This is a genomic window from Pseudomonas sp. PSPC3-2, assembly GCF_049897085.1.
Taxonomy (GTDB): Bacteria; Pseudomonadota; Gammaproteobacteria; order Pseudomonadales; family Pseudomonadaceae; genus Aquipseudomonas; species Aquipseudomonas paraveronii.
In genome coordinates this window covers 111,835-167,263 of sequence record NZ_JAFCVO010000004.1, presented here as the reverse complement: position 1 = coordinate 167,263, position 55,429 = coordinate 111,835, and the positions used below count along the sequence as shown (strand labels likewise).

General features: G+C 60.6%; 52 protein-coding genes, 2 tRNA genes and 1 pseudogene (1 of these 55 cut by a window edge). 29 read left to right on the top strand and 26 right to left on the bottom strand.

The window, feature by feature from the left end; genetic code table 11:
• The 3 genes from ACP7CJ_RS09315 to ACP7CJ_RS09305 all read right to left on the bottom strand — a co-directional run.
• Positions 1-265, bottom strand: the 5' end (the start) of a protein-coding gene (locus ACP7CJ_RS09315; protein WP_426100167.1) for a GntR family transcriptional regulator. It extends 467 nt beyond the left edge of the window; only the first 265 of its 732 coding nucleotides appear in the window; it begins with the start codon at positions 263-265; the stop codon falls past the left edge of the window.
• A gap of 262 nt (positions 266-527) precedes the next feature.
• Entirely contained in the window at positions 528-1,031 is a 504-nt protein-coding gene (locus ACP7CJ_RS09310) for a L,D-transpeptidase family protein (RefSeq protein ID WP_276194702.1), read from the bottom strand.
• Positions 1,032-1,068: 37 nt separating this feature from the next.
• Entirely contained in the window at positions 1,069-1,617 is a 549-nt protein-coding gene (locus ACP7CJ_RS09305; protein ID WP_276194701.1) for an NUDIX hydrolase, read from the bottom strand.
• A 146-nt stretch (positions 1,618-1,763) separates the two neighbouring features.
• Between ACP7CJ_RS09305 and ACP7CJ_RS09300 the strand changes: the two genes are divergently transcribed.
• The 5 genes from ACP7CJ_RS09300 (at position 1,764) to purT (ending at position 5,032) form a co-directional block, all read left to right on the top strand.
• Entirely contained in the window at positions 1,764-2,366 is a 603-nt protein-coding gene (locus tag ACP7CJ_RS09300) for a CoA pyrophosphatase (protein WP_247405466.1), read from the top strand.
• A 35-nt stretch (positions 2,367-2,401) separates the two neighbouring features.
• Entirely contained in the window at positions 2,402-2,926 is a 525-nt protein-coding gene (locus tag ACP7CJ_RS09295; protein WP_276194700.1) for a gamma carbonic anhydrase family protein, read from the top strand.
• Complete coding sequence (locus ACP7CJ_RS09290) at positions 2,923-3,138, top strand: DUF1289 domain-containing protein (protein ID WP_276194699.1); 216 nt, start codon at positions 2,923-2,925, stop codon at positions 3,136-3,138. The genes ACP7CJ_RS09295 and ACP7CJ_RS09290 overlap by 4 nt, the downstream gene beginning before the upstream one ends.
• A 175-nt stretch (positions 3,139-3,313) precedes the next feature.
• Positions 3,314-3,781, top strand: coding sequence for a VUT family protein (locus ACP7CJ_RS09285; protein ID WP_276194698.1), 468 nt, complete (start codon positions 3,314-3,316; stop codon positions 3,779-3,781).
• A 69-nt stretch (positions 3,782-3,850) separates the two neighbouring features.
• Positions 3,851-5,032 (top strand): formate-dependent phosphoribosylglycinamide formyltransferase, encoded by a 1,182-nt coding sequence (purT, locus tag ACP7CJ_RS09280; RefSeq protein WP_426100166.1) that lies wholly within the window; start codon positions 3,851-3,853, stop codon positions 5,030-5,032.
• Between the two features lie 107 nt (positions 5,033-5,139).
• On the opposite strand, the gene ACP7CJ_RS09275 is transcribed toward purT, so the two are convergent.
• The 3 genes from ACP7CJ_RS09275 to ACP7CJ_RS09265 form a co-directional block, all read right to left on the bottom strand.
• Positions 5,140-6,450, bottom strand: a complete 1,311-nt coding sequence (locus ACP7CJ_RS09275) for an MFS transporter (protein ID WP_426100165.1) — start codon at positions 6,448-6,450, stop codon at positions 5,140-5,142.
• A gap of 221 nt (positions 6,451-6,671) precedes the next feature.
• Positions 6,672-7,910, bottom strand: coding sequence for a transporter associated domain-containing protein (locus tag ACP7CJ_RS09270; protein WP_276194695.1), 1,239 nt, complete (start codon positions 7,908-7,910; stop codon positions 6,672-6,674).
• Positions 7,911-7,922: 12 nt separating this feature from the next.
• Positions 7,923-8,735, bottom strand: coding sequence for a cytochrome C assembly family protein (locus tag ACP7CJ_RS09265; RefSeq protein WP_426100164.1), 813 nt, complete (start codon positions 8,733-8,735; stop codon positions 7,923-7,925).
• A 219-nt stretch (positions 8,736-8,954) separates the two neighbouring features.
• On the opposite strand from ACP7CJ_RS09265, the gene ffh reads away from it, so the two are divergent.
• The 9 genes from ffh (at position 8,955) to thrC (ending at position 17,446) form a co-directional block, all read left to right on the top strand.
• A complete protein-coding gene (ffh, locus tag ACP7CJ_RS09260) occupies positions 8,955-10,331 on the top strand; it encodes a signal recognition particle protein (RefSeq protein ID WP_247396781.1) in 1,377 nt (458 codons plus the stop codon).
• A 251-nt stretch (positions 10,332-10,582) separates the two neighbouring features.
• Positions 10,583-10,834 (top strand): 30S ribosomal protein S16, encoded by a 252-nt coding sequence (gene rpsP / locus ACP7CJ_RS09255; protein ID WP_003175899.1) that lies wholly within the window; start codon positions 10,583-10,585, stop codon positions 10,832-10,834.
• A 5-nt stretch (positions 10,835-10,839) separates the two neighbouring features.
• Positions 10,840-11,376: a ribosome maturation factor RimM gene (gene rimM / locus ACP7CJ_RS09250; RefSeq protein WP_276194692.1), complete on the top strand. Its 537-nt coding sequence runs from the start codon at positions 10,840-10,842 to the stop codon at positions 11,374-11,376.
• Positions 11,358-12,131, top strand: coding sequence for a tRNA (guanosine(37)-N1)-methyltransferase TrmD (gene trmD, locus ACP7CJ_RS09245; protein WP_024077235.1), 774 nt, complete (start codon positions 11,358-11,360; stop codon positions 12,129-12,131). The genes rimM and trmD overlap by 19 nt, the downstream gene beginning before the upstream one ends.
• A 45-nt stretch (positions 12,132-12,176) precedes the next feature.
• The gene (gene rplS / locus ACP7CJ_RS09240) at positions 12,177-12,527 is read left to right on the top strand and encodes a 50S ribosomal protein L19 (protein WP_003175895.1); all 351 of its coding nucleotides are present in this window, start codon (positions 12,177-12,179) and stop codon (positions 12,525-12,527) included.
• Between the two features lie 223 nt (positions 12,528-12,750).
• On the top strand, positions 12,751-13,647 hold the full coding sequence (gene xerD / locus ACP7CJ_RS09235; RefSeq protein WP_426100163.1) for a site-specific tyrosine recombinase XerD: 897 nt from the start codon (positions 12,751-12,753) through the stop codon (positions 13,645-13,647).
• A gap of 156 nt (positions 13,648-13,803) precedes the next feature.
• A complete protein-coding gene (locus tag ACP7CJ_RS09230; protein WP_010207987.1) occupies positions 13,804-14,535 on the top strand; it encodes a thioredoxin fold domain-containing protein in 732 nt (243 codons plus the stop codon).
• A 129-nt stretch (positions 14,536-14,664) separates the two neighbouring features.
• Positions 14,665-15,969, top strand: a complete 1,305-nt coding sequence (locus ACP7CJ_RS09225) for a homoserine dehydrogenase (RefSeq protein ID WP_426100162.1) — start codon at positions 14,665-14,667, stop codon at positions 15,967-15,969.
• Positions 15,970-16,036: 67 nt separating this feature from the next.
• Positions 16,037-17,446 carry a threonine synthase gene (gene thrC, locus ACP7CJ_RS09220; protein WP_426100161.1) on the top strand — a complete coding sequence of 470 codons (1,410 nt, stop codon included), beginning with the start codon at positions 16,037-16,039 and terminating at the stop codon, positions 17,444-17,446.
• Between the two features lie 97 nt (positions 17,447-17,543).
• Here the strand turns inward: thrC and ACP7CJ_RS09215 are convergent, their stop codons facing one another.
• On the bottom strand, positions 17,544-17,765 hold the full coding sequence (locus tag ACP7CJ_RS09215; protein WP_253400439.1) for a hypothetical protein: 222 nt from the start codon (positions 17,763-17,765) through the stop codon (positions 17,544-17,546).
• A gap of 313 nt (positions 17,766-18,078) precedes the next feature.
• On the opposite strand from ACP7CJ_RS09215, the gene ACP7CJ_RS09210 reads away from it, so the two are divergent.
• Positions 18,079-18,363 (top strand): DUF3509 domain-containing protein, encoded by a 285-nt coding sequence (locus ACP7CJ_RS09210; RefSeq protein ID WP_276194681.1) that lies wholly within the window; start codon positions 18,079-18,081, stop codon positions 18,361-18,363.
• A 170-nt stretch (positions 18,364-18,533) separates the two neighbouring features.
• Here the strand turns inward: ACP7CJ_RS09210 and ACP7CJ_RS09205 are convergent, their stop codons facing one another.
• A complete protein-coding gene (locus ACP7CJ_RS09205) occupies positions 18,534-19,403 on the bottom strand; it encodes a TIGR02285 family protein (RefSeq protein ID WP_426100160.1) in 870 nt (289 codons plus the stop codon).
• Between the two features lie 16 nt (positions 19,404-19,419).
• Entirely contained in the window at positions 19,420-20,619 is a 1,200-nt protein-coding gene (locus ACP7CJ_RS09200; protein ID WP_276194679.1) for a CaiB/BaiF CoA transferase family protein, read from the bottom strand.
• 148 nt (positions 20,620-20,767) lie between these two features.
• Here ACP7CJ_RS09200 and ACP7CJ_RS09195 point away from each other — a divergent pair, with 148 nt between their 5' ends.
• Positions 20,768-21,310 carry a YaeQ family protein gene (locus ACP7CJ_RS09195; protein ID WP_276194678.1) on the top strand — a complete coding sequence of 181 codons (543 nt, stop codon included), beginning with the start codon at positions 20,768-20,770 and terminating at the stop codon, positions 21,308-21,310.
• Between the two features lie 57 nt (positions 21,311-21,367).
• On the top strand, positions 21,368-23,077 hold the full coding sequence (gene recJ, locus ACP7CJ_RS09190; RefSeq protein WP_426100159.1) for a single-stranded-DNA-specific exonuclease RecJ: 1,710 nt from the start codon (positions 21,368-21,370) through the stop codon (positions 23,075-23,077).
• 138 nt (positions 23,078-23,215) lie between these two features.
• Here recJ and ACP7CJ_RS09185 read toward each other — a convergent pair whose 3' ends face one another.
• The 4 genes from ACP7CJ_RS09185 to ACP7CJ_RS09170 form a co-directional block, all read right to left on the bottom strand.
• Positions 23,216-24,496 (bottom strand): virulence factor family protein, encoded by a 1,281-nt coding sequence (locus tag ACP7CJ_RS09185; protein WP_276194676.1) that lies wholly within the window; start codon positions 24,494-24,496, stop codon positions 23,216-23,218.
• The gene (mprF, locus tag ACP7CJ_RS09180) at positions 24,496-27,138 is read right to left on the bottom strand and encodes a bifunctional lysylphosphatidylglycerol flippase/synthetase MprF (RefSeq protein ID WP_276194675.1); all 2,643 of its coding nucleotides are present in this window, start codon (positions 27,136-27,138) and stop codon (positions 24,496-24,498) included. The genes ACP7CJ_RS09185 and mprF overlap by 1 nt, the downstream gene beginning before the upstream one ends.
• 267 nt (positions 27,139-27,405) lie before the next feature.
• Positions 27,406-27,482: transfer RNA gene (locus ACP7CJ_RS09175), tRNA-Met, on the bottom strand.
• A 194-nt stretch (positions 27,483-27,676) separates the two neighbouring features.
• Positions 27,677-27,753: transfer RNA gene (locus tag ACP7CJ_RS09170), tRNA-Met, on the bottom strand.
• Positions 27,754-28,034: 281 nt separating this feature from the next.
• Between ACP7CJ_RS09170 and dinB the strand changes: the two genes are divergently transcribed.
• Complete coding sequence (gene dinB / locus ACP7CJ_RS09165; protein ID WP_276194674.1) at positions 28,035-29,093, top strand: DNA polymerase IV; 1,059 nt, start codon at positions 28,035-28,037, stop codon at positions 29,091-29,093.
• Positions 29,094-29,161: 68 nt separating this feature from the next.
• On the opposite strand, the gene ACP7CJ_RS09160 is transcribed toward dinB, so the two are convergent.
• The 4 genes from ACP7CJ_RS09160 to ACP7CJ_RS09145 all read right to left on the bottom strand — a co-directional run bounded on the left by ACP7CJ_RS09160 (position 29,162) and on the right by ACP7CJ_RS09145 (position 33,949).
• A complete protein-coding gene (locus ACP7CJ_RS09160; protein WP_276194673.1) occupies positions 29,162-30,115 on the bottom strand; it encodes a hypothetical protein in 954 nt (317 codons plus the stop codon).
• Positions 30,116-30,135: 20 nt separating this feature from the next.
• The gene (locus ACP7CJ_RS09155) at positions 30,136-31,851 is read right to left on the bottom strand and encodes a proline--tRNA ligase (RefSeq protein ID WP_276194672.1); all 1,716 of its coding nucleotides are present in this window, start codon (positions 31,849-31,851) and stop codon (positions 30,136-30,138) included.
• Positions 31,852-32,058: 207 nt separating this feature from the next.
• Positions 32,059-33,591: an AmpG family muropeptide MFS transporter gene (locus ACP7CJ_RS09150; RefSeq protein ID WP_276194671.1), complete on the bottom strand. Its 1,533-nt coding sequence runs from the start codon at positions 33,589-33,591 to the stop codon at positions 32,059-32,061.
• Positions 33,592-33,634: 43 nt separating this feature from the next.
• Complete coding sequence (locus ACP7CJ_RS09145) at positions 33,635-33,949, bottom strand: MGMT family protein (protein ID WP_276197994.1); 315 nt, start codon at positions 33,947-33,949, stop codon at positions 33,635-33,637.
• 191 nt (positions 33,950-34,140) lie between these two features.
• Between ACP7CJ_RS09145 and ACP7CJ_RS09140 the strand changes: the two genes are divergently transcribed.
• From ACP7CJ_RS09140 to groL, 5 genes are all read left to right on the top strand, one after another.
• Positions 34,141-35,148 (top strand): DUF481 domain-containing protein, encoded by a 1,008-nt coding sequence (locus tag ACP7CJ_RS09140; RefSeq protein WP_276194670.1) that lies wholly within the window; start codon positions 34,141-34,143, stop codon positions 35,146-35,148.
• Between the two features lie 101 nt (positions 35,149-35,249).
• Positions 35,250-35,981, top strand: a complete 732-nt coding sequence (locus ACP7CJ_RS09135; RefSeq protein WP_426100158.1) for a HugZ family protein — start codon at positions 35,250-35,252, stop codon at positions 35,979-35,981.
• Between the two features lie 67 nt (positions 35,982-36,048).
• Complete coding sequence (locus tag ACP7CJ_RS09130) at positions 36,049-36,525, top strand: FxsA family protein (RefSeq protein WP_426100157.1); 477 nt, start codon at positions 36,049-36,051, stop codon at positions 36,523-36,525.
• Positions 36,526-36,772: 247 nt separating this feature from the next.
• Positions 36,773-37,069 carry a co-chaperone GroES gene (locus ACP7CJ_RS09125; RefSeq protein ID WP_094953007.1) on the top strand — a complete coding sequence of 99 codons (297 nt, stop codon included), beginning with the start codon at positions 36,773-36,775 and terminating at the stop codon, positions 37,067-37,069.
• A gap of 49 nt (positions 37,070-37,118) precedes the next feature.
• Positions 37,119-38,765, top strand: coding sequence for a chaperonin GroEL (gene groL, locus ACP7CJ_RS09120; RefSeq protein WP_247399719.1), 1,647 nt, complete (start codon positions 37,119-37,121; stop codon positions 38,763-38,765).
• A gap of 116 nt (positions 38,766-38,881) precedes the next feature.
• On the opposite strand, the gene ACP7CJ_RS09115 is transcribed toward groL, so the two are convergent.
• Complete coding sequence (locus tag ACP7CJ_RS09115; protein WP_276194668.1) at positions 38,882-40,831, bottom strand: LTA synthase family protein; 1,950 nt, start codon at positions 40,829-40,831, stop codon at positions 38,882-38,884.
• 203 nt (positions 40,832-41,034) lie between these two features.
• On the opposite strand from ACP7CJ_RS09115, the gene colR reads away from it, so the two are divergent.
• From colR to ACP7CJ_RS09090, 5 genes are all read left to right on the top strand, one after another.
• Positions 41,035-41,718, top strand: a complete 684-nt coding sequence (gene colR, locus ACP7CJ_RS09110) for a two-component system response regulator ColR (RefSeq protein ID WP_046382217.1) — start codon at positions 41,035-41,037, stop codon at positions 41,716-41,718.
• Positions 41,708-42,988 (top strand): sensor histidine kinase, encoded by a 1,281-nt coding sequence (locus tag ACP7CJ_RS09105; RefSeq protein WP_426100156.1) that lies wholly within the window; start codon positions 41,708-41,710, stop codon positions 42,986-42,988. Before colR ends, ACP7CJ_RS09105 begins: the two co-directional genes overlap by 11 nt.
• Positions 42,989-43,175: 187 nt before the next feature.
• A complete protein-coding gene (locus tag ACP7CJ_RS09100) occupies positions 43,176-43,856 on the top strand; it encodes a class I SAM-dependent methyltransferase (RefSeq protein ID WP_276194666.1) in 681 nt (226 codons plus the stop codon).
• Positions 43,857-43,860: 4 nt separating this feature from the next.
• Positions 43,861-44,580: a lipopolysaccharide kinase InaA family protein gene (locus ACP7CJ_RS09095; RefSeq protein ID WP_276194665.1), complete on the top strand. Its 720-nt coding sequence runs from the start codon at positions 43,861-43,863 to the stop codon at positions 44,578-44,580.
• A complete protein-coding gene (locus tag ACP7CJ_RS09090; RefSeq protein ID WP_276194664.1) occupies positions 44,577-44,804 on the top strand; it encodes a hypothetical protein in 228 nt (75 codons plus the stop codon). The genes ACP7CJ_RS09095 and ACP7CJ_RS09090 overlap by 4 nt, the downstream gene beginning before the upstream one ends.
• A gap of 104 nt (positions 44,805-44,908) precedes the next feature.
• On the opposite strand, the gene ACP7CJ_RS09085 is transcribed toward ACP7CJ_RS09090, so the two are convergent.
• The 3 genes from ACP7CJ_RS09085 to ACP7CJ_RS09075 are packed head-to-tail and all read right to left on the bottom strand — an operon-like array spanning position 44,909 to position 48,532.
• Positions 44,909-46,006 carry a DUF1513 domain-containing protein gene (locus ACP7CJ_RS09085; RefSeq protein ID WP_426100284.1) on the bottom strand — a complete coding sequence of 366 codons (1,098 nt, stop codon included), beginning with the start codon at positions 46,004-46,006 and terminating at the stop codon, positions 44,909-44,911.
• Between the two features lie 2 nt (positions 46,007-46,008).
• On the bottom strand, positions 46,009-47,073 hold the full coding sequence (locus tag ACP7CJ_RS09080) for an imelysin family protein (RefSeq protein ID WP_247399748.1): 1,065 nt from the start codon (positions 47,071-47,073) through the stop codon (positions 46,009-46,011).
• Between the two features lie 31 nt (positions 47,074-47,104).
• Complete coding sequence (locus tag ACP7CJ_RS09075; protein ID WP_426100155.1) at positions 47,105-48,532, bottom strand: di-heme oxidoredictase family protein; 1,428 nt, start codon at positions 48,530-48,532, stop codon at positions 47,105-47,107.
• 140 nt (positions 48,533-48,672) lie between these two features.
• Between ACP7CJ_RS09075 and ACP7CJ_RS09070 the strand changes: the two genes are divergently transcribed.
• Positions 48,673-49,236 (top strand): nitroreductase family protein, encoded by a 564-nt coding sequence (locus tag ACP7CJ_RS09070; protein ID WP_276194662.1) that lies wholly within the window; start codon positions 48,673-48,675, stop codon positions 49,234-49,236.
• 45 nt (positions 49,237-49,281) lie between these two features.
• Here the strand turns inward: ACP7CJ_RS09070 and ACP7CJ_RS09065 are convergent, their stop codons facing one another.
• From ACP7CJ_RS09065 to ACP7CJ_RS09045, 5 genes and pseudogenes are all read right to left on the bottom strand, one after another.
• On the bottom strand, positions 49,282-50,037 hold the full coding sequence (locus ACP7CJ_RS09065) for a methyl-accepting chemotaxis protein (protein ID WP_426100282.1): 756 nt from the start codon (positions 50,035-50,037) through the stop codon (positions 49,282-49,284).
• A gap of 102 nt (positions 50,038-50,139) precedes the next feature.
• Positions 50,140-51,279, bottom strand: a pseudogene (locus ACP7CJ_RS09060) (HAMP domain-containing protein); the annotation flags it as partial.
• A gap of 276 nt (positions 51,280-51,555) precedes the next feature.
• On the bottom strand, positions 51,556-51,957 hold the full coding sequence (locus tag ACP7CJ_RS09055) for a YbaN family protein (protein WP_426100154.1): 402 nt from the start codon (positions 51,955-51,957) through the stop codon (positions 51,556-51,558).
• Between the two features lie 99 nt (positions 51,958-52,056).
• Positions 52,057-52,665, bottom strand: coding sequence for a biliverdin-producing heme oxygenase (locus ACP7CJ_RS09050; RefSeq protein WP_276194660.1), 609 nt, complete (start codon positions 52,663-52,665; stop codon positions 52,057-52,059).
• A 141-nt stretch (positions 52,666-52,806) separates the two neighbouring features.
• Complete coding sequence (locus tag ACP7CJ_RS09045; protein WP_426100153.1) at positions 52,807-55,368, bottom strand: TonB-dependent receptor; 2,562 nt, start codon at positions 55,366-55,368, stop codon at positions 52,807-52,809.
• Positions 55,369-55,429 lie beyond the last annotated feature (61 nt).

The window sequence follows — 55,429 nt, the reverse complement described above, 5'->3', positions numbered from 1 at the left end:
ACAGCGGCTGTTCCAGGCGTGGGGTGATAAAGGTGCCGGAGCCTTGGCTGCGACGGATCAGGCCTTGGGCAAGCAAGACTTCCAGCGCTTTGCGGGCGGTGACGCGCGAAAGGCTTAACTGCTCGCTGAGGGCGCGTTCCGACGGCAGGGCCTGTTCGGATTTCCACTGGCCGGCGTGGATCGCCGCTTCCAGGTTGCGGGCCAGTTGCAGGTACAGCGGCGTGGATTGTTTGTCGTCGGGACGCAGCGTCAGGATGGGGTTCATCTGTCAGGTTTCCGATGCGGTTATTAGAGTGTTGTCGCCCGCTATTGGCCGGAAACTAATACCACTTAAATACCATGTCAATGCTGCCAAAACGCTGTAGGTCCAGGTTTCAGGGCGCCTTAACGGTAGCTGGCATCAAGTGGTATTAGAGAGGTCTTTAAGGCGCGCAGAGCTGCGCAGCCTGCGGGGTGAATTGGTATTCACCGGCAGGCGCTATCGAGGGCAGGAAACTTTTTTTAATTAATTTGCCAAGGGGCGAGGGCTACGGCCGAATCTCGATCAGGGTGCCGTCTTTGACCAGGTTCCAGATTTCGCGCATGTCGACGTTGCGCATGCCGATGCAGCCGTCGGTCCAGTCCAGGGTGTGGAACCACTGCTCCGGGTATTCTTCACTGTCGGGCGTGCCGTGAATCATGATCATGCTGCCGGGCTTCACGCCTTCGCGGCGGGCACGGGCGGAGTCGCTGATATTGGGGTAGGAAATGTGCATGGCCAGGTTGTAGCGGTCACTGGTTTTGCGCCAGTCGATCCAATACAAGCCTTCCGGCGTGCGGCGGTCGCCTTCGAACAGTTTGGTGCCCTTGGGGTTTTTGCCCAGGGAGATGCGGTAGGTCTTGAGGGGTTTGCCGTCGTTGATCAGTTGCAACTGATGGGCGGACTTGAGCACCAGAATTTTTTCGACCGTTTTGCCGCCCAGGGTTTCCAGAGTGGTGGCTGAGGACAACGTGGCGAACGACAGGCAGAGCAGAGCAAGCAACCAACGCATTAAAACGATTTCCCTTGGACGACGATCTGCCGGTTTGTTATTGGGCGGGCTTGGACAGCGGCGGCACAGCTTCGCTGCGCACCGGGAACGATTGTTGGCGACGGTCGGCGAAGAAGTATTCTAAGGTACGCCCGACCGTGCGGAAAGCCAGCTCGGACCAAGGGATGTCGGCTTCGTCGAACAGTTGCACTTCCAGGCTTTCGGGGCCTGCGGCGAAGTCCAGGTCAATCAGTTCGGCGCGGTAGAAGACATGCACCTGGCTGATATGCGGCACATCGATCAGGGTGTAGAGGCTCAGGTTGCGCACGTGGGCGCAGGCTTCTTCCATGGTTTCGCGCATGGCGGCCTGTTCCATGGTCTCGCCGTTCTCCATGAAGCCGGCGGGCAGGGTCCAGTAACCCCGGCGGGGCTCGATGGCGCGGCGGCACAGCAGTACTTGATCGCCCCACACTGGCACCGTGCCGGCGACGATATTGGGGTTCTGGTAGTGAATGGTCTGACAATGATCGCAGACAAAACGCAGGCGTGCGTCGCCTTCGGGAATGCGTTGGGTGACCGGTTTACCGCACTGGCTGCAGAAATTCATGCTGGGGTTCCTGGAAAGTCTGCCTATCTTGGCGTGGGCGGCAGGGCCCTGCAAGTTGTCGTTTCGCGACAGCCCTCAGGTTTTGGGGTTGGGCACCCGCGCGCTTTGGTGCATGATGCAAGGTAGCCAACAGATCGAGATGACTCATGCTGGACGAGCTACTTCGCCGGGTAAGCAATCACACACCGCAACTGCTTGAGACCGACGGGCGTTTCCCCGAGGCCGCCGTGCTGGTGCCGATTACCCGCAGTGACGAACCCGAGCTGATCCTGACGCTGCGCGCCAGCGGCCTGTCCACCCACGGTGGCGAAGTGGCCTTTCCCGGCGGGCGCCGCGACCCCGAAGACCCCGACCTGATCTTCACCGCCCTGCGCGAAGCCGAAGAAGAAATCGGCCTGCCGCCCGGCCTGGTCGAGGTGATCGGCCCGTTGAGCCCGTTGGTTTCCCTGCATGGCATTCGGGTCACGCCCTACGTTGGCGTCATCCCGGACTACGTCGAATACCTGGCCAACGACGCCGAAATCGCTGCGGTCTTCAGCGTGCCCTTGGAGTTTTTCCGCCAAGACCCGCGCGAACATACCCATCGCATCGATTACCAGGGTCGCAGTTGGTACGTGCCGAGCTATCGGTTCGGCGAATACAAGATCTGGGGTTTGACGGCGATCATGATCGTCGAACTGATCAACCTGCTTTATGACGATGCCAACATCAGCCTGCACCAGCCGCCCAAGAGCTTCATCCATCTATAAGCCATCGTTTAAATGGCCAGCCGTGAGGACACATCATGAAATACCGCCTGGGCGACGCCCGCGTCGAGACGCATCCACACAGCTGGGTGGCGCCGAATGCCACGTTGGTGGGCAAGGTCAAGCTGGAGGAGGGCGCCAATGTCTGGTTCAACGCGGTGTTGCGTGGCGACAACGAACTGATCCTGATCGGCAAGAACAGCAATGTGCAGGACGGCAGCGTGATGCACACCGACATGGGTTACCCGCTGACCCTGGGCACCGGTGTGACCATCGGCCATAACGCCATGCTGCATGGCTGCACCGTCGGCGACTACAGCCTGATCGGCATCAATGCGGTGATCCTCAACGGCGCGAAGATCGGCAAGTACTGCATCATCGGCGCCAATTCGCTGATCGGCGAAGGCAAGGACATTCCCGATGGTTCCCTGGTCATGGGCTCGCCGGGCAAAGTGGTGCGCGAATTGACCGACGCGCAGAAGAAGATGCTCGAGGCCAGCGCTGCGCACTATGTGCATAACGCCCAGCGTTATGCGCGGGATCTGGTTGAGCAGGAAGAATGAACCCGTCAGAGCGCCCTGTCGCCTCGCCGTGCGTGAACATTTGCGCGCTGGATGACGACGATATATGCATCGGCTGCCAGCGTAGCGTGGAAGAAATCACGCGCTGGAGCCGCATGGACAACGCCGAGCGCCGGGTGGTGCTGGGGGTGTGTCATGAGCGGGCGAAGGCGAGTGGGTTGGTGTGGGTGATGCCTAAGAGTTCCGGTGCCTGATCGACTGCCATCGGGGGCAAGCCCCCTCCCACACTTAACCGCATTTAATCTGTAGGAATGCGGTCACATGTGGGAGGGGCGGTGCGACGATTCGACTTGCCCCCGATAGGGCCACCCCAGACGACATCCCTGTAATTGTGTACCCTGTGCGGCATTACCCACAGGTCCATCCCCCATGCTCTTCCTGATCGCCTACATCAGCAGCGTCGTGCTGATCAATTTTGCCTTTTCCACTGCCCCGCACCTGGACGTCATCTGGTCCGCCTGGGGCGGTCTGGTGTTCATCCTGCGCGACATGGTGCAAACCCGCTTCGGCCACGGCGCGATCCTCGCCATGCTGGCGGCGCTCGCGCTGTCGTATATCACCTCCGACCCGTCCATCGCCCTGGCCAGCGCCACGGCGTTCGCGGTGTCCGAGTGCATCGACTGGCTGGTGTTCAGCATCACCAAACGCCCGCTCCACGATCGCCTGTGGATAAGTTCGGCGCTGAGCATTCCCCTCGATACTTTTATCTTTTTCGGCTTGATCGGTGCACTTACGCCCGCCGTGGTGGGCACCGCCCTGGCGTCGAAATTCGCCGGGGTCACGGTGGTCTGGCTGATCATGGCCTGGCGTATCCGCAAACGGGCCGTCGCCAACTGAAGCCAATCTGCACAGTTCATGTAAAATGCCGGCCTTTCTCCCCATGATCCGCTCCCCTGAGGACCTGAGATGACCCGAATCGGAACTCCATTGTCGCCAACCGCGACCCGCGTTTTGCTGTGTGGCTGCGGTGAGCTGGGCAAGGAAGTGGTAATCGAGCTGCAACGCTTGGGCGTTGAAGTGATTGCCGTGGATCGCTATGCCAACGCGCCGGCCATGCAGGTTGCCCATCGCAGCCATGTGATCAACATGCTCGACGGCGCCGCCCTGCGTGCGGTGATCGAAGCCGAGAAGCCGCACTTCATCGTGCCGGAAATCGAAGCCATCGCCACCGCCACCCTGGTGGAGCTGGAGGCCGAAGGTTTCACCGTGATCCCGACCGCGCGCGCCGCATCGCTGACCATGAACCGCGAAGGCATCCGTCGCCTGGCCGCTGAAGAGCTGGACCTGCCGACCTCGCCGTATCACTTCGCTGATGCCTTCGAAGACTACAGCAAGGCCGTGCACGACCTGGGCTTCCCGTGCGTGGTCAAGCCGGTGATGAGCTCGTCGGGCAAGGGCCAGAGCCTGCTGCGCAGTACCGAGGACGTGCAGAAAGCCTGGGATTACGCCCAGGAAGGCGGGCGTGCCGGGAAGGGCCGGGTGATCATCGAAGGCTTTATCGACTTCGACTACGAAATCACCCTGTTGACCGTGCGCCACATCGGCGGCACGACCTTCTGCGCGCCGGTCGGCCATCGTCAGGAGAAGGGCGATTACCAGGAATCCTGGCAGCCTCAGGCCATGAGCCCGATTGCCCTGGCAGAATCCGAGCGCGTGGCCAAGGCCGTGACTGAATCCTTGGGTGGCCGTGGCTTGTTTGGCGTGGAGTTGTTCATCAAGGGCGATCAGGTGTGGTTCAGCGAAGTGTCGCCACGGCCGCATGACACCGGTTTGGTCACCTTGATTTCCCAGGACCTGTCGCAGTTCGCCCTGCACGCGCGCGCCATCCTGGGCCTGCCGATCCCGTTGATCCGGCAGTTCGGGCCGTCGGCGTCGGCGGTGATCCTGGTGGAAGGGCAATCGACCCAGACCGCATTCGCTAACCTCGGCGCGGCCTTGAGCGAACCGGACACGGCGTTGCGTCTGTTCGGCAAGCCGGAAGTGAATGGCCAGCGCCGCATGGGCGTGGCATTGGCGCGGGATGAGTCGATTGAAGCGGCTCGCGCCAAGGCGACCCGTGCGGCTCAGGCGGTTGTTGTAGAGCTTTAAACCGCGTCGCGCCTATCGGGGGCAAGCCCCCTCCCACACTTAACCGCGTTTAATCTGTAGGAGTGCGGTCAAAATGTGGGAGGGGGCTTGCCCCCGATAGCGGTCTGTCAGTCGACCTTGTTCAAATCGTTATCCCGCGTCTCTTTCAGGCACAGCACCGCAATCAAGCTCAGCAACGCTGCCGCCGACACATACCCGCCGACATAACTCAGCCCACCCATCGCCACCAGCTTGGTCGCGAAGAACGGTGCGGCCGACGCGCCGACGATCCCACCCAGGTTATAGGCCGCCGAAGCGCCGGTATAACGCACGCGGGTCGGGAACAGTTCCGGCAGCATCGCGCCCATCGGGGCGAAGGTCACGCCCATCAGGAACAGCTCCAGGGCCAGGAATAGCGCCACAGCCCAGGTCGAACCGTATGTCAGCAATGGCTCCATGGTGAAACCCGACAGAATGGCCAGCACCGTACCGACAATCAGCACCGGCTTGCGCCCGAATCGATCGCTGGCCAAGGCTGCCAGCGGCGTCGCCAGGCCCATGAACAACACGGCAAAACACAGCAGCCCGAGGAATGTCTCGCGGCTGTAGCCCAAGGTCGACACGCCGTAGCTCAAGGAAAATGCCGTGGTGATATAGAACAGCGCATAGCACACCACCATCGACGCGGCGCCCAGCAGCACCGGCATCCAATGCTGGCTGAACAGCTCGAACAACGGCACTTTTACCGGCGCTTCTTTCGCCACGGCATTGGCGAACACCGGGGTTTCATGCAGCTTGAGCCGCGCATATAGGCCGACCATCACCAGTGCGGCGCTGAGGATGAACGGGATGCGCCAGCCCCAACTGCGGAACTGCTCGTCGTTCAGGTTCATGGCCAGGATCAGGAACAGGCCGTTGGCCGCGAGGAAGCCAATCGAAGGGCCGAGTTGCGGGAACATGCCGAACCAGGCGCGCTTGCCCTTGGGCGCGTTCTCGGTCGCCAGCAACGCCGCCCCGCCCCATTCCCCGCCCAGCCCCAGGCCCTGGCCGAAACGCAGCACGCACAACAGAATCGGGGCCCAGGCACCAATGCTGTCATACCCCGGCAGCAAGCCGATCAGCGTGGTACACACCCCCATCAGCAGCAGCGAAGCCACCAGCGTGGATTTGCGGCCGATACGGTCGCCAAAGTGGCCGAACAGCGCCGAACCCAGCGGGCGGGCGATGAATGCGATGCCAAAGGTCAGGAATGACGCGAGCATCTGCGCCGTGCCGGAGGTCTGCGGGAAGAACACGGGGCCGATCACCAGCGCGGCCGCAGTGGCATAGATATAGAAATCGTAGAACTCGATGGCAGTGCCGACGATGCTGGCGGTGGCGACGCGGGCGGTCGAGTTGGTCGGGGCGGCGGTCGCAGCCTCGTTATAAGTGGTGCTCATGGAGGTATCCCTGACGGTCAGTGCGCGTTTGGACGCGGATTATTATTGGTCGAACACCCCAGGATCAGGGTTGTGAGCGGAGCGGCTCGGGATGGGAGCGAACACCGGTAAGACATGGCAAGGCGGTGCCTGGACGCGCTCGGTGCGGGTAGCACGCGGTCGGGCGGGGCTTGGGTAAGCCGACCCGATTATAGGAAGCGGTTTGCGCATCCAACAAGGGGTTACGCGGCGACCGGCACGCGGCTGGTGTGCCAGATCAGCACCTTGCTCACGCGGTTGTCCTCGGTCTCGAGGGTTTCCAGGCGGTAGCGGCCGATTTTCAAGCACACCGCGCAATCGGGAATGGTTTCCAGCGCTTCGGTCACCAGGCCGTTGAGGGTCTTGGGGCCGTCGCAGGGCAGGTGCCAGCCCAGGCTCTTGTTCAATTCGCGGATCGAGGCGGCGCCGTCGATGATATAGCGGCCGTCCGGTTGCGCTTCGATATGCGGGTTGTCAGCACTCTGTTCGCTTTCGAATTCGCCGACGATTTCTTCAAGAATGTCTTCCAGGGTGACGATGCCCAGCACTTCGCCGTACTCGTCCACCACCATGCCCAGGCGCCGCTGCTGCTTGTGGAAGTTCAGCAATTGCAGTTGCAGGGGCGTGCTTTCCGGGACGAAGTAGGGTTCGTAGCAGGCGGCGAGCAAGGTCTCCTTGGTCAGGCTGGCATCCAGCAACAGGTGCTGGATCAGCCGGGTGTTGAGCACGGCTTCGACCTGGTTGATGTCGCTGTGGAACACCGGCAGGCGGGTGCGCTGGGAACTGCGCAGTTGCTCGATGATCGCTTCGAGCGAGTCGTCAAGGTTAATGCCGTCCACTTCGCTGCGTGGCACCAGGATGTCGTTGACAGTGATGTTGTCCAGCGCGTGGATGCCGGGCATGCCGGGCGTGCGATTTTCATCGGCCTCTGGCTCGGGTTCGTCATCATGGTCGGGTTGCGGGTCGTCGCTTTTTTTCACCACGCCGGGCGTGCGTGCAAAGGGGCGTAGCAACAGCAGGCTGATGCCATTGAGCAGCCAGGCGAGGGGATAAAGGATTTTCAGCGGCACGCCCAGCAGGGCATTGCCGAAGCCCAGCACCGCTTGCGGATGGCGGGTGGCCAGGGCGCGGGGTAGGTAATCGGCCAGCACCAGCAGGATGCTGCAGGAGACCAGCCAGCCAAGCCACGCGCCGTTTTGCGCCCAGGCGTAGATCGCCAGCAGAGTACAGAGGATCACCACGCCAGCACGGCACAGGGTGTTGCAGAGGATCATGCTGTGGCGTGGGAAGTTCAGGCGGGCGGCGGCCTTGTCGCCCTGGCGTGTACCGGGGCGCAGGGCCAGCAGGTGTTGTTGTGCGGCTTCGATGGCGGTAAATAGCGCCGCCCACAAAACCAGCAAGGCGATTACCGCGAGCATCGGCCCTAAGGGCAAGTTATCCATGATCGCTGCCCGTCAGATATGCAGGATGTATTCGCGAACCAGCTTGCTGCCGAAATAGGCCAGCATCAGCAGGCAGAAACCGGCCAGGGTCCAGCGGATCGCCTTGTGCCCGCGCCAGCCAAGGCGGTTGCGGCCCCACAGCAGCACGCTGAACACCACCCACGCCAGGCACGCCAGCAGGGTTTTATGCACCAGGTGCTGGGCGAACAGGTTTTCGACGAACAGCCAGCCGGAGATCAGCGACAGCGACAGCAGCGTCCAGCCGGCCCACAGGAAGCCGAACAGCAGGCTTTCCATGGTTTGCAGCGGCGGGAAGTTCTTGATCAGGCCGGACGGGTGCTTGTGCTTGAGCTGGTGGTCCTGCACGAGCAAGAGCAACGCCTGGAACACCGCGATGGTGAACATGCCGTAGGCCAGGATCGACAGCAGGATATGCGCAAGAATGCCCGGCTCTTCATCGATCACCTGCACCGTGCCGGCGGGCGCGAATTGCGCCAGCAGCACCGTCAGCATCCCCAGGGGAAACAGCAGCACCAGCAGGTTTTCCACCGGGATGCGTGCGCAGGCGATCAGCGTGAGGGCGATCACTGCGGCGGCGATCAGGCTGGCGGCGCTGAAAAAATCCAGGCCCAGGCCGACCGGCGTCATCAAGTGGGTGAACAGGCTCGCGGCATGGGCCAGCAGGGCGAGGACGCCAAGGCCTGCCAGCAGGCGCGTTTCGGCCTTGGCGCCTTGCGCCAGGCGCGTGCCTTGGTAGAGGGTCGCAGCGGCATACAAAAAGGCGGCGGCGAGGCTGGGTAGTAAACTGGGTGACAAAGGGAGCATAAATCCTGTTAGGCAAGCCCGAAAGGCGCTGAGTTTGGCATACACCTGCGTTCCACGAAAGACTCTAGGGCCAGACAGCGGGTGTGCATGTGCGCAGTCTTCGCTATAATCCGCGACCTGCCCACGCCGCAGGCTCGCCGAGCGCTGTTTTTAATAGCGATTTACCACAGCCTGGGCCGCCATTACCTCGGTCTACCATAGGGCCTGAAAGGATCGCGCATGTTTGAAAACTTGACTGACCGTCTCTCGCAGACGCTGCGCCACGTAACCGGCAAGGCCAAGCTGACCGAGGACAATATTAAAGACACCCTGCGTGAAGTGCGCATGGCGTTGCTGGAAGCCGACGTGGCCTTGCCTGTGGTCAAGGACTTCGTCAACTCGGTCAAAGAGCGCGCGGTCGGCACCGAAGTGTCCCGCAGCCTGACGCCGGGCCAGGCCTTTGTGAAGATCGTCCAGGCCGAACTCGAAAGCCTGATGGGCGCGGCCAACGAAGACCTGAACCTCAGCGCCGTGCCGCCGGCCGTCGTGCTGATGGCCGGTCTGCAAGGTGCGGGCAAGACCACCACCGTCGGCAAGCTGGCGCGCTTCCTTAAAGAACGCAAGAAAAAAACCGTGATGGTGGTGTCGGCCGACGTGTACCGTCCGGCGGCCATCAAGCAACTGGAAATGCTTGCCGGCGAAGTGGGCGTGACCTTCTTCCCGTCGGACCTGAGCCAGAAGCCGGTTGACATTGCCAACGCGGCGATCAAAGAAGCTAGGCTGAAATTCATCGACGTGGTCATCGTCGATACCGCCGGTCGCCTGCACATCGACGAAGAGATGATGGGCGAGATCAAGGCGCTGCATGCCGCGATCAACCCGGTCGAGACGCTGTTCGTGGTCGACGCCATGACCGGCCAGGATGCGGCCAATACCGCCAAGGCCTTTGGTGACGCACTGCCGCTGACCGGCGTGATCCTGACCAAGGTCGATGGCGACGCCCGTGGTGGTGCCGCGCTGTCGGTGCGCGCCATCACCGGCAAGCCGATCAAATTCATCGGTATGGGTGAGAAGAGCGACGCGCTCGAACCGTTCCACCCTGAGCGTATCGCTTCGCGTATCCTCGGCATGGGTGACGTACTCAGCCTGATCGAGCAGGCCGAAGCGACACTCGACAAGGACAAGGCCGATAAACTGGCCAAGAAGCTGAAGAAGGGCAAGGGCTTCGACCTCGAAGACTTCCGCGATCAGTTGCAACAAATGAAGAACATGGGCGGCCTCGGCGGCTTGATGGACAAGCTGCCGAATATGGGCGGTGTGAACCTGGCGCAAATGGGCAATGCCCAGGGCGCGGCAGAGAAACAGTTCAAGCAAATGGAAGCCATCATCAACTCCATGACCCCGGCCGAGCGCCGCGACCCTGAGCTGATCAGCGGTTCGCGCAAGCGTCGGATCGCCATGGGCTCCGGCACCCAGGTGCAGGACATCGGTCGCTTGATCAAGCAACACAAGCAGATGCAGAAGATGATGAAGAAATTCTCCGCCAAAGGCGGAATGGCCAAGATGATGCGCGGCATGGGCGGTATGTTGCCCGGCGGCGGTATGCCCAAGATGTAAAGAATTCGAGCGGGAGCGTGCTCCTGCTCCGACCCACAGGGACGTGGGATCTCCAGCAAACCCGCCGTCTGGCGGGAGCTGACTTGCCGTTTTAACCGACGGCTCTATAGCAGATCTGAATGGCACGCTGATAGGCGCCAGAAAAAGACATTTGCAAAAGTCCGGATATTCCTTAGAATATGCGGCCTTTCGGGCACCTATGCCCGCTGTGCATTTAGATTTGCAGCACCGACTACAGGAACGATGTTCACATGCTAACAATCCGTCTTGCCCTTGGCGGCTCCAAAAAGCGCCCGTTTTACCACTTGACCGTAACCGACAGCCGCAACCCGCGTGACGGTTCGCACAAGGAACAGGTTGGTTTCTTCAACCCTGTTGCTCGTGGTCAAGAAGTTCGTCTGTCCGTGAACCAAGAGCGCGTAGCCTACTGGCTGAGCGTTGGTGCACAGCCTTCCGAGCGTGTTGCCAAGTTGTTGAAGGACTCGGCTAAGGCCGCAGCCTGAGCAATATGAACGCGACGCCAGCTGTTGCTGATGATTTGATCGTTATCGGCAAGATTTATTCTGTTCATGGCGTTCGCGGCGAAGTGAAGGTGTATTCCTTTACTGATCCGACAGAAAACCTGTTGCAGTACAAAACCTGGACGCTCAAGCGCGAGGGGAATGTGAAACAGGTCGAGCTGGTCAGTGGACGCGGGAACGACAAGTTCCTGGTCGCAAAGCTCAAGGGTCTTGATGATCGTGAAGAAGCTCGTCTTCTGGCCGGTTATGAGATCTGCGTGCCGCGCAACCTGTTCCCTGAATTGACCGACGGCGAGTACTACTGGTACCAGCTGGAAGGTCTGAAGGTTATTGATCAACTCGGGCAACTGTTCGGGAAAATCGATCATCTTCTGGAAACCGGCGCCAATGATGTAATGGTGGTCAAGCCTTGCGCTGGCAGCCTGGATGATCGCGAGCGCCTATTGCCCTATACCGAGCAATGCGTGTTGGCCATCGACCTGGCCGCGGGCGAGATGAAGGTGGAATGGGACGCGGACTTCTAAGCGTGGCTAATTTGCGCATTGAAGTGATCAGTTTGTTTCCCGAGATGTTCTCCGCCATCAGCGAGTACGGTATCACCAGTCGGGCGGTGAAACAGGGGCTGTTGCAGCTCACCTGTTGGAATCCGCGAGACTACACGACGGATCGACATCACACTGTGGACGATCGCCCATTTGGCGGTGGCCCGGGCATGGTGATGAAGATCAAGCCCCTGGAAGACGCGTTGGTTCAGGCCAAGGCTGCTGCTGGGGAGAAGGCGAAGGTAATTTACCTGTCCCCTCAAGGCCGTCAGCTGAAACAGGCGGCGGTACGCGAACTGGCGAATGAGGAAGCACTGATCCTGATTGCTGGTCGCTATGAAGGCATTGACGAGCGTTTTATTGAAGCTCATGTCGATGAAGAGTGGTCGATTGGGGACTATGTCCTGTCTGGCGGTGAGCTGCCGGCGATGGTCCTGATAGATGCGGTTACACGACTGCTGCCTGGAGCTTTAGGGCATGCGGACTCCGCGGAGGAAGATTCCTTCACGGATGGTTTGCTGGATTGCCCGCACTACACCCGACCGGAGGTGTATGCGGATCAGCGTGTTCCCGACGTATTGCTAAGTGGCAATCACGCACACATCCGGCGTTGGCGTTTACAGCAGTCCCTTGGTCGGACCTATGAACGACGCGCCGATCTTCTGGAAAGCCGCTCGCTTTCTGGAGAAGAGAAGAAGCTGCTCGAGGAATACATCCTCGCGCGGGACGATAGTTAACAACGTATCGATGGTAGGTCCATTGACTTACCTTAGGAGCACAGCATGACTAACAAAATCATCCTTGCACTCGAAGCAGAGCAGATGACCAAAGAGATCCCTACCTTTGCCCCGGGCGACACCATTGTCGTTCAGGTGAAAGTGAAGGAAGGCGACCGTTCGCGTCTGCAAGCGTTCGAAGGCGTGGTAATCGCCAAGCGTAACCGTGGTGTGAACAGTGCTTTCACTGTTCGTAAAATCTCCAACGGTGTTGGCGTAGAGCGTACTTTCCAGACCTACAGCCCGCAAATCGACAGCATGGCCGTTAAGCGTCGCGGTGACGTGCGTAAAGCCAAGCTGTACTACCTGCGTGACCTGTCCGGTAAAGCAGCTCGCATCAAGGAAAAACTGGCTTAAGTCCAGCTTCCCGATGCAGAAAAAAAGCAGCCTGCGGGCTGCTTTTTTTGTGCCTGGAATTTGTTGGCTTATCCCAGGCCGGGTCGCGGCCATCGCAGGTAAGCTAGCTCCCGCACTTGATTATTAGGGGTCATAAAATCGATGCGCGACACAAATCCCATGTGGGAGCTGGCTTGCCTGCGATAGGATCTACCAGACATCCCTGTAGTCAACCTGAGCCCACATGCCCGCCATCGACCACCCTCTGATCGACCGCTTCCTCGACGCCCTATGGCTGGAAAAAGGCCTGTCGGACAACACCCGCCAGGCCTACCGCAGCGATCTGGCCCTGTTCAACGGCTGGTTGCAGGAAAAAAACCTCGAGCTGATCAATGCCGGCCGTGAGTTGATCCTCGATCACTTGGCCTGGCGTCTGGAGCAGAACTACAAGCCGCGTTCCACGGCACGATTCCTTTCTGGTGTGCGTGGCTTTTATCGCTACCTGCTGCGGGAAAAACTCATCGCCCTCGACCCGACGTTACAGGTCGATATGCCGCAATTGGGGCGGCCATTGCCCAAATCCCTGTCGGAAGCGGATGTCGACGCCTTGCTCGCCGCCCCGGACTTGAGCGAAGCCATCGGCCAGCGCGACCGTGCCATGCTCGAAGTGCTGTACGCCTGCGGCCTGCGGGTGACCGAGCTGATCAGCCTGACCCTTGAGCAAGTCAACCTGCGTCAGGGCGTGCTGCGGGTAATGGGTAAGGGCAGCAAGGAGCGGCTGGTGCCGATGGGGGAAGAAGCGATTGTGTGGATCGAGCGCTACATGCGTGATGCGCGCAGCGAATTGCTCGGTGGGCGCCCCAGTGATGTGCTGTTCCCCAGCCTACGGGGTGAGCAGATGACCCGCCAGACCTTCTGGCACCGCATCAAGCACCAGGCCAAGGTGGCGGGGATCGGCAAGAGCCTGTCGCCGCATACGTTGCGTCACGCGTTTGCCACGCATTTGCTCAACCACGGCGCGGATTTGCGCGTGGTGCAAATGCTCCTTGGCCACAGCGACTTATCCACAACCCAGATCTACACCCATGTGGCACGGGCGCGCTTGCAGGATATGCATGCCAAGCACCATCCGCGTGGCTGAAAACCGCCAAATTATCCCGCCACGGGCTGCCCTGCGGCCCAACTGTGGTAGGCTTTGCCGGTTAGCAAAGGGTACGGCGTGACTTGTGATGACAGCCCCGTGTTTCCAGATCGGTGTTCCGCACGCCCGTCCCTGCATCTGCCTTCAGGAGTTCCCATGCGCTTGACCCAGATTATTGCCGCCGCAGCCATTGCGTTGGTTTCCACCTTTGCCTTCGCCGATGACGCTGCCGAGCAGACTATTCGCAAGAGCCTGGCCAACCTGCAACTCGATACACCGATCGAAAGCATCAGTGCCAGTCCGATGGCCGGCCTGTACGAAGTCAAGCTCAAGGGCAGCCGCGTGCTGTATGCCAGTGCCGACGGCCAGTACATTGTCCAGGGCTACCTGTTCCAGTTGAAGGATGGTAAGCCGGTCAACCTGACCGAGAAAGCCGAGCGGCTGGGCGTGTCCAAGCTGATCAACGGCATTCCGGTAGCTGAAACCGTGGTTTACCCGGCCATTGGCGAGACCAAGACGCACATCACCGTGTTCACCGACACCACCTGCCCGTACTGCCATAAGCTGCACGCCGAAGTGCCGGCGCTGAACAAGCTCGGTGTGGAAGTGCGCTACGTCGCGTTCCCGCGCCAGGGCCTCGGCTCGCCGGGTGACGAGCAGTTGCAGGCAGTATGGTGCTCGGCCGACAAGAAAGCGGCCATGGACAAGATGGTCGACGGCAAGGAAATCAAGGCCGCCAAGTGCGCCAATCCGGTTTCCAAGCAGTTTGCCCTGGGCCAGTCCATTGGTGTGAACGGTACACCGGCCATCGTTTTGGCTGACGGCCAGGTGATTCCGGGCTATCAGCCGGCACCGCAAGTTGCCAAACTGGCGCTGAGTGCCAAATAAACCAGCATCGTCGAACCTTTGACGATCATGGCCCTTTGATAAGTCGATGGGCCATTAATTGAAAGCCGCAGTTGTGCGGCTGTTTTCCACGGCCGACCTCGCGTCGGCCGTTTCATGGGGAGTTCTTCAGTGAAACCGGTCAAAGTAGGCATCTGTGGGTTAGGGACCGTCGGTGGCGGCACCTTAAACGTACTTCAGCGTAATGCTGAAGAAATTTCCCGCCGTGCAGGGCGCGGGATTGAAGTGGCGCAGATTGCCACGCGTTCGCCAAAGCCTCAGTTCGAAACGACCGGTATTGCGATTACCAACGATGTCTTCGCCGTGGCGACCAACCCTGACATCGATATCGTCATCGAGTTGGTCGGCGGCTACACCGTGGCCCGCGAGCTGGTGCTCAAGGCGATTGAAAACGGCAAGCATGTGGTCACTGCCAACAAGGCGCTGATCGCCGTGCACGGCAACGAGATCTTCGCCAAGGCGCGTGAGAAGGGCGTTATCGTGGCGTTCGAAGCTGCGGTGGCCGGCGGTATTCCGGTGATCAAGGCGATCCGTGAAGGCCTGTCCGCCAACCGCATCAACTGGGTGGCCGGCATCATCAACGGCACCGGTAACTTCATCCTCACCGAAATGCGCGAGAAGGGCCGTACCTTCGAAGACGTGCTGGCCGAAGCCCAGGCCCTGGGTTACGCCGAAGCCGACCCGACCTTCGACGTTGAAGGTATCGACGCGGCGCACAAGCTGACCATCCTCGCGTCCATTGCCTTTGGTATCCCGTTGCAGTTCGAGAAGGCCTACACCGAAGGCATCACCAAGCTGACCACAGCCGACGTGAACTACGCTGAAGCCCTGGGTTACCGCATCAAGCACCTGGGCGTGGCGCGCAGCACACCGGCCGGTATCGAGTTGCGTGTACACCCGACGCTGATCCCGGCCGACCGCCTGATCGCCAACGTCAATGGCGTGATGAACGCCGTGATGGTCAACGGTGACGCCGCCGGTTCGACCCTGTTCTACGGCGCCGGCGCCGGCATGGAGCCGACCGCTTCGTCGGTGATCGCCGACCTGGTGGACGTGGTTCGCGCCATGACCAGCGACCCGGAAAACCGCGTGCCGCACCTGGCCTTCCAACCGGACTCGCTGTCGGCCCACCCGATCCTGCCGATCGAAGCGTGCGAAAGCGCCTACTACCTGCGGATACAGGCCAAGGATCACCCGGGCGTATTGGCCCAGGTTGCCAGCATCTTGTCGGAACGCGGCATCAACATCGAGTCGATCATGCAGAAGGAAGTCGAGGAGCAGAACGGCCAGGTGCCGATGATCTTGCTGACTCACCGCGTGCTTGAGCAGCACATCAACGATGCCATCACCGCCCTGGAAGCCTTGCAAGGCGTAGTGGGACCGGTGGTACGGATTCGCGTCGAACACCTGAACTAACCGATTTGTTCCAGGGGCCCCGTGTGATCGGCGGCCTCTGTTCGAGAATGTTTTTGAGGAGCCAGTCATGCGTTACATCAGCACCCGCGGCCAGGCACCGGCCCTGAATTTCGAAGACGTCCTGTTGGCAGGCCTTGCCACCGACGGCGGCCTGTACGTGCCGGAAAACCTGCCACGCTTCACCCAGGAAGAAATCGCTTCCTGGGCTGGCCTGCCGTATCACGAACTGGCGTTCCGGGTGATGCGCCCGTTCGTCACTGGCAGCATTCCGGATGCGGATTTCAAAAAGATCCTGGAAGAGACATACGGCGTGTTTTCCCACAGCGCCATCGCTCCTCTGCGCCAACTGAATGGCAACGAGTGGGTCCTTGAGCTGTTTCACGGCCCGACCCTGGCGTTCAAGGACTTCGCCCTGCAACTGCTGGGTCGCCTGCTCGATTACGTGCTGGAGAAGCGCGGCGAGCGCGTGGTGATCGTCGGCGCCACCTCCGGTGATACTGGCTCGGCGGCCATCGAAGGCTGCAAGCATTGCGAAAACGTCGACATCTTCATCCTGCACCCGCACAAGCGTGTGTCGGAAGTACAGCGTCGGCAGATGACCACCATTTTTGGTGAGAACATCCACAACATCGCCATCGAAGGCAACTTCGACGACTGCCAGGAAATGGTCAAGAACAGCTTCGCTGACCAGAGCTTCCTCAAGGGCACGCGCCTGGTCGCGGTGAACTCGATCAACTGGGCGCGGATCATGGCCCAGATCGTCTACTACTTCCACGCCGCGCTGCAGTTGGGTGGCCCGGCACGTTCAGTGTCGTTTTCGGTGCCGACCGGCAACTTCGGCGACATCTTCGCTGGCTACCTGGCGCGTAACATGGGCCTGCCGATCAACCAGTTGATCGTCGCTACCAACCGCAACGATATCCTGCACCGCTTCATGAGCGGCAACCAGTACGTCAAGGAAACGCTGCACGCCACACTGTCGCCGTCGATGGACATCATGGTGTCGTCGAACTTCGAGCGCCTGTTGTTCGACATGCACGGTCGCAACGGCGCTGCCATCGCCGAGCTGATGAACAGCTTCAAGAACGGTGGTAGTTTCAGCGTCGATCAAGAGCGCTGGACCGAAACCCGCAAGCTGTTCGACTCCCTGGCTGTGGACGATGCACAAACGTGCGAAACCATCGCTGAAGTCTATGCCCAGACCGGCGAACTGCTGGACCCGCACACCGCTATCGGCGTGAAGGCCGCGCGCGAATGCCGTCGTAGCCTGGACATTCCGATGGTGATCCTCGGCACCGCGCACCCGGTCAAATTCCCGGAAGCGGTGGAGAAAGCGGGCGTTGGCAAGGCGCTGGAGTTGCCGGAGCATCTGGCCGACTTGTTCGAGCGCGAAGAACGTTGCACCGTGCTGCCGAATGACTTGAAGGCGATGCAGGCGTTTGTCAGCCAGCATGGCAATCGTGGTAAGCCGCTGTAAGGCAAACTGCTGGCGCTTCGGCGCAGACAAAAACGCCGCTTTCCCTTCCTTGGGTCAGCGGCGTTTTTTGTTTCTGGCAGGCCCAACAGTGTGCTGGTTACAACAGTAATTTAATGGCCATTCCGGTAATTGAAGCAATTGTGGCGACAACGGCCATCGCTACGCCCATGGGGTACCAAAACGTCTCACAGGTTATCTTCAAGGACTCCGCGTTGAGCTTGCCTTGCTCGGCATGCATGCGTGAAATTTCGGCATAGATGCGAGATACGTCAGCATGCATCTTCTCCATCGACGCTTGTTGTTCGTTGTGTTCCACCATCATGTTCATCCTTAGCAATAAGGGCCTTTGACATGCACTTCTAGCTGTGTGACAGCGTGATCAGCGCTTACTGAGTATAGGGTTCACCCTCAGCCGCGCTGCAGGGCGAACCCTGAAACGGCAACCCATTGCGTAAGCAGTTATGTGCGGCCGTTTTTTCGTTGTCATGTTGCAAGCGCATGCTGTTCCAAGTCACTCCCCCGCGGCCTCATAAAGACGAAAAAGCGAACTTTCCTACGTCACAACCCGTCACTTAGGAGAGAGGCAGCCCCCGTTGAAACGATTGTTCCCGAACTATTGAGTGGTGATCGAAATGGAAAGTATCAGCCTATTGCTCGAAGAAGCACTGAGCCCTTATCAGGTTACGCTGACCACCGCTGGTGTGCAGGGCGAGTGCCTGGTGACCGTAAAGAATCCTGCCGGTGCTATCGTGGTCGAGCGTGATGTCGACCGGGCGCAACTGACCGACAAGCGCGTGCTGGTGGATGTCGTCGATTGCCTGCTGCGCGACCTGAAAATTGCCGAAGGGCGCCTGGAACCCTCGGTGATCGCCGCCTTGCGCAACGCTGCCCAGACCCGCAGCAGCGCCCTTGCATGAAGAATTGTTTATCGGCGGAAACTTCCTACTGCGTGGCTGGTCTGATTTAGTAACAGCAAGAGCAGACATTGTGCTCCGGTGTTTGTGACTTGCTGTACTGGTCTTTGTAGGCCACGTTTAACCCCGAAGTGTTTCCCCACTCTTCGGGGTTTCTTTTTGCCCGCGATTTATCACGGGGTGGGCGCTTCTTCATAGAATCGCTGATGATCCAGCAGGTATTGCTCACCCAGGGCCGGGTCGAGCCATGACGCGTAGGCACGTAGCAACTGCGCCTGCGGCAGGTCGCCCAGCAACTGGTTGATACGCGTCATGACCTGGCGCCCCTCGGGCGTATCCGAACAGCCGATATGGATGTGCTGATAGGGCGTGGTGCCGGCAATCGGATAAAACGCCAGCGCCTCGGGATCAATACCTTGCTGCAATGCGTGATAGCGAATTTCGGTCCAGTAACCCAGTACCCCTTCCAGGCGTCCCAGGCGCTGCATTTGCAGCAGGCTGCCCAAGGCGTCGTTGCCGTAGTGCATCACCCGATTGTGCGTGTCGCCATGCCGCAACATGCCGTCGATGAATGGCCCGTAACTGCGCTCGGCGATGATGCCCAGGCGTGTGCTCTTGTCCCGTAGCATCGCTTGCAGGTCGACCTTGCCTCGCGCGACAAAGGGCGCCAACACTTCACGGTTTTGCTGGCGAACGACTACGCCATTGCTCACCACGGAAAAAGCCTGGTCGGAATATACAATCCATTGGGTCCGCTCCGGCGTCCACATCAGGGTAGGGTCGCAGGTGAGGGAGGGCGCCTGGAGCATCTGCATGCTCCTGGCACGGTTGACGTGCTGGACCTGGTGCTGATACTCCGGCAGGCGCTCCATCAGCATCGGCAACAATTCGTCGATGGCGCCCTGGCCTTTTTGCGGACCTTCGAAGATCGTCAGTGGTGGCAGGTCTCGCACCAGCCAGATCAAGGTTTGCGCCGCCTGGGTCGGCAGCGGCAAAAGTCCCAGCAAAGGGGCGCACAGGTGCAACAGCCAGCGGTGAGCCACTATCTTGAGCGCACCATCAGATCGCTCCTTGCTCACGCAAGCGGATGATGGCAGCCGCGTCATAGCCCAATTCTCCCAGTACTACGCCGTTGTGTTCACCCAGTTGCGGCCCCACCCACTCACAACTGCCCGGCGTGTCGGAGAGCTTGGGCACGATACCTGGCATCTTGAAGGCCTTGCCGTCGGGCAGTTGCGCGTTGAGGAACATTTCCCGCGCCAGAAATTGCGGATCCCCGAGCATGTCTTCGGCGCTGTAGATGCGGCTGGCTGGCACCTCAGCCTTGTTGAGCTGCTCAATCACGTGTTCCAGCGATAGCGAATTGACCCAGCGATCAATCACGCCATACAGCTCGTCGCGGCGCTCGTCACGCCCGTCATTACTGGCCAATTGCGGGTCGTTGGCCAAATCTTCGCGGCCGATGGCGGACATGAAGCGTTTGAAGATCGCATCGCCATTTGCGCCGATCTGCACATGCTTGCCGTCCGCGCTGGTGTGGATCGAGGATGGTGTGATGCCGGGCATGATGTTGCCGGTGCGCTCGCGAATGAACCCGAACACATCGAACTCCGGGATCATGCTTTCCATCATGGCGAAGATGGCTTCATACAGTGCCACATCAACCACCTGGCCCAGCCCGCCGTTGACCTCGCGGTGTCGCAACGCCATCAGCGCGCCGATCACCGCCCACAGGGCGGCAATGGAGTCGCCGATGGAAATACCGGTGCGCACCGGCGGGCGGTCTTCAAAACCGGTGATGTAACGCAGCCCGCCCATCGATTCGCCTACCGCGCCAAACCCCGGCTGATCTTTCATCGGCCCGGTCTGGCCAAAGCCCGAGAGGCGCACCATCACCAGTTTCGGGTTCAGCGCATGTAAGGTGTCCCAGCTCAGGCCGAGCTTTTCCAGGACGCCAGGGCGGAAGTTTTCGATCAGGATGTCGGCGTCCGCCAGCAACTGCTTGAGGATCGCCAGGCCGTCCGGGTGCTTGAGGTTCAGCGTCAGTGATTTTTTGTTGCGCGCCTGCACGAACCACCACAGCGAGGTGCCTTCGTACAGCTTGCGCCATTTGCGCAGCGGGTCGCCGCCGTCCGGGGATTCGACCTTGATCACTTCGGCGCCAAACTCGGCGCAAATGCGTGAGGCGAACGGGCCGGCGATCAGGGTGCCGAGTTCGATGACCTTCAGGCCGGCAAGCGGTTTGGCGTTAAACGACATGAGGAACCTTTCATACGCAGCACAGTGGTGTGATGCCTTTTAACATAGCCGAGGGGGGCAGGGATAAGGATGATGCAGCGCAGCATTCGTTGAATCGCCTCGCCATCGGTTAGACTGCCAGCCTTTTCCTGTCTCTAGAAGTCCGTTCATGGCCCAGCCGTCCACGACCTACAAATTCGAACTCAACCTCACCGACCTCGATCGCTCGGTGTACGAGAGCGTCAAACAGACCATCGCCCGCCACCCTTCGGAAACCGAAGAACGCATGACCGTGCGTCTGCTGGCCTATGCCCTTTGGTACAACGAGCAACTGTCGTTCGGCCGTGGCCTGTCAGATGTAGACGAGCCAGCCCTGTGGGAAAAAAGTCTGGATGATCGGGTTTTGCACTGGATCGAAGTCGGCCAGCCCGATGCCGACCGCCTGACCTGGTGCTCGCGTCGCACCGAACGCACCAGTCTGTTGGCTTACGGCAGCCTGCGCGTGTGGGAAGGCAAAGTGGTTCCGGTGGCGAAAAACCTGAAAAACGTACACATCGCTGCCGTACCGCAAGAGGTCCTCGAGACCTTGGCCAAGGACATGCCCCGCGTGATCAAGTGGGACGTGATGATCAGCGAAGGCACGATCTTCGTCACCGACGACCGCGGCCAGCATGAAGTGCAACTGCAATGGCTGGTCGGCGAGCGCGATTGAGCTAGCGCTTGAAGCCTGCCGCTAATATTTCCCCTACAGAGAATTCCCCAGCGTCCCATGCGTATCGATCCCCGCCCGTTACCTGCTGTCCTGCCGTTTCTCGGTGAACTGCCACCGCTGTTGACCCGCCTCTACGCCGCGCGCGGGGTACAGACGGAGGCCGAACTGGACAAGAGCCTGGCGCGGTTGATCCCTTATCAACAACTCAAGGGCATCGACGCGGCGGTAGACCTGCTGGTGACGGCCTTGGAGCAACGCCAGCGCATCCTTATCGTCGGCGACTTCGACGCCGATGGCGCCACAGCCAGTACGGTGGGCACTCTGGGCCTGCGCTTGCTCGGTGCGGCCCATGTCGATTACCTGGTGCCCAACCGCTTTGAGTACGGCTACGGCCTGACGCCGGAAATCGTCGCCGTGGCCCTGCAGCGCGAGCCGCAGTTGCTGATCACCGTGGATAACGGCATCTCCAGCGTCGAAGGCGTGGCGGCAGCGAAGGCGGCGGGGCTCAAAGTGCTGGTGACCGACCACCACTTGCCGGGGGATGAATTGCCGGCGGCGGACGCTATCGTCAACCCCAACCAGCCGGGCTGTGAGTTTCCCAGCAAGGCGTTGGCTGGGGTCGGGGTGATTTTTTATGTCTTGATGGCCCTGCGTGCGCGTTTGCGCAGTTTGGGCTGGTACGCGAACAAACAGCAGCCGAACCTCGGCGAGTTGCTCGACCTCGTCGCCCTGGGCAGCGTCGCCGATGTGGTGCCGTTGGATGCCAACAACCGCATTCTGGTCCACCAGGGCCTGGAGCGCATCCGCGCCGGTCGCGCGCGGCCGGGGATCAAGGCGATCCTCGAAGTGGCCAAGCGTGACCATGCGCGCATCACGTCCACCGACCTCGGTTTTATCCTCGGGCCACGGCTCAATGCCGCCGGGCGCCTGGACGATATGAGCCTGGGCATTGAATGCCTGCTCACCACGGATTTCGCCGCCGCACGGGAAATGGCCGCGCAACTGGACGGCATGAACCAGGACCGCAAATCCATCGAACAAGGCATGCAACGCGAAGCCCTGGCCCAGCTCAAGGACTTGCCGCTGGAGTCGATGCCGTATGGCTTGTGCCTGTTCGACCCGGAGTGGCACCAAGGCGTGATCGGGATTCTGGCGTCGCGCATGAAAGAACGCTATTTCCGTCCGACCATCGCCTTTGCCGACGCCGGTGATGGCCTGCTCAAGGGTTCAGGCCGCTCTGTGCAGGGCTTTCACATCCGGGATGCGCTGGCGGTGGTGGCAAGCCAGCATCCCAACCTGATCAGCAAATACGGCGGCCACGCCATGGCGGCCGGCCTGACATTGCCCGAGGCGAACTTCCCCCTGTTTGCCGAAGCCTTTGATGCCGAAGTGCGTCGGCAACTGCGCGAAGAAGACTTGACCGGGCGGCTGTTGTCGGACGGCACCCTGGCGGTGGAAGAGTTTCACCTGGAGTTGGCGCGCGCGCTGCGGCATGCCGGCCCATGGGGGCAGCACTTCCCCGAGCCGTTGTTTCATGGGGTGTTTCAGCTGGTAGAGCAGCGTGTGGTGGGGGAGCGGCACCTGAAAATGGTGCTCAAGAGCGAATGCGGGTCAGTGAAACTCGACGGTATTGCGTTTGGGGTGGACCGTGAGGTCTGGCCGAACCCGGCCGTGCGTTGGGTGGAGTTGGCCTACAAGCTCGACGTGAACGAGTTCCGTGGCCAGGAAACCGTGCAGTTGATGATTGCGCATATCGAACCGCGCTAGGCGCTAACCAACACCGCAAACCAATGTGGGAGGGGGCTTGCTCCCGATAGCTGAGTGTCAGATCAATGATCTTATGACTGACCCATCGCTATCGGGAGCAAGCCCCCTCCCACATTGGGTTTTGCGTACAGCGTAGGATTACTCGGTCTTGGCCTGGTGCTTGACGATGATATCCACCAGGCGCTTGGCCAGCGCCGGGTAGTTCTCGTCGAAGTGGTGCCCGCCTGGTAGTTTTATCGCTTCGCCCACGGCGGTCTTGTCGGTGCAGCCGCTCTCGTCGACCTCTTCGGCACCGTAGATGCAGACCACCTTGTCCGCCGGTAGCTTGGCCATTTCAGGGCCGGTCGCGGCTTCTTTGCCGGCATTGCCCAGCCATCCTTCTACTTCGATTTCAAAGCTGCCGGTGCGCGCAAACGCCAGCAGGATGATCGCGTCGACGCGTTGCTGCTCGTTTTCCGGCATACGGTTGTAGATGGCCGGCAATACGTCGGCACCGAACGAATAACCGGTCAGCACAAAGCGCTTGGTGCCCCATTTCTGCCGATAGTGCTGCATCAGCTCGCTGAGGTCCTTGGCGCTTTGCTCCGGGGTCTTGTGCTGCCAGTAGTAGCGCAGGGTGTCGATGCCTACGACCGGGTAGCCGATCTTGGCCATTTCACCGGCTACGTCGCGGTCGAGGTCACGCCAGCCGCCGTCACCGGAGAGGAACAGGGTCACGGTGTCCTTGGCCTGGCCGGCGGGGACTTCCACGACCGGAATCGCCAGGCCGCCGTTGTCCGAACCCACCAGTTGCTTGCGCAGTTCGTTATTCAGCACTTGCGGGTAGTGAATGTCGTAGTCGCTGATGCTGGTGGTGGCGCGAGGGGTGTCGCGCACGAAACTGGCGCTTTCATCGTCAGGGTTGTCGTTCCATGCCACCAGCCAATTGCCATGGGCGGCGGTCTTTGGCAGAGGGTCTTTACAGCCTTCCTGTACCAGGGCGAAGCCGACGGAGATCGCATTTGCCTTGTCGTCGTTCTGTGTAGCCAGCCAGCGCCAGGCGAGGGCGGCGCCAGGGCCGATGCCGCTGACCAGGGTAGCGGGGCCCTTGAGCTGGCTCAGGGCGCCTTGCAGTGCCTGTTGCTGCAGCGTGCAGTCATCCTTGGGCAGGATCACCTGGACGATCTGCGCCTTGCCGCCCTGGCTCAGGGCAATCAGTTGGCTGTCAGTCAGGGTCTCGTCGGCCATTACCGCCACGGCCACGCGGGCTTTCGGGGTGCCAGCGGGGGTTACGCGGGTCATCACCGAGCCATCTGCCTGGGGCAACTGCTCCAGAGTCGGCTGCGGGGCAGGGCGGTTCCAGTACCAATAGCCTCCACCCAGCGCCACGGCGAGCACCACCACAAAAGCCAATACATACCGCCAGGAGCGTCGAATCATCAGCGTTTCACCAATCCAGTCAAGCCGCCCGCGATCAGGGCGGCGGTATCGGCCAGTGCCACCAGCGGATCAAGTCCTGCGGGCACGGCCATGTAACGGGGTTCCCAGTCAGGCTGGAACTTGTCTTTGAAACGGCGCAAACCTTGGAAGTTATAGAGTTGCTCGCCGCGACGGAACACCATCGAGCCCAGGCGTTGGGTCAGCGGCGCGCCACGGCGAGGTTGCAGGCCAGACAATGGCACCATGCCGAGGCTGAAGCGAGCATAACCATGATTCTTATAGTGTTGAATCAGGCCGACCATCATGAATTCCATGGTCAGCTTAGGCGCATCGGGGTGGGCGCGCATCAGGTCGAGGCTGGCCAGGTCGTGGTTGTAGGTCTCGAGCAGGTTGGCGAAGGCAACCGGGTGTCCTTCGAAGCGAATGATCGCGATGCGAAAGTGCTTGAGGTAGTCGTCGCTGAAACGTCCCAGGGAAAAGCCCTTTTCCCGCACGTTCTTGCCGGTCAGCCAGGCGTCGGAAATGACCTTGAGTTCGTCCATCGGCGCTGTGCCCGGTTCGTGGATTTCCAGGGACAAGCCGTCCCGGGTTCCACGGTTCCAGGTGTAGCGCAAATCCTTCATCTCTTTGCCCTTGGCTTCCAGGTCAAAGCGTTTCAAGTCGACGCGGGCTTCTTCGCCCAGCTTGATCGCGGTCAGGCCGATGTCCATGTAGTACGGCAGGTTTTCCGCGCGTACCTGGTAGAACACCGGGCGCGCATGGTGGATGTCGCACAGGTCGCGGAACTGCCAGATCATCTCGGCACGGGGTTGGGTCGGGCCGATCGGGTCGTACAAGGCCACCAGGCTGCGCCCGCGACGGGCGTACATCAGGAAGGCTTCATCTTTGGGGTGGAACAGCAGCGCCTTGTCGCCGGTCAGCGCCAGGCCGCCGTCGGGTTGCGATGAGGCCATCAGGATCTTGGTGGCGCGTTCCATTTCTTCCGGAGTCGGCAGGTGGATCACCGGGCGCGCGGTACGCAGCAGCCAGGTCAGCGACACGATCACCAGCAGCACCGCCGCCCCCAGCAGCGAGCGCAGGCCGCGTGGGGCGTTGGCGTCGAGGGTGAACTGCCACCACAATTGGTGGCTATACGGTACGTCTTGATAGGCAAACAGCAGCAGCCAGATAGACGCTCCCAGCACGCACACACTGGCCACCAGGTACAGCGGCGAGAACGGCAATTCGGTCAAGCGGCTGGCGCGGTAAAAGGAGCGGCGGAAGATCGCCAGCAACACCGCAGTCATGGTCATCAGGCTGGCTTCTTCCCAGTCGAAGCCCTTGAGCAGTGAGAGCAGGGCGCCGGTCAACAGCAGCACCATGGTCAACATCCAGGCTGCCGATAAGCGTCGACGCAGACCCTGGGCCAACAACAGGCACAACACGCCGATCAGGCTCGCGCCAAAGTGCGAGGCGTCAATCAGGCGGTGGGGAATCAGGAAGCCGATGTTTTCCAGGCGTGAGTCGATCTCTGGCGTAGCGCCGGAAAACAGCAGGACCACGCCGGACAAAAAAACCAGTACGGCCAGTACCGGCGCTGCGAAGCCTGAAGCCACGCGCAAACTCTGCTGGGTCTGGAACAGCCGCTGGGCTTCATTGACCAACAGGAACACACAGGCGATCAGCAGCGGCAGCACCACATAGATCATGCGATACAGCAGCAGGGCAGCGGCCAATGGCGCGGCACCGAGTTTGTCGGCAAAGGCTGCGAGCAGGATCGCCTCGAACACCCCGACGCCACCCGGCACATGGCTGAGTACGCCGGCGGCCAGCGCCAACAGGTACACCAGCAGGAACGGGCCGAAGGGTGGCGCTTCCGGTAGCAGCAAATAAAGGACGGTGGCGGCAGCGGCGACGTCCAGCGCTGTGATGATCAGTTGCAGGAACGTCAGGCGCCGACCGGGCAGGCGCAGTGTGCGGCGGCCAACCTTGACCAGCAGGTTGTCCGGGTAGGGTTGTTCTGGCAGGCGCCGGCGATAAATACCGATGCACAGCGCGGCCGACAACAGCAACACGGCACCGGAGATAGCGCCGAGCAAGCCTTGCGACACATGCAAGGCGGCGGACGCGGCGGGCAAGTTGCTCAAGGTGGCCAATGCAGCCAGCGGTGGCAGGGCGCAGCCCAGGGCGAGGCTGGCGAACACGGTCATGCGGGCGACTTCCGAAGCCCCGATGCCATGACGCGCATATAAACGGTAACGCACCGAACCGCCCGAGAGCATCGACAGGCCAATGGCGTTGCCGATGGCAAAGGCGGTAAAGCCGCCGAGGGCGAGGGTCTTGGCGGGCAGTTTCACCCCGGCATAGCGCGCGCCGGAAAACTCATAGCCCAATAGAATGATGAAACCGCCGATGGCGGCAGCTAACGCGCCCAGCAATGCCGGCTTGGGCACTTCCAGGATCGAGTCGTGGAGGGCGTAGAGATCCAGTTCCAGCAGCAGGTGTCGGCAGGCGATCAGGGCGATTGCGAACAGCAGCAGCGTCACGGCCAGCCCAATGGGTTGCCGATACTTGCTTAACAGATCCAGCCAGCGCAAACGGGTGGGAGTGATCGGTTGTGTCGCTGTGACGGAGTCTTGTGGTTCAGACGAGTTGGCGCGCATCAATCACCTCGTGGATTGTGCGCGACAGGATGGGGGTATCCAGCCAAGTTACCAATCCCTATGGACAAAATAATTACAAATATTAACGCGGATCGCCGGATGCGGCGACTGCGGCCATTGGTCGTAGAAGGATTAAGCATGGCGTGCGATGAAATGGACTCCACGAACCGTCTACGGTTTCATGAAAGATGCCATGCCATTGTTTCAGAAGAGCTTTTTTATCAGATACAAAAAAGGCCACTCTTTCGAGTAGCCTTTTTTGATGTTTGGTTGCGGGAGCCGGATTTGAACCGACGACCTTCGGGTTATGAGCCCGACGAGCTACCAGACTGCTCCATCCCGCGTCTGTGGGCGGCATTCTACAGCCAAGTGGCGGGGTGTCAACCGTTAATGGGCCGATAGGTCAAATAAGTGTGAATGAGCGCGTATTTGTCCGCTGCGAGCGGTAAGTGCGCGATGGGGAAAGATTTTTTGTCCGACAATCAAAAACGAGCACGCACAAAAAAGGCCACTCTTTCGAGTAGCCTTTTTTGATGTTTGGTTGCGGGAGCCGGATTTGAACCGACGACCTTCGGGTTATGAGCCCGACGAGCTACCAGACTGCTCCATCCCGCGTCTGTGTGTCGGCATTCTACAGCGGAACGCAGGGGTGTCAACCTATGAATCGAAGAAAAGCGCTTGTGGTTCAATCGCTTACCTCTCCATCACGGTTGTTGAAATGGCTACGGGCCAGTCGGGCCGAGGCTTTCAGCTCTATTGGTAGGCTGATTTCGATTGAGAAAATAAATCTACCTGGGCTATTTCCTACCGCTTGCGCGGAAGATTCAAACTACTGGTGCTATATACAGGTGTGAGTGCGATACTGGCCGCCCGTTGGATTGCACTCCCTTCTATATATGACGCAGCGCAAAATCATCCATGTCGACTGTGATTGCTTCTACGCCGCCATCGAGATGCGCGATAACCCGAGCCTGGCGCAAAAGCCCCTGGCGGTGGGCGGTTCGGCGGATCGGCGCGGCGTGATTGCCACCTGTAACTACGAAGCGCGGGCCTACGGGGTTCGTTCGGCCATGTCGTCGCGTCATGCCTTGAAGCTCTGCCCGGACCTGACCATCGTCAAGCCGCGCATGGATGCCTATAAAGAAGCGTCGAAAGAAATCCAGAGCATCTTTCGCGACTACACCGACCTGATCGAGCCGCTCTCCCTGGATGAGGCCTACCTGGATGTTTCCGACAGCCCGCATTTTGGCGGCAGCGCCACGCGTATCGCCCAGGACATCCGGCGCCGGGTCTCCAATCAATTGCACATCACCGTGTCCGCCGGTGTGGCGCCCAACAAGTTTTTGGCCAAGATCGCCAGTGACTGGAAGAAACCCAACGGCTTGTTTGTGATCACGCCGGACCAGGTCGAAGACTTTGTTTCGATACTGCCGGTAAAAAAACTGCACGGCGTGGGCAAGGTGACCGCCGACAAGCTGGGGCGCATGGGGATCGAAGACTGCCTGCAATTGCGCGAATGGAACAAGCTGGCGCTGGTGCGCGAATTCGGCAGTTTTGGCGAGCGGCTGTGGAGTCTGGCCCGTGGGATAGATGACCGCGTGGTGCAGAACGACAATCGCCGGCAATCGATCAGTGTGGAAAACACCTACGATGAGGATCTACCGGATCTCTCAAGTTGTCTGGCGAAACTGCCCGAGCTGATGGAAACCCTGGCTGGGCGTATAGCGCGCATCGACAGCAGCTACCGCGCGGGTAAGCCGTTCGTCAAAGTGAAGTTTCATGACTTTACCCAGACCACCCTGGAGCAGGCGGGGGCAGGGCGGGACCTGGAGAGTTATCAACAACTGATGACCCAGGCGTTCAATCGCGGTGGCAAGCCGGTGCGATTGCTGGGGATTGGCGTGCGGTTGCTCGACTTGAGCAGCGGTAACGAACAGCTCGAGCTCTCGTGGTAGAACCCGGAAACAAAAATGTGGGGAGGGGCAAGCCCTTCCCACATTAGCCCTTTAGTGCTTCTGAGGGCTCAGCGCGCGCCAGGATCTGCGACGAGTCTCCCCGCATCCTTGGTCAGCGCTTGCAGGAACTCCTGCTGTAACTCTGGATCATTGCGGGTCAGTTCGATCAGGCTCTGTTCCAGTTCACTGGCTTCTTCCTCCAGGCCCAGCTCCGACAGACGCTTGACGCGGTGTACCCACTGGCTGACTTCGTCGTCTTCCAAGTCGTCGTAGATCAGTCTGTGGGCTTCCAGCAACTTGCCGCGCAGTGTGTTGCTCACGGCCAGGGTCGAGTCCGAATGCACGTCGTCCTGGCTATCTTCCACGCTGATCTTCAAGGTGCTGATGCGGTTCAGATCCTGCTCGGCGAACGGGCTGTCCAACAGGTTCAGGCGCAGTACGCCGTTGCGGTCGGTGGTCAGTTCATGCTCTTGCTTGCCGGCGGTGACCTGTACCGGGCGCTCGCTCCAGGGCAGGCTCGAATACTCCACACGCTTGTCGCGCTGGACTTCATCGATACCCGCCAGGTTCTGTTGCGCACGCCCATGGGATTGCACGTTCATGAACGGGTTGAGGCCGTCGATGCCGTAGCTCAGCCAATCGTGCGTCATGCTGGTCGGCAGGTTGCCGAGGGCGAAGATATTCGCAACGTTGGCGCCCGCGCCTGCCACCAAAGCGACCGCGCCCAGCGGCAGCTCATAGAGTTTGCGCCAGGGCTGGTAGGGGGTGTAGCGGTCATAACGACGGGTGACTTCGAATTCGGTGACCTCGAAGGTCTTTTGCTCGTGAATGCGAACCCGGCGTTGCGGCAGCTCCAGCACTTTGGGTTCGCCTACATCGATCTGCAGGCTGTGGTCGAGCAATTTACGCTCGACCCGCTCCTCGTGCTCACTGCGTTGCGACATCTGGTTGGCGCAGCCGCTGACCAGCAGGGCACCGCACAAGGCGGCGCCCCCCAGGGCTCTGGTGTTTCGCTTGAACATGACTTCTCTTGATCTGGTTTTCAGCGACGAATACGCGCCTGAAGGAAAGACAGCACGTCAGCCACCGGCAACGGTTGGGCTTCGGCTTCGGTCCGGCTCTTGTATTCCAGATTGCCATCGGCCAGGCCACGGTCGCTGACCACGATCCGGTGCGGGATGCCAATCAGTTCCATGTCGGCGAACTTGATGCCTGGGCTGGTTTTCTTGTCGCGGTCATCCAGCAGCACTTCAAAACCGGCGGCCGTCAGTTCGGCATACAGTTTGTCGGTGGCTTCACGGACCTGCTCGGTTTCATAGCGCAGCGGCACCAGGGCGACCTGGAACGGCGCCAGGGCGTCACTCCAGATAATGCCTTTCTCGTCGTTGTTCTGCTCGATGGCAGCGGCAACCACGCGCGATACGCCAATGCCGTAGCAACCCATTTCCAGGGTGATCGGCTTGCCGTTTTCGCCCAGCACTTCGCACTTCATCGCCTTGCTGTACTTGTTGCCCAACTGGAAGATGTGCCCGACTTCAATGCCGCGCTTGATTTCCAGGGTGCCCTTGCCATCCGGGCTTGGGTCACCGGCGACCACGTTACGCAGGTCGGCCACGGTCGGCACCGGCAAGTCGCGTTCCCAGTTCACGCCGAAGTAGTGCTTGTCGTCGATGTTCGCGCCTATACCGAAGTCGCTCATCAGCTCGACCGAACGGTCGATGATGATCGGCAGCGGCAGGTTCAGCGGGCCCAGGGAGCCGGCACCGGCGCCAATGGCGTCGCGCAATTCGGCATCGGAGGCCATGACCAGCGGGCTGGCCACGCCAGGTTGCTGGGCCGCCTTGATCTCGTTGAGTTCGTGGTCGCCACGGATCACCAGGGCGATCAGCTTGCCGGCTTCCTCGGCGTGAACGATCAGGGTCTTGATGGTCTTTTCAATCGGCAGATTGAATTTTTCCACCAGGGCCGCGATGGTCTTGGTGTCCGGGGTGTCCACCAGGCGCAGCTCTTCAGCCGGCGCTGGGCGGGAGGTTTCCCGTGGCACGGCTTCGGCTTTCTCGATGTTCGCCGCGTAGTCGGAACCGTTGCTGAACACGATATCGTCTTCGCCGGATTCGGCCAGTACGTGGAATTCGTGGGAGCCGGCGCCGCCGATGGAACCGTTGTCCGCTTCAACCGGGCGGAATTTCAGGCCCAGGCGCGTGAACACGTTGCAGTAGGCGGTATGCATGCGGTCGTAGGTGATCTGCAAGGACGCCTGGTCGGGGTGGAACGAATACGCATCCTTCATGATGAACTCGCGGCCGCGCATCAAGCCGAAGCGTGGACGGATCTCATCACGGAACTTGGTCTGGATCTGATACAGGTTGAGGGGCAGCTGTTTGTAGCTGCTCAACTCATTGCGCATCAGGTCGGTGATGACTTCTTCGTGGGTCGGGCCGGCGCAGAAGTCGCGGCCATGACGGTCCTTGAAACGCAGCAATTCCGGGCCGTACTCTTCCCAGCGCCCGGATTCCTGCCACAGCTCAGCCGGTTGGGTGCTCGGCATCAACACTTCCAGAGAACCGGCAGCGTTCATTTCTTCGCGAACGATTGCTTCAACCTTGCGCATCACCTTCAAGCCCATGGGCAACCAGGTGTACAGGCCGGAAGCCAGCTTGCGGATCATACCGGCGCGCAGCATCAGCTGATGGCTGATCACAACCGCGTCGGAAGGCGTTTCTTTCAGTGTGGCGAGCAAATATTGACTGGTACGCATGGTAGGCCGTTGTCGGTTGCTTGGACTTGAAGTGACTTGGGATTGTACGGGCGCTGGCTGCTGGAGTACAGGCATCAGAATGCAGAGGGGGGTTGGGAGGGGGCTTGCCCCCGATGCAGGCAACTCGGTGCTTCAGTCACACCGCGATGATCCTATCGGGAGCAAGTCGAATCGTCGCACCGCCCCTCTCACATTGAACGAGTTGTTTCAGTCTTCTGCCGGCGGGTTCAAGCGAATCCGCCGGTTTTCCTGGAACCAATGCAGCGCAATCAGCAGCAACGTCGGCACGCCCAGCACGCAGGTGATCAGGAAGAAGTTGTGATAGCCGAACTTCTCCACCATCACCCCCGAATACCCGCCGATCAGGCGCGGCAGCAACAGCATGATCGAGCTGAGCAGCGCGTATTGGGTGGCGGAGAACTTGAGGTTGGTCAGGCTCGACAGGTAGGCGACAAACGCCGAAGTGGCGAGGCCTGAGCTGAAGTTGTCCAGGGAGATGGTGAAGATCAGCATCTGCAGGTCCGGGCCCATGTCGGCGAGCATCACGAACAGCAGGTTGGTGGCGGCCGAGGCGATGCCGCCGATGAACAGGATCGGCAGGATGCCGAAGCGCACGATCAACAGGCCGCCCATACCGGCGCCGACCAGGGTCATGATCAGGCCGAAGATCTTGCTGACCCCGGCGATCTGGTCCTTGGTAAAGCCCTGGTCGATATAGAACACGTTGGCCATCACGCCCATCACCGTATCGGACATGCGATAGGTGGCGATCAGCCCAAGTAGCAGCAACGCCTGCCAGCGGTAGCGCAGGATGAAGTCGTTGACCGGCGTCAGCACCGGCGCCAGGCCTCGGCGGCCCATGGCCGACAGGCACAGCGCAGTCAGGGTGATATAGAGGATCGCGCGCAGGAACGCGCGGTCTTCCATCAACAGTTCCCACAGGCTTACGCCGTGGAACAGCACGCTGGCGAAGTCGGTGTTGTACAACTGGGTGAACATCGCCGGCACCGACACCAACAGCACAATCAGTACAAACACCGACACCAATTGGTGCATGAAGCTGTAGCGCCCCGCCTGCAACTGAGTCCGCAGTGGCACATTGGGCTCGCGCATAAACAGGGTGGTCAGCAGCGCCGGAATCATCAGTGCGCCGAACAGCACATAGGTGCCGGTCCACGCCGAATGTTTATAGTTGAAACCGGTAGAGCCAAAACCTTCGGCAAAAAACAGCGCGCCAGCCGTGGCCAGCAGGGCGGCGATGCGATAGCCGGACATGTAGCTGGCGGCCAGGGCAGCCTGGCGGCTGTCATCGGCGATTTCCAGGCGATAGGCATCAACCGCAATATCCTGGGTAGCCGAAGCGAAGGCGACGATCACCGCGATAGCGATCAGCCAGGACAAGTGTTTTTGCGGGTCGCAGAAACCCATGCCGATCAATCCGAGGATCACCAGCGATTGGGCCAGTACCAGCCAGGAGCGACGACGTCCGAGTTTGCCGAGCAGCGGCAGGCGCCATTGATCGAGCAGTGGCGACCACACCCATTTGAAGGCATACGCCAAACCGATCAGGCTCGCATAGCCGATGGTCTCGCGGGCCACACCGGCCTCACGCAACCAGACCGAAAGCGTCGAGAACACCAACATGTAAGGCAAGCCGGCGGCAAAGCCGAGCAACAACAGCACTAACGTCGAGGGGCTGGCATAGGCGGCGAGCGCGGCGCGCCAGGTTTTACGGGGCATGGGCTGGAGTCTGCCTCAGATTCACGGAAACAAAGCGCGCACTCTAACCGCTGTGCTCTACCGGGCGCCAGCCATGACGCTGAATATCCACGCGGTTGTTCAGGATAGCGACACCTTCGTCGCGTAAACGCGCACGTTGTTCGTCGCCTGAGGCGCTGCCCACCGGCAGGCTTATCCGACCACCGGCGCCCAGCACGCGGTGCCAGGGCAAGCGCGTGTCTTCGGGCAGTTGGCTCAGCGTGCGCCCGACCCAGCGCGCCGCGCGCCCAAGCCCGGCGAGGTGCGCCAGTTCGCCATAACTCACCACGCAGCCTTTGGGGACTTGCGCCAGCGTCAGGTACAGCGCGGTGCGGCGCATCTCGGCAGGGCTTTGCGGGGCTTCGGCGGGTGGTTTCACGGTGGATATATCCGTTCAGAGCGTCGTTTTTTTGTAAGAAACGTCTGTAAATATGCAGATGAGAACTGAACTCAACACAATTCCTTGAGTCAGTCCTTGCTATCTAACACGATAACGCCCCTTTTTCGCCAACCCTGAGCCCCTATCTGCTTATGTTGTCCAGAACCTTGCTGTGCCTTGCTGTTTTCAGCGCCTCCACCCCCTTGCTCGCCGATACGGTCTGGTTAAAGAACGGCGACCGTCTGACCGGCAAGATCAAGGTCTTCGACGGTGGCAAGTTGCTGATCCAGACCGACTATGCTGGGGCTATCCCGGTGGACTGGAAACAGGTGAAAACCCTGGAAAGCGATCAGGAATTGCTGGTCAAGCAGGATGCCTACACCGGAGAGAAAGCCAAATCCTTGCAGGCGGCGGACGATGGCAAAGTGGTGCTGGCCAATGGCGAGGCGCCCAAGACGGTGGAATTGGCCAGCATCCAGCAGATCATCAAGCCCAAGCCGGTGATCGAAGACCTGGTGTGGAAAGGCAACGTCGACATGGCGCTGGACTACAAGCGCGCCGAGAAAGACACCAACGACTACGACATCGACTTCAAGACTTCCGCCCGCCATGGCCAATGGCGCCACACCGGGCAGGGCGAGTACAACCGCGAATTCCAGGACGACGTCACCACCACCGACAACTGGTCCCTGGAATATGACCTCGACCGGTTCATCACCGAGCACTGGTTCTGGCAGGGTCGCCTGACCTACAAGCGCGACAGGGTGGAAGACCTGTCCCGCCAGCGCACGGTCGGCACTGGCCCGGGCTACCAGTTCTGGGACGATGAGCTCGGCGCATTCTCCCTGGGTTCGCTGGTTAACCGCACCGATTACGAATATTCCGACGGCGGCAAGGACAACTTCTATTCCTTGGCCATGAAGTGGGACTACAACCGCTACCTGATCGGCAAGAAGGTTGAGTTTTTCACCTCCGGCGAATTGGGCAAGCCTATCGGCGGGCCGGCCGAATACGCCCTCGAAGCGCAAATGGGCCTGCGCTACAAGGTCACCGAGTGGGCGTCGCTCAATCTCAAGGCCGAGCGTGACGTGATCAGTGGCGACTCGGAAAGCAGCTTGAGCAAGACCCGCTACACCGCAGGGTTTGGCGTGGCCTGGTAATCGGCCTCAAGCTCGCTGGCAACCTGCGCGGTTATTGATTACCTTGGCTTGAGATCCATTCCCATACGCCATGGGCGACTGAATTCCCGAGGAGTCATACGTTGAGCGCGCACGTTGCCAAAAACGCCCGAGAGCTGTTGCTCAAGGAATACCGTGGGGCTCTCTCCACATTGTCCAAAGCCATGCCCGGCTTTCCCTTCGGTTCGGTCGTGCCGTACTGTCTGGACGAGCAGGGTCGGCCGCTGATCCTGATCAGCCGGATTGCCCAACACACCCATAACCTGCAGAAAGACCCCAAGTGTTCGTTGCTGGTCGGCGAGCGTGAAGCGGATGATGTGCAGGCGGTCGGGCGCCTGACTTACCTGGCCGAGGCCGAGCAATTGCCCGACGTCGCCGCGATTGAAGCGGCGGCCGAGCGCTATTACCGCTACTTCCCCGAATCGGCTAACTATCACAAGGCCCACGATTTCGACTTCTGGGTGCTCAAGCCGGTACGTCACCGCTATATCGGCGGCTTTGGCGCGATTCACTGGCTTGACCGGTTGACCCTGGGCAACCCGTTCGCCGGCCCGACCGAGCGCAGCATGGTCGAGCACATGAACGCGGACCACGCCAAGGCCATCGCCCATTACGTCGAGTTGGCCGGCTTGCCCACCCATGAACCGGCGCAATTGGCCGGGATCGACAGTGAAGGCATGCACCTGCGCATAGGCCATGCGCTGCACTGGTTGCCGTTCGCCGAGTCTTGCAACACGTCGACACAAGTACGCGAGGCTCTGGTTTCATTGGCTCATGCTGCGGTCTGGCCGAAAAAAAGCGCGGCTGAAGCTTGAATTCACGAAATGGCGACGTCATCTAAGGTGGACTGGCAAGGCAATCTTGCGTTGAGGAAACCATTTGATGCGCCCTTTTTTATTGCTCTTTCTACTGTTCCCGGTGTTGGAGCTGTTCGTATTCGTAAAAGTCAGCGGTGCGATCGGGTTTTTCCCGGCGCTGCTGCTGATCATTCTCGGCTCGATGCTCGGCGTTCTGGTGCTGCGCGTCGCCGGTCTGGCCACGGCGTTGCGTGCCCGTGAAAGCCTGAATCGTGGTGAATTGCCGGCACAAACCATGCTCGAAGGCCTGATGATGGCCCTGGCCGGAGGCCTGTTGATCCTGCCGGGCTTTATCAGCGATGTGCTCGGCCTGGTCATGTTGCTGCCCTTCACCCGCAAGCTGTTGGCGGGCAAAATGCGCCAGCGTGCCGAAGAGGCTGCGATTCGCCAGCGCGCGTTCGCAGACGACCTGCAACCCCGTGGCGGCCCGGCTCCGCGCCAGCCGTTGGGACGCGAAGGTGATGTGATCGAAGGTGAGTTCGAGCATCGCGACAGTCAATAACTGCGTCACTGGCACGGCACCTTCGGGTGCCGTGTTGTTTTTATGGGCTGGCAGACGCAAAAAAATTCATCCCCCGCCCCTTGTAATATGCTTATGCGCCCTTATGTAACGGTCACCGCAAGGTTTCTGGTGGCGACACCAGACAGACTTCCGCGTCTTGCTTGGCGAGGCGCGACCGGCACCGCCGGAATACAACTTGCCGGTATTGACACCGGCCGATGAAAAACACAATTAGGAGAGATCGACAATGAGCAAGCTTCGTCCTCTGCACGACCGCGTCGTAATCCGTCGCAGCGAAGAAGAAAAGAAAACCGCTGGCGGTATCGTTCTGCCAGGTTCGGCTGCTGAAAAGGCCAACCACGGTGTGATCATCGCTGCTGGCCCAGGCAAGGCTCTGGAAAACGGTGAAGTACGTGCGCTGGCTGTGAAAGTGGGTGACAAGGTTGTTTTCGGCCCTTACTCCGGCAGCAACACCGTGAAAGTCGACGGCGAAGACCTGCTGGTAATGAGCGAGAACGAAATTCTCGCCGTTCTGGAAGACTGATTCCCCGCTCATTTTCCCGTTACTACAAAGTATTTAAGGAATATCGATCATGGCTGCTAAAGAAGTTAAATTCGGCGATTCCGCCCGCAAGAAAATGCTCACAGGTGTCAACATCCTGGCTGACGCAGTAAAAGCGACCCTGGGCCCGAAAGGCCGTAACGTGATCATCGAGAAGAGCTTCGGCGCTCCGACCATCACCAAGGACGGCGTTTCCGTAGCCAAAGAAATCGAACTGGAAGACCGTTTCGAAAACATGGGCGCGCAGCTGGTCAAAGACGTTGCCTCCCGTGCCAACGATGACGCAGGCGACGGCACCACCACCGCCACCGTTCTGGCTCAGGCAATCGTCAACGAAGGCTACAAAGCCGTCGCTGCCGGCATGAACCCGATGGACCTCAAGCGCGGCATCGACAAGGCGACCATCGCCATCGTCGCTGAGCTGAAAAACCTGTCCAAGCCATGCGCTGACACCAAGGCTATCGCTCAGGTAGGCACCATCTCCGCCAACTCCGACAACTCCATCGGCGACATCATTGCCGAAGCCATGGAAAAAGTCGGTAAAGAAGGCGTGATCACTGTTGAAGAAGGCACCGGCCTGGAAAACGAACTGTCGGTTGTAGAAGGCATGCAGTTCGACCGTGGCTACCTGTCCCCGTACTTCGTCAACAAGCCGGAAACCATGGTTGCCGAGCTGGAAAACCCGCTGATCCTGCTGGTCGACAAAAAGATCTCCAACATCCGCGAAATGCTGCCGGTGCTGGAAGCTGTTGCCAAAGCCGGTCGCCCACTGCTGATCGTTTCCGAAGACGTTGAAGGCGAAGCCCTGGCGACTCTGGTTGTGAACAACATGCGTGGCATCGTCAAAGTTGCAGCCGTCAAGGCTCCAGGCTTCGGCGACCGTCGCAAGGCCATGCTGCAGGACATCGCCGTTCTGACCGGCGGTACCGTTATCTCCGAAGAGATCGGCCTGAGCCTGGAAAGCGCCACCCTGGAAAACCTGGGTAGCGCCAAGCGTGTGACCATCTCCAAGGAAAACACCATCGTCGTCGACGGTGCTGGCGTAGAGGCCGACATTCAGGCGCGCATCACTCAGATCCGTGCCCAGGTTGCCGAAACTTCCTCGGACTACGACCGTGAAAAACTGCAAGAGCGTCTGGCCAAGCTGTCCGGCGGCGTTGCAGTGATCAAGGTTGGCGCTGGTTCCGAAGTTGAAATGAAAGAGAAGAAAGCCCGCGTTGAAGACGCCCTGCATGCAACCCGTGCGGCCGTTGAAGAAGGCGTGGTACCTGGCGGTGGCGTTGCGCTGATCCGTGCTCTGGAAGCCCTGACCAACCTGACCGGCGACAATGCTGACCAGAACGTCGGTATCGCTGTACTGCGTCGTGCTGTTGAAGCACCGCTGCGTCAGATCGCTGCCAACTCCGGCGACGAGCCAAGCGTTGTGGTCAACGAAGTCAAGAACGGCAAAGGTAACTACGGTTACAACGCTGCGACTGGCGAGTACGGCGACATGATCGAAATGGGCATCCTGGACCCTACCAAGGTGACTCGTTCCGCGCTGCAAGCAGCTTCCTCCATCGGCGGTCTGATCCTGACCACCGAAGCGGCGATCGCTGATGCACCGAAGAAAGACGGCTCGGCTGGCGGCGGTATGCCAGACATGGGCGGCATGGGTGGCATGGGCGGCATGATGTAAGCCAGCCTTACCCGGCGACTGAAAAACCCCGCCTGCAGCGATGCAGGCGGGGTTTTTTTATGCGGGTGTGTAAACCTATAAAGAAGTCCCGTACTTGGCAGTACGGGACGTTTTGCTTAGCGCGTGCTCACTGCCGGGGCCTCTTCCTTGGGGACCCTCCAGCTCAGCAGTTGTTGTTTGAAACCATAACTGGCGGCCTGGTAGTAGGTGATCGCCCGCAGGATCAGCGGGTCATCGCTGCCGACCCGCAATTCCTGGCTCTCACCCAGCGCCTCGTCGTGGCGGCGCAGGCCCTGGCGTGGGCTGAGAATCGCCAGGTCTTTGCCGTCGAATAACCCCAGGTGCTGGTAGTTGCCGACTACGACCCGAGGGGGCAATGGGTTGTCCTGCAACAGGTCGCGGCCAAAGAAGGTCGATTCATAGTTCAGGTTGATCAGGCCCAGCAGGGTCGGCGCCAGGTCGATCTGGCTGGCCAGTTGTGCCGATTCCCGTGCGTCGATCAGCTTGGGCGCATAGATGAACAGTGGAATCTGATAGTTGGCAATGGGCAGGTCTTCCTTGCCCGCACTGCCGGCAGTGTGGTCGGCGACGAAGACGAAGATGGTGTTATCGAACCAGGGTTTCTGCCGCGCCGCTTCCAGGAATTGGCCGATGGCATGATCGGTGTACTTCACCGCACCGTCGCGGCCATTGCCGGATTTGATATCGATGCGCCCGTCCGGGTAGGTGTAAGGGCGATGGTTGGACGTGGTCATCAGTTGCAGCAAAAACGGCTGCTGTTTGGCGTAGTCCGCATCGGCCAGCTTCAGGGTCTGTTTGTACAGATCCTCGTCAGCCATACCCCAGGCGTTCTTGAACGAGATTTCTGCCTCGGGCACGCTGCTCTGGTCCACGACGCGATAACCGTTGCCGCTGAAGAACGCATTCATGTTGTCGAAATAACCACGCCCGCCATACACAAACACGCTGTCGTAACCGATGGCCGTGAGTTGTTGCCCCAGGCTCGCGAAGCCGCTTTCCCGGCCAATACGTTTGACGATAGAGCGTCCCGGCGTCGGTGGGATTGCCAGGGTGATCGCCTCCAGGCCACGGTCGGTGCGGGTACCGGTGGCGTAGAAGTTATTGAAGTACAGGCTTTGTTGACGCAAGACGTCGAGATTCGGCGTGAGGTTGCGCCCGTCGCCATTGCTGCCCATGTATTTGGCGCTGAAACTTTCGATGGTCACCAGCACGATATTGGGTTTGCGCAGGGGGCCCGGGTGGGTAATGGCGCGGCGGATATCCAGCGGGTCCTGGCCGATAAAGCGCGCATTGGGCTCGCTGAGTTCGGCGCGCAACTGCTTGGCCACGACGTCGGTCGGCAGGCTCTTGTAGAACTGTGAGTAGTCCAGTTCGTTGTTACGGAAGGCGGCGAAAAACTGATACGGGCCATTGCTCGCCAGTTCGTTCTTGTAGGCGTTGCCGCCTTGCGCGCGCGGGCTGTCCTGGCTGATCAACTGCAGGCTCAGACCCCCGACGACCAACAGTGCCAAGGCATTCAACAGGCGGCCGCGCATGGGCGGCAGCGGAGCATTCATTGCGGCATTGAACGGCTTGCGCAAAGCCAGGCTCAACACGATGGCCAGCATCGCCAGCAAACTGAGCAACTTGCCGATGGGGTAGGATTCCAGCAGGTTGTTCAGGACTTCATCGGAGTACACCAGGTAGTCGACGGCGATAAAGTTGAAGCGCACGCCGAATTCGTCCCAGAACAGCCATTCGGCCACCGAGGTGAACAGCATTGCGAACAGGCTGACGGTGAGCACCGCCTGCAGGAACCAGCGATGGCCACGGCGGCGCCACAGCGCGGGCGGACACAGCAACAGGTACAGCCCCAGAGGCAGGGCGGCATAGGCGAGAAAACCGAGGTCATACAGCAGACCCACGCCAAATACCGGCAGCAGATTGCCGCCGACTTCATCCAGGTGCGTAACCAGCAATACGCTGCGGGTAAGCAGGAAAATAGCCAGCCAGGCACCCGTTACCAACAGCAAATAGCGCATCGGCGCTGTTTTGAGAAACCCCATGTCCCGCTTCCTTATATCAATGGGTGCGATCTTCGCCCTGACACTGTAATCAGTTTGTGAAGCTATAGTGAAAAACTCATTCGGCGCCCCAATCGGTTGAAAACCTTTATTGACCAACGGTTAGGCTCTATCCCTGAGCATCACTTGGCCTTAAGCTGCGCGAGCCAACACACGGCTGGCACGAAAGTACGGAGACACTGCCCATGCGAATTTTATTGGTTGAAGACAACCGCGATATTCTGGCCAACCTGGCGGATTACCTGGGGCTCAAAGGCTACACCGTGGACTGCGCGCAGGACGGTTTGTCGGGCCTGCACCTGGCCGCCACCGAGCACTACGACTTGATCGTGCTCGACATCATGCTGCCTGGCATCGATGGCTACACCTTGTGCAAACGCCTGCGTGAAGACGCGCGCCGCGACACGCCGGTGATCATGCTCACCGCCCGCGATCAGTTGGATGACCGGCTGCAGGGCTTCAAGTCCGGCGCCGATGACTACTTGCTCAAGCCGTTTGCCCTGTCGGAACTGGCCGCGCGCATCGAAGCCGTGCTGCGCCGCGCCCACGGCGGCGGACGCCGTGCCCTGCAGGTGGCCGACCTGCATTACGACCTCGATACCCTGGAAGTCACCCGAGAAGGGCGCCTGCTCAAACTCAACCCGGTGGGCCTGAAGCTGTTGGCGGTGTTGATGCAGAAAAGTCCCCACGTACTGCGTCGGGAAATTCTCGAAGAAGCGCTATGGGGGGATGATTGTCCCGACAGTGACAGCCTGCGCAGTCACGTCCATCAGTTGCGCCAAGTGATCGATAAACCTTTCGCCAAACCATTGCTGCAAACGGTACACGGTGTGGGTTACCGCCTGGCCGAGGGTCGTGATGGAGTTTAAGCAAAGCCTTGCCCAGCGGATCATCATCGCCTTTGCCTTGATGAGCGCGTTGGTGGCAGGCGCCTTCGCCATAGGTATCATCGCGACGGTGCATCTGGTGGAAGAGAAGCTGATTTCGGCCGGTTTGGGCGGCGACTTGCAGCGCCTGCTGCTGATGGACAGCGTCGAAGACTGGAGCCACCGACCCGAGCCGGATCAGTTGTTCTATTTCAGCGGCGGGCGCGGGGATTTTGAGCTGCCCAAGGACCTGCGGCACCTGGAACCCGGTTTCCATGAAGTGTTCCGCGAGGCGTTGTCGTACCACGCCATGGTCGAAGTGGTTGACGGGCGGCGCTATGTGCTGCTGCAGGACCAGAGTGATTTCGAAGAACGCGAGCGCGTGCTGTTCGCGGTGGTGCTGGTGGGCTTCGTGCTCAGCCTGGCGTTGGCGGTCTTCCTTGGCTGGGTGCTGGCCCGCAAGGTGATGGCACCGGTGGTGCGCCTGGCGCGCCAGGTGCGTCATCGTGACCAGTTGCTCGGCCTGGCGCCGCCCCTGGCGCCGGATTACGCTGCTGATGAAGTGGGCGAGCTGGCCGTGGCCTTCGACGCCACGTTGGGCCGTTTACGCCAGGCACTGTCCCGCGAGCAGTTGTTTACCAGTGACGTGAGCCACGAATTGCGCACGCCGTTGATGGTCCTGGCCAGTTCCTGCGAGTTGCTGCTGGAAAACCCGGCCATCGACGAGCGCGGGCGCAACCAGGTGCTGCGCATCGCCAGGGCCTGCGAAGAAATGCGCGAACTGGTGCAGACCTTCCTGATGCTGGCGCGCGCCCAGCACAACGACGCCACCATGTCGCCCCGAGTAACCCTCATACAGGTGGCGGATGATTTGCTTGGCCTCTGGCGCGAGCCGATCGAGCATAAAGGCCTGCAACTGATCTATCAGCCGGGCAACCCCCTGGACACACGCTACAACACCACCTTCCTGCATGCGGTGATGGGCAACTTGCTGCGTAATGCACTGCATTACACCGAGCAGGGCTTTATCCGACTCACCTTGGAACCGAGTGGTTTTGTTGTGGAAGACTCTGGCGTCGGCATCCCCGAAGACAAGCGCGAAGCCATGTTCGAGCCCTTCGTGCGCGGCAGCGAAAAGCGCGGTGAAGGCCTTGGCCTGGGGTTGTCGCTGGTGCAGCGTATCTGCGAGAACCAGGGCTGGAGCGTCAGTTTGAGCACCATGGAGCCCAATGGTTGCCGCTTTCACGTCCAGTTGAGTCAGGTCAAACCCTGATCTTCCGTGCTACCGCTGTGCTGGCAACGATCGGTGTAATTCGACGAAGATGGCCCGTTAACATTATTTATGTCTGTAAAGTCTTGAAATGTATGAGCGTGGACAGGACAAGTTTTTCACAACGAGTTGACCTGTTGGTCACACTTCGCAACCTAAGGTCGTAGGCATCAGTAAACGGAGACGTAAGATGCCTACCCCGATTAAGCTCGAATTTTCCGATAAGTACGACGATGAGCATGCGCAGAATTATTTGCTCAAGCATCAGGACAATTTGGCTCGCCGGCTGTCCCACAAACGTGACGAGCAATTGGCACGCGGCGCATTGGCCATGGCCGGTGAGCCCGGCCTAGTCTTGGACCTACCTTGTGGTGCTGGGCGTTTCTGGCCGCTGCTGGCTGAAAAACCTAACCGGGTGATTATCGGCGCCGACAATTCGGAGTCGATGTTGAAGGTCGCGACGTTCTCCCAGCCGGCGGATGTGGTGAAACGGGTACGACCCTTGCAGACATCGGCCTTTGATATCGATTTGCCAGATAACTCGGTCGACAGCATCTTCTGCATGCGCCTGATGCACCATATTGGTGATCCTGAGCACCGGCTGGCGATACTGCGGGAATTTCATCGCGTTACCCGCGACAGCGTGATCATCTCGTTGTGGGTGGATGGCAACTTCAAGGCCTGGAAACGCAAGCGTGTCGAAGTAAAACGTCGTAACAACGGTGAGCAGGGAAGTTACCAAAACCGGTTTGTATTGCCGGCGGCTACTGTAGAGGCAGAGTTTGAGCAAGCCGGTTTCCGTGTTCAGGAATCCCTGGACTTCATCCCGCTCTACGCCATGTGGCGGGTGTATGTATTGCGCAAGAGGTAACAGGATGGCAGTTGAGTGCGTAGCAGGCAGTCACGTAGCTCCCGAAGAGCGATTTGATTATTTCTGGCGCCTGCAGGGCGAGTGGGTCGAAGAGCCCAATCGTCGGCGCGGTGGTGAAAGTGGTGTGCAGCGTGTGGCGGGCCCCACCGGGCGCCTGCTCTACAGCAAGCGTCAGACCGGGCATATCTACCGCAGTTGGCTCCATCCGTTTGGACGCCCGACTGTGTTGCGCGAACGGGATGCCATCAAGGGCCTGCGCTCGTTGAATGTGCGGGTGCCGGAGATGGTGTTCTGCGAGGCGCGTCGTGATCCGCAACACCAATGGAAGGCATTGTTGGTGACGGCTTCGCTGGACGGTTTCGACGAAATCGAAAAATGGTACGCCGCCGGTGGCCGTGAACAGTACGGTGAGGCGGTCCATGAGCGCCTGCTCAAGGAACTCGCAGCGACGTTGGCGCGCATGCACAAGGGGCGCTGGCAACATGGTTGCCTGTACATCAAGCATATCTTTGTGCGAGTCACGGGTGAGCCCGACTCGGCCACCGTGGAAGTCGCGCTGCTGGACTTTGAGAAGTGCCGCCAGCGCCTGACCGCTTATCGGGCGGCCTCCCATGACATGCTGCAACTGCGCCGCCATTCGTCGTGGAGCGATGGCGACTGGGCAAAACTCAGCTACTTTTACGAGACGGCGTTTGGCAGCGCTATCAAGGGTTTAACCAAATGAAGCTAGAAATAGCTCGAGGTCTGTTTCTGGTCGGGGCGTTGGGCGTTGCTGCCCTGGCCCTGGTTGCATGGGAACAACCTCGGACACAGGTCCTCAGTGCGGTGCAAAGCGGCGGGCAATGCCTGCTGCCGCGCATCGCGAAGGCGACGGTGACGGTCAAGCCCGATCATGACCTACTGTTGTTCATGTTCGGGATGTCACGAGGGGTGGGGCCACAAAGTTGAAACGATCGAAACCACCCGAAAAGGGCCTTGTGAAACGAGGCCCTTTTTTTCGCCTGCGATCTGGCTGTCAGGCGCAGTGCGGGATTAGCCTGAGCGGCTGACCGTCAGATCAGATGCAGATGGTTATCCCAAAGCCCTGCCGGCAATTCCAACGGTTTTGCGATCAGTTGTTCCTGGCGACAGTCATAGAATCGACAGCGCCCCTGGCCGGATGTCACGACAAACCCGTCCGCTACCGCACCCACACCCGCGCAGTCCGGCAAAGGTCCGTCCAGGCGCAATTTGCCGCTGTCCATGTCCCAGATAAAGAAGCGGTTACCGCGCGGCGCGGTCAATGCCACCAGGCGCAATTCGCTGTGTACCGCGACGCTGGCGGTGTAATGCCCCATTGCCTGCAGTTGCTCATCGGCCACCGGAAATGCCACGAATGGCTGCCCCGGCCGCTTGATCGCGAGCAACTCGGAACGCTCCTGAGACGGCCCCATGAACTGCTGCCCGGTGAGGATGGTGCCATCGCTTGCGATGCCCATATGGCGCACGCTATTCATCGGCTGGCCGAGGGTTTCCTTGCTGATCAGGCTGCCGTCGCGTTGCATCAGCACCAGGCTCGGCTCCATGGCGTTGAGGTTCATGTCCACCCGGCTTTCGGCCTCGGTGCGGATGCCGCCGTTGGCCACCACCAGGGTTTCGCCGTCGGGCATCCACGACACCTGATGCGGGCCGATGCCATGGGTGGAAATCTCGCCGCTGTGCACCAGCCGCTCGCCTTCGAACCGGTACACACCGAGCAGGCCACGGCCCGGGTCGGAGGTGTCGTTTTCGGTGGCGTACAGCCAGTCGCCACTGTTGTGAATCACCGCGTGGCCATAGAAGTGCCTGCCAGCGTTCGAGCTGATGGTTTGCAGCAGCGCGCCATCACGCAGGTCGATCAGGTAACTCTCGGTGCCCGGGCGACGGGCGACAAACAGCGCGATCGGCAGCGTCGGGTGGTTGATGATGTCGTGGCAGCGCTGACCGACCTGCGTGGCGAACACCCGCTGGCCGTCCAGGCGATAGCCAACGGCATAGTGTTTGCCGTCTGCATCATCGCGCGCCGACAGCAGCAGCGGGCCCTTGTCTTTGTGCTTGAACAACGTCCAGCCGCCCAACGTGAGTGCGCCGAGCAGCGCGCTGCCAATGGCCAAAGCCTGTCGCCTGAGCATCATCAGTCACCGTCGTTGGCGTTAAAGCCCAGTTGGATGCCCAGCGCCTTGGCCAACTCGCCTTCGTGCAGGCGGTGGACGACGTTGAGGCTGTCGTAGAGATCGTTGAGCTGTTGGCGCCCGGCGTCGTCACCCAACAGTTCGTTGAGGGTGCGCTGGTTGCTGGCGAACAGTTTCAGGGATGCGGCGTAGGCGGCGTCGATCTTCTCGGCCAGCGCCTTTTGATCGGACGGCAACAAGCCCCGCAGGCCTTTGTTGTCGACGCCGACCCATACCGTCTGGGCCGCAGCGAGGCTGGCCTCCAGACTTTGCAGGGACGACTGGCTGCGCCACGCATCGGCCTGGAATGGCTGCGGGATGCCCTTGGTCTGGCGACCCATCGGCGTGCCGAGCTTTTTCTTCAGGGTGTCCAGTGCGGTCACTTGCACGCGCAGCAGGTCGGCGATGGCTTCGTGGGAATCAGCGTAACGCTGATTGGGAAACTTGCTCATCTGCGCGAGCATGCCGTCGGTGCTGTTCCAACTGGCGAGGATCTCTTCGGCCAGGGCTTTCTGGCGCTCGCCGATGGCCATTAGCAGCGGGCAGTACCGGGCTTTCTGCGCGGCGTCGGCGATGTCGGTCTTGGCGTCGTAGAGGATGTATTCATAGGCCGACAGGCCCTGCACCACCACGCTGGACTTGGCCAGGGCAGCCGCATCGATCTGCGGCTGGGCGGTGACCAGTTGCTCGACCTGGCGACCCACGAGGTTTTTCTTGTCGGGCCAGAACTGCACCTGCCACGAACGGTTGCCCTCGGCCAACGGGCCGATCAGCAGCGGTTGCAGCTCGGCCCAGGCTTTTTGGGCGTGAAGGAAGTCGGCGCGTGCGGTGTCCAGGCTTTCCTTGCCTTGGCAGTACGCCAGGGCACTGACGGCCAATTGGCGGTCGGCTTCCACCCAGCGGCTGTAGGTCGGCAAGATCACTTGCTTGGCGATGGCTGCCGAGGTCACCGCTTGTGGGTCTTGCGGTGAGCAGGCGCCGAGGGCGAGGGCGGCCAGGCTGGTGAACAACAACTTGGGACGGAACATGTCGAGCTCCCTTCGGTAAGTGGGTCGAGGCTTATAGAGAATTCAGGAACGTCAGCAGCGCAGCGCGCTGTTCGGCATTAAAAGACAACACATGCTGCTGCGCCGCGTGTGCTTCACCGCCGTGCCATAGCACGGCTTCCAGCAGGTTGCGGGCGCGGCCGTCATGCAAGAACTGGGTGTGGCCACTGACGGTTTGCGTCAGGCCGATGCCCCACAACGGCGGCGTGCGCCAGTCGCGGCCACTGGCCTTGAATTCGCTGCGGTGATCGGCCAGGCCGTCGCCCATGTCATGCAGCAGCAGATCGCTGTAGGGGCGGATCACCTGGTTGGCCAGTTCAGGTTCGGCGGCATTGGCTGGCGTGGTGAACGACGGCGTGTGACAGCCCTGGCAACCGGCTTGGTAGAACAGGTTTTTCCCGGCCAGCACCTGGGGCGCGTTGACGTCGCGACGCACGGGCACCGCCAGGTTGCGGGTGTAGAACAGCACCAATCGCAGGATGTTATCGCTGACTTCCGGTTCGCCATCGGGACCGTTGCCGTTGGGCGCCTGCTTGCAGGCGACCTGGGCGTCAGTGCAGTCATCGACGGGCTTCAGCGACGTGGTGAGGCCCATATCACCGGAAAAGGCGTGAACGTTTTGTTGATTGAGGTTGGGTTGCCCGGCTTTCCAGCCGAAACGTCCGAGCACGGTTTTCTGCCGGGCGTCATCCCAGACCCAATTCGCGCGGCCGACGATGGCTTCCTTGTCGGCGGTCTTCGGGTCGGTGTTGCGCAGGATGTCCGCGTCGGCAATCGCTTCGAGCAGGCCCAGGCCGATCATCGGCGGGGCGATGCGTGCGGAGAAACGTGTGTCCGGATGCATCGGGCCGTAGCCGAGTTGGGTGATTTGCAGGTTGGGCTTGCGCAGTTCGACGACGCTGCCGTCCTTGAACGTGACGTTGACCGGCGTGTAGTCGACCCGCACCTTGCCCTCTGGCGTCACGCCGGGTATGGCCATGTCCTGCAATTGCCCGCCGTAGACCGGCTCGGGCACTACGCCGAGGTGCTCGATGAGCTTGGCATACGGCGGCGCATCCGGGATCGACAGGCGCACCAGCATCGACACCGCGTTCTGCGCGTCGGCCAGCGGCGGGTGGCCACGGCCGTCCTTGATATGGCAGTTCTGGCAGGCATTGGTGTTGAACAGCGGCCCCAGCCCATCGCGTGCGGTGGTGGTGGACGGCGCGATCACCCAGGGGCTGCGGAAGAAACTATTACCGACGCTGAAATCCAGGCGGCGGGTCGGCGACAGGTTGGCCGAGGGTAGGGAAAAGGCATTCTGGTCGCGCTTGTTCACCGTCGTTGTACCGCCGGCCCGCGCTTCTCCCGGCTCAGCCTGGGTAAACCGGGGGGCGTCATCGCAGGCAGCCAGGCTCATGGCCATTAGTCCTGCAGACAGGCAAAGAAGCGAACGGAACATCGAGTTTCCTGAAAAAAGGCGAAAAACAAGGTCGCAAAGTCTAACAGGGCGGGGCGGTTTGAATAATAGCAATTATCGTTTGATGGCATGCCGATTCATTCCCGCTAGAATGACCGCACATTTTTCTCTGGAGGTGGCCAATGCAGGCTCTCGACGCTTTGCTCAACCGTGTTTCCGTGCCGCGCCTGCTGGAACCGGCACCGACCCAGGAGCAGCGTGATGTGCTGTTCGCCGCGGCCATGCGTGCGCCGGACCACGGCCAGTTGCGTCCTTGGCGGTTCCTCACCGTGGAAGGCGCGGCCCGTGAGCAGATGGGCACGTTGCTGGTCGAAGCCGCCCGCCTGCAAGACCCCGACGCCCCGCAGGCCGCCCTCGACAAGGCCCAGAACGGCCCGATGCGCGCGCCGCTGGTGGTGGTGGTGATTGCTCGCCTGCAGGAGCATTTCAAGGTGCCGAAATCCGAGCAGTTGCTGGCGGCGGCGTGTGCGGCCCATGGCATCCTGCTGGCGGCCTACGCCCAGGGGATTGGTGCGGTGTGGCGCACCGGGGATTTGTCCTACTCGGCCCATGTGGCCAAGGGCCTGGGGCTGACGGCGGGAGAGGAGGTGATCGGCTTCTTGTATCTGGGCACGCCGCAGAACCCACCGCGTACCGCGCCGAAAGAAGACTTGGCGGCGTTTGTGCAGGCTTGGCCTGGTCTCTAAATGTGTAGGGAGCAAGCTCCCTCCCACATTGGTCCTGTGGTGTTTTTACACCTTGAACTGATCCATCAACTTCATCTGCTGAGTGGCCAAGGCATTGAGTTGGCTGCTGATGGCCGCCGACTCCGTGGCCTGGCCGGTGAGGGTCTCGGTCACGCTGCGGATCGCCGACACGTTGCGGTTGACCTCTTCGGCCACGGCGCTCTGTTGTTCGGCGGCGCTGGCGATCTGCAGGTTCATGTCGCTGATCACCGTCACCGCGTCGCTGATCTTGCCCAGCGCCTGAACGGCCTGATGGATCTGCCCGGCGTTGCTCTGGGCCTGCTGCTGGCTGGAGTGCATGGTCGCCACCACGCCACGGGTGCCGTTCTGGATGCGTTCGATCACCTGACGAATTTCCTCCACCGAATCCTGGGTGCGTTTGGCCAGGTTGCGCACTTCGTCGGCCACCACCGCAAACCCGCGGCCGCTTTCCCCGGCGCGTGCCGCTTCGATGGCGGCGTTGAGCGCGAGCAGGTTGGTCTGCTCGGCAATGCTGCGAATCACTTCCAGCACTGAACCGATCTGCTCGCTGTTGACGGCCAGTGCTTCGACTTCGCTCACGGCCTTGCTGACTTCGTCGGCGAGGGTGGTGATATCGCGGGTGCTCTGCTCGATGATCGACATGCCTTCGCGTGCCGACTGATCGGCCCCGCGCGCCGCGTTGGCGGCGTTGGAGGCGCTGTTGGCCACCTCATGGGCGGTGGCGCTCATTTCGTTGGACGCCGTGGCCACCTGGTCGATCTCGCGGAACTGCACCTGCATGCCTTCGCTGGTCTGGCGTGCAATGGCCGAAGACTGGTCGGCCGTGCCACGGGCCTCGGTGATGCTTTGCTTGATCTGCGCGATGGTCGGTTGCAGCTTGTCGAGGAAGCGGTTGAACCAGTTCACCAGTTCGCCCAGCTCATCTTTCTTGGCATAGGCCAGGCGCTGGGTGAGGTCGCCGTCGCCGCTGGCGATGTCCTTGAGCATGGCGGCCACGCTGTTGATCGGCCGGGTCACGCCGGTGGCGGTCAGCCAGATCAGCAGCAGGCCGAGCAATGCCGCGACGGCCGCCACCAGCAGAGTCTTGAGCATGCCGCTGGCCTGGGCCTTGTCGAGTACGGCTTGCAGCTTGACGTTGTCGGCCAGCAGCACGGCCTTGGACAACTTGATCACCACGCCCCAGGACTTGGCATCGGCAACCGGCTTGACCGGGTACACCGCGCGAATGGTGTCGTCCTGTTCGCGGATCATGCGCGTGTCACTGGCCAGCAGTTGCACGATCTCTTTGCCTTCGGCGCCCAGGATATCGATGAGGTTCTTGCCGACTTTTCCTGACTCGCCACTGTAGGCTGCGATCAAACCGGAGCTGGAGAGAATCTCCACGTGCGCCGCACCGTTGAACAAGTCTTTCTGCGCCGCATCGGTTGCTGATTGCAGAGTGTCGAGGGCGATATCGACGCCCAGGACGCCGATGACTTTACCGTCCAACAGCAGCGGCAGGGCGATGGTGGTCATCAACACAGTCTTGCCGGCCACCGTGTCTTCATACGGGTCCAGCAGGCAAGTGCGGCGGGTGTCGCGTGGGCAGGTGTACCAGATGTTGTAGGGCGTGCCATTGAGGTTGGCGGTGGTCTTGTTCAGGTCATCTTCGACCATGACGGTGTTCAAACCTTCGCCGCCAGCGCGGCTCCAGTAGCTGGAGAAACGGCCTTTTTCGTTGGAAGCCCGCGCCTTGTCGTCGACAAACTCGCTGTCCTTGCCCTCCAGTCCGTTGGGTTCGAACGCCAGCCAGATGCCCAGCACCTTGCTGTTGCGTTCAAACGCGGTTTTCAGGCTCTGGTTGAGTTCTTCACGCAACGCGCCGGGTTCGAGGGAGCGCTTGGCGGCCAGGTTGCGCAGGTCTTTGACCTGGTCGGCGAGGGCGGTCACTGCCACCAGGCTGTCGCCGAAGGTTCTCTGTAATTGCACCGCTTGTTCGGCGGCCTTGGCTTGCAGCAGTTGTTCCACGCTGGCGGTGAGCATTCGTGAGCTTGAGTCGCTGACCAGCGCGTCGTTCTGCGCGGTGTTGTAAATGTTGATACCGACCACCAGCGCAATCACTCCCAGCAGGCAGAGGCCGGACAGCAGGACGATTTTCAAGCGGATGGAGAGGGTATCGAACATAGGTTCACTCACGAATGGACTTGTTGGTATGCGAGCTGGGCCAAGTCCATTCGGCGCATTATCCGGAACATCGGCGCAACCTGAGCTTTCATGAGCGGTAAGCGATGAGCGGTCGGAGAGTGCCTACATCCAGCGTTATATAGGGCGTGCGAGCCGTTCCGGACGGGACCAGATCCACAGGTTGCCCAGGCTCATTCCGGCGATGGCCAGGTAGATCGGCCAGCCGTGATCGAGCATCACCAGCATCAGGCCGGCGCAGAGCAGCATGCTGGCGGTGGCGCTGATTTTGGCGCGGCGCGTGATGATCTTGCCGTTGCGCCAGTTGAACAGGATCGGCCCGAACAGGCGGTGGTTTTCCAGCCAGGCGCTGAGGCGCGGCGAGCTTTTGGTGGCGGCCCAGGCGGCCAGCAGGATGAATTCGGTGGTGGGCAAGCCCGGCACGACAATCGCCACCAACCCGATGCCCAGGCTGACATAGGCCAGCAGGCCGAAGAGGAGCTGGGCGATTTTCGAGGTGGATTGGGGTTTGCCGGTCATGGGTGCGTGCAACGTAGGGATAACAAAAAATCGGCTTGGAATGAGATCTAATTGTGGGAGGGAGAAAGCCCCTCCCACCGATCACATTTCAATCGAGTATCAGGCCAGTTCAGGGGCTGTAGCGTAAGCCTGTTCGAGCAACACCGTGAAGCGCATAAACGCATTGATCGCGCCTTTTTCCACAGCGGCTTCTTCTTCGGCGCTGAATTCCAGGCTGTCGAGGGTGCGGGTGAAGCGCTTCCAGCCTTCGGCGCGACCGCCGGCCGGCTCGCCGAGGTGGCGGGCGCCGAAGGTTTCGCTCAGGCCCAGGCCCACGGCACGCTTGATCAGGAACGCGGCGCCCAGCTTGGAGCCTTCGGAGACGAACAGCCAGCCCAGGGCTTCGGCTTTGCTCGGGTTCTGCACGGCGCCGGGGACGGGGGCCGGGACGTCGGTGCCCAGGTCGGCCAGGTCCAGCCTGGCGGCGTCGGCGCGGCAGCGTTCGGCCAGGTCGGGAACGATCTTGATCAGGTCGGCATCGTTGTACAGCGCCACTAGTTCCGACTGGAACAGGTACTGCGCCACCACGAAACGCGCGAAGTTGGGCTGGGTTTCAAACGGCGCGTGCGCCTTGACCAGCGCGTCGAGCCGGGTGTGCGGCGCGGTGGTGATCTGGTTCAGGCGCTGGGAGCGCAGGCTTGGGCGTTCTGCGGAAGGAGAAACGGTCATGAAAAAGTCCTTGAGAAGGGGAGCGCCGTGATGCCCTGGGGCGTGGCTGGGCGGTTAGTAACTAGACGAACAAGAAGACGCGGCACAGTAAAAAATCCTCACCTCATCGCTGATTAATTCCGACGAGGCGAGGCGGGTTGATCAGATGTCCCAGACCACATTGATCGCGAAGTTGCGACCGGGCTGGGTCAGGCGGTCAAGGTTGGCCGGGCCGGTGACACTGGCTTCGCCGACGCTGTCGTAGCTGCGCACGTCATCCCAGTTCCAGTACTTCTTGTCGGTGAGGTTGTAGAGGCCGCCGTTGAGCGTCACGTCTTGGGTGACTTTGTAGAAGGCGGTCAGGTCGACCACACCGAAGCCAGGGGGCTTGAACGGGCCGTCGGTGCTGCCGTCGGGAGCGTGGAAGCTGCTGCTGTCGACGCGATCCTGCTTTTTCACCAGCGTCCAGCTCAGCAGGCCACCGTAGTTGTCCTGTTCGTAACCCAGGCCGAATACGCCTTTGAGTGGGTTGACGCTGTTCAGCGGCTCGCCGCTATCGTCGTTGCGCCCATAGGCGTAGGCAATCGACCCCTGGGTATACAGGCCCTGGGGCGCGCCGAAGGCATCGAGGTTCAAGCGGCCCTTGGCTTCCGCGCCCTTGATGGTTGCGCGCTTGATATTGACCGCCTGGAACTGTTCGACGGTGCCGCCGACGACCGCGTTGTCTTCGTCGATAAAGTCGCGGTACTTGGTGTAAAACACCGCGATGTCGAAGGAGCCCGCGTCGAACTTGCCGCGAATCCCGGTTTCAATGCCTTTGCTGGTTTCCGGCTTGAGGTCGGGGTTGGGCTCGACGGTGTAGCCCAGGTTCAGGTTTTCAAAGCGTCCGTACAGCGCTTTGGCCGAGGGCGTGCGGAAGCCTTCGGCGTATTGGCCAAACACGGTGTAGTGATCGGTCAGGGCGTAAGTCAGGCCGAACTTGGGGGTGACACGGTGCCAGGTTTTTTCCTTGTCGCTCACCGGGTATTGGCCGGTCGGGTTGACGCTGCTGAGGAATTCCTGGGTCAGCTTGGGTTTGAGCCGGGTGTAGTCATAACGCACGCCGGGCAGGAAGGTCCATTTGTCCCAAGCGATCTGATCCTGGGCAAACAGCGAATAGGTGTTGATGGTTGGGTCCGGGAAGTCGCTGGTCTTCGTCACGCTGTCGCTGGCCGTTGGGCTGGGCGCGCCAATGGCTGTGCAACCGGCGCCGACGGCGAGGCAAGTGGCCGCGCCCTCGCGGGAGCCAGTGACTTTCTGCTGCTTGAGCGTGGTGCCGTAGGTCACTTGGTGATCGGTCTCGCCGAGGCTGAAAGCCTTGTCCAACTGGGCATCGAATATCCACTGCTTTTCTTCGTAAAGCGTGTCGCGGGTGCGCAATACCCGACGGCCCGCCTGGTAGATTTCTGCGGTGGTCTGGTCGGTCTTGGCGATCTGGTAATTGAGGCTGGTCTTGATGCGATCAGCCATGGGCGAGTCGAGGGCGAAGGTGTTTTCCAGGCCGAAACGTTCGCGGGTGATGGTGTCGTTGCCCCGTCGGTCACGGTAGAGATTGAAGCCTTGGCCGCCGACGAACGGGCCTCCCACCGCATTCTTCAGGTTGACGTCGCGATCGTCCTTGTACTTCTCGTAAGTCAGGCCCAGACGGTTGTCATCGCCATAATTCCAGCCCAGCTTGGCCAGCACGTTGGTGGTGCGCGCCTCCTCGGGGTTGGCGCCGGTGCGGGCCAGGCCGGTGGCGTTGTTGCCGTCGTAGGCTTCGGTTTCATGGCCATTGCGTTGGCTCAGGTGCAGCAAACCGTCGACGTCCTGCACGCGGCCGGCGACGGTGGCGGAGGTCAGCCAGCTTTCATCGGCGGAGCTGTAGCCGGTCTTGAGGCGGGCGCCGATGTCCTGGCCGGGTTTGATGATGTCGTCCGGATCGAGGGTGAAATAGCTCACCGCCCCGCCGATGGCGCTGCTGCCGTACAGGGCCGACGCCGGGCCGCGCAGGATTTCTACGCGCTTGACGATTTCCGGGTCGACGTAGTTGCGACGGGTCTTGGCGTAGGGGCCGTTGAAGAAGTTGTCCGGCACTTCCACGCCATCGACCTGGGTAAGGATGCGGTCGCCGTCGATACCGCGAATGTTGTAGCCCGCGTTGCCGGCGCGAGTGCCGGCGCCACCGACCGAGACGCCGGGTTCGTAGCGCACCAACTCACGGATGTTGTTGACGTTCTGGCGGTCCAGCGTTGCACGCTCATGCACGCTGACGGTGTTCGGTACGCTGTTGACGTCCTGCTCGTTACGAGTGGCGCTGATGGTCAGCTGTTGCAGGTTGAGGACGCTGCCAGCAGCGCGCTTTTCCAGGGCAATGCTGTTGTTGCCGAGTTTGCGGTAGCTCAGGTTGGTCCCCACCAACAAGCGCTCCAGGGCTTTTTCCGGCGACAGCGCACCGCGCACGCCAGGCGACGACACACCCTGGCCCAGCTCGGCCGGCAGGCCGACTTGCCAGCCGGTCACGGCGGTGAAGGCATTGAGTGCCGCAACCAGCGGCTGCTGTTCGATGCTGAAGCTGTAGTTGCCGTGGCTGCGGGCGGTGGGTTCGGCGGCGGCGACCATCACCGGCGTACCGGCCAGCAGGATGGCGGCGGTCAGCAAGGACAGCACGGGTGAAGAAGACCGGCGATTGAAACGAGAAGACATCGAAAGCGCTCCGGAGATACGAATCTTATAGTTGCGAACCAATTCAAATGGGAATCAGTTG

Bases quoted from the DNA above. Each gene is read 5' to 3' on its own strand.
- ACP7CJ_RS09310 (WP_276194702.1), bottom strand. From the start codon at position 1,031: ATGCGTTGGTTGCTTGCTCTGCTCTGCCTGTCGTTCGCCACGTTGTCC.
- ACP7CJ_RS09305 (WP_276194701.1), bottom strand. From the start codon at position 1,617: ATGAATTTCTGCAGCCAGTGCGGTAAACCGGTCACCCAACGCATTCCC.
- ACP7CJ_RS09300 (WP_247405466.1), top strand. From the start codon at position 1,764: ATGCTGGACGAGCTACTTCGCCGGGTAAGCAATCACACACCGCAACTG.
- ACP7CJ_RS09295 (WP_276194700.1), top strand. From the start codon at position 2,402: ATGAAATACCGCCTGGGCGACGCCCGCGTCGAGACGCATCCACACAGC.
- ACP7CJ_RS09290 (WP_276194699.1), top strand. From the start codon at position 2,923: ATGAACCCGTCAGAGCGCCCTGTCGCCTCGCCGTGCGTGAACATTTGC.
- ACP7CJ_RS09285 (WP_276194698.1), top strand. From the start codon at position 3,314: ATGCTCTTCCTGATCGCCTACATCAGCAGCGTCGTGCTGATCAATTTT.
- purT (WP_426100166.1), top strand. From the start codon at position 3,851: ATGACCCGAATCGGAACTCCATTGTCGCCAACCGCGACCCGCGTTTTG.
- ACP7CJ_RS09275 (WP_426100165.1), bottom strand. From the start codon at position 6,450: ATGAGCACCACTTATAACGAGGCTGCGACCGCCGCCCCGACCAACTCG.
- ACP7CJ_RS09270 (WP_276194695.1), bottom strand. From the start codon at position 7,910: ATGGATAACTTGCCCTTAGGGCCGATGCTCGCGGTAATCGCCTTGCTG.
- ACP7CJ_RS09265 (WP_426100164.1), bottom strand. From the start codon at position 8,735: ATGCTCCCTTTGTCACCCAGTTTACTACCCAGCCTCGCCGCCGCCTTT.
- ffh (WP_247396781.1), top strand. From the start codon at position 8,955: ATGTTTGAAAACTTGACTGACCGTCTCTCGCAGACGCTGCGCCACGTA.
- rpsP (WP_003175899.1), top strand. From the start codon at position 10,583: ATGCTAACAATCCGTCTTGCCCTTGGCGGCTCCAAAAAGCGCCCGTTT.
- rimM (WP_276194692.1), top strand. From the start codon at position 10,840: ATGAACGCGACGCCAGCTGTTGCTGATGATTTGATCGTTATCGGCAAG.
- trmD (WP_024077235.1), top strand. From the start codon at position 11,358: ATGGGACGCGGACTTCTAAGCGTGGCTAATTTGCGCATTGAAGTGATC.
- rplS (WP_003175895.1), top strand. From the start codon at position 12,177: ATGACTAACAAAATCATCCTTGCACTCGAAGCAGAGCAGATGACCAAA.
- xerD (WP_426100163.1), top strand. From the start codon at position 12,751: ATGCCCGCCATCGACCACCCTCTGATCGACCGCTTCCTCGACGCCCTA.
- ACP7CJ_RS09230 (WP_010207987.1), top strand. From the start codon at position 13,804: ATGCGCTTGACCCAGATTATTGCCGCCGCAGCCATTGCGTTGGTTTCC.
- thrC (WP_426100161.1), top strand. From the start codon at position 16,037: ATGCGTTACATCAGCACCCGCGGCCAGGCACCGGCCCTGAATTTCGAA.
- ACP7CJ_RS09215 (WP_253400439.1), bottom strand. From the start codon at position 17,765: ATGGTGGAACACAACGAACAACAAGCGTCGATGGAGAAGATGCATGCT.
- ACP7CJ_RS09210 (WP_276194681.1), top strand. From the start codon at position 18,079: ATGGAAAGTATCAGCCTATTGCTCGAAGAAGCACTGAGCCCTTATCAG.
- ACP7CJ_RS09200 (WP_276194679.1), bottom strand. From the start codon at position 20,619: ATGTCGTTTAACGCCAAACCGCTTGCCGGCCTGAAGGTCATCGAACTC.
- ACP7CJ_RS09195 (WP_276194678.1), top strand. From the start codon at position 20,768: ATGGCCCAGCCGTCCACGACCTACAAATTCGAACTCAACCTCACCGAC.
- recJ (WP_426100159.1), top strand. From the start codon at position 21,368: ATGCGTATCGATCCCCGCCCGTTACCTGCTGTCCTGCCGTTTCTCGGT.
- ACP7CJ_RS09185 (WP_276194676.1), bottom strand. From the start codon at position 24,496: ATGATTCGACGCTCCTGGCGGTATGTATTGGCTTTTGTGGTGGTGCTC.
- mprF (WP_276194675.1), bottom strand. From the start codon at position 27,138: ATGCGCGCCAACTCGTCTGAACCACAAGACTCCGTCACAGCGACACAA.
- dinB (WP_276194674.1), top strand. From the start codon at position 28,035: ATGACGCAGCGCAAAATCATCCATGTCGACTGTGATTGCTTCTACGCC.
- ACP7CJ_RS09160 (WP_276194673.1), bottom strand. From the start codon at position 30,115: ATGTTCAAGCGAAACACCAGAGCCCTGGGGGGCGCCGCCTTGTGCGGT.
- ACP7CJ_RS09155 (WP_276194672.1), bottom strand. From the start codon at position 31,851: ATGCGTACCAGTCAATATTTGCTCGCCACACTGAAAGAAACGCCTTCC.
- ACP7CJ_RS09150 (WP_276194671.1), bottom strand. From the start codon at position 33,591: ATGCCCCGTAAAACCTGGCGCGCCGCGCTCGCCGCCTATGCCAGCCCC.
- ACP7CJ_RS09145 (WP_276197994.1), bottom strand. From the start codon at position 33,949: ATGCGCCGCACCGCGCTGTACCTGACGCTGGCGCAAGTCCCCAAAGGC.
- ACP7CJ_RS09140 (WP_276194670.1), top strand. From the start codon at position 34,141: ATGTTGTCCAGAACCTTGCTGTGCCTTGCTGTTTTCAGCGCCTCCACC.
- ACP7CJ_RS09130 (WP_426100157.1), top strand. From the start codon at position 36,049: ATGCGCCCTTTTTTATTGCTCTTTCTACTGTTCCCGGTGTTGGAGCTG.
- ACP7CJ_RS09125 (WP_094953007.1), top strand. From the start codon at position 36,773: ATGAGCAAGCTTCGTCCTCTGCACGACCGCGTCGTAATCCGTCGCAGC.
- groL (WP_247399719.1), top strand. From the start codon at position 37,119: ATGGCTGCTAAAGAAGTTAAATTCGGCGATTCCGCCCGCAAGAAAATG.
- ACP7CJ_RS09115 (WP_276194668.1), bottom strand. From the start codon at position 40,831: ATGGGGTTTCTCAAAACAGCGCCGATGCGCTATTTGCTGTTGGTAACG.
- colR (WP_046382217.1), top strand. From the start codon at position 41,035: ATGCGAATTTTATTGGTTGAAGACAACCGCGATATTCTGGCCAACCTG.
- ACP7CJ_RS09105 (WP_426100156.1), top strand. From the start codon at position 41,708: ATGGAGTTTAAGCAAAGCCTTGCCCAGCGGATCATCATCGCCTTTGCC.
- ACP7CJ_RS09100 (WP_276194666.1), top strand. From the start codon at position 43,176: ATGCCTACCCCGATTAAGCTCGAATTTTCCGATAAGTACGACGATGAG.
- ACP7CJ_RS09095 (WP_276194665.1), top strand. From the start codon at position 43,861: ATGGCAGTTGAGTGCGTAGCAGGCAGTCACGTAGCTCCCGAAGAGCGA.
- ACP7CJ_RS09090 (WP_276194664.1), top strand. From the start codon at position 44,577: ATGAAGCTAGAAATAGCTCGAGGTCTGTTTCTGGTCGGGGCGTTGGGC.
- ACP7CJ_RS09085 (WP_426100284.1), bottom strand. From the start codon at position 46,006: ATGCTCAGGCGACAGGCTTTGGCCATTGGCAGCGCGCTGCTCGGCGCA.
- ACP7CJ_RS09080 (WP_247399748.1), bottom strand. From the start codon at position 47,073: ATGTTCCGTCCCAAGTTGTTGTTCACCAGCCTGGCCGCCCTCGCCCTC.
- ACP7CJ_RS09075 (WP_426100155.1), bottom strand. From the start codon at position 48,532: ATGTTCCGTTCGCTTCTTTGCCTGTCTGCAGGACTAATGGCCATGAGC.
- ACP7CJ_RS09070 (WP_276194662.1), top strand. From the start codon at position 48,673: ATGCAGGCTCTCGACGCTTTGCTCAACCGTGTTTCCGTGCCGCGCCTG.
- ACP7CJ_RS09065 (WP_426100282.1), bottom strand. From the start codon at position 50,037: ATGCAGGTGCAGTTCCGCGAGATCGACCAGGTGGCCACGGCGTCCAAC.
- ACP7CJ_RS09055 (WP_426100154.1), bottom strand. From the start codon at position 51,957: ATGACCGGCAAACCCCAATCCACCTCGAAAATCGCCCAGCTCCTCTTC.
- ACP7CJ_RS09050 (WP_276194660.1), bottom strand. From the start codon at position 52,665: ATGACCGTTTCTCCTTCCGCAGAACGCCCAAGCCTGCGCTCCCAGCGC.
- ACP7CJ_RS09045 (WP_426100153.1), bottom strand. From the start codon at position 55,368: ATGTCTTCTCGTTTCAATCGCCGGTCTTCTTCACCCGTGCTGTCCTTG.